The following is a 54846-nucleotide window of genomic DNA, read 5'->3' as shown; positions in this document are numbered from 1 at the left end:
CGGCCGAAGCCGGACAACTGGGACTGAGGCGGCTTCTGGTGGTGACAACGCCCGAGCAATCCCACCTGGGCCGCGAGATTTCCCAAGTTCTGGAAGACGCGTGTGTTGGGCATTTCGATGGGGCCGCCATGCACGTGCCGGTGGAGGTTGCGCGGCGCGCAGCGAACGCCGCACGCGATCTCGGCGCAGACGGCTGCCTTGCCGCAGGTGGCGGCTCTGCCATCGGGCTGGCAAAGGCGATCGCCTTGGAAACCGGCCTGCCGATCATGGCGGTGCCGACGACCTATGCCGGTTCCGAGATGACGCCGCTTTACGGTCTGACCGATCATGGCCAGAAGCGCACCGGCCGTGACTGGAATGTCATGCCAAGGACCGTGGTGTATGATCCTGAACTGACGACCAGCCTGCCGGCCGGCCTGACGATCGCCAGCGGCCTGAATGCCATCGCCCATGCGGCCGAAGGCCTCTATGCGGAAGATGCCAGCCCTATTCACAAGCTTGCAGCGGAAGAGGGCATCCGCGCGCTGGCCGCGTCCCTGCCTGGGCTGTTGTCCACGCCGCATGACATAGGGCTTCGAGGCTCTGCGCAATACGGCGCATGGCTGTGCGGATCGGTACTGGGCCAGGTCAAGATGGGCCTGCACCACAAGGCCTGCCATGTCCTGGGCGGCAGCTTCAATCTTCCTCACGCAGAAACCCACGCCGTCGTCCTGCCGCACGCGCTTGCCTATAACGGGGTCTGCGCGCCGGAGGCCATGGCCGCACTGTCGCGCGCACTGGGAGGAGGGCCACCCCTTGATGCCCTTGATGAATTCTATGGCAGGGTCGATGCGCCGCGGTCACTCTCGGCGATTGGCATGCCGGAGCACGGACTGGATCATGCCGCCGACTTGATCTGTACGGCACCCTACCCCAACCCCCGGCCCTTCATACGATCCGAAATCCGGGCGATGCTGCAAGCCGCGTTCGAAGGGGCGACCCGACCCTGCGCAAGCAGCAGCCCCCACGGGAGTAGACGCTGAACCGGAGTCTGCTAAGGTCATGTGACAGGTAAAGGAAAATCAGAAGCACCTCATGCCAGAGAAGTCCCGAGCCAAAAGATCTTCTGCAGGACCGCATGAAGGGGCAGGATCAACAGTCGATCATCTGCTGCGCACCGTCCCTCCGCGCCACCTTGATCTGGCGCGCGAGCTTTTAGGGGAAATCTCGCGTGGAAAGCCACCTGTGGGAGGTCTCCTGCCCCCGGAACTTGAAATATGCGCAAGCACGGGACTGAGCCGATACGCCGTGCGGCAGGCGGTTCAAACACTGTGCGAGTTGGGCGTGGTGGAACGGCGGGCGGGCATCGGAACCCGGGTCATCTCCCGCCAGCCGGTCGCCCGCTACACGCAGGTGATGGACACTCTCAATGACCTCACGCGCTATGCGCAGGATACCCTGTTCCTCCCTGAATTCCGCCGAACCATCAGCGTGGACGATGCGCCCGAGGAACTCCGTGCCGCATCCGACCTGCGCAACTGGTATCATGTTCACGGGCTTCGATATGGATCAGACAAGGCCGAGGGTCCGATCGCTCTCGTGGACATCTATCTTGATGCTGCCTTCGCGGACGCCCCTGCATTGCAGACCACCACCAACCAGCCTGTCCATATGCTGGTTGAACAGCATTACAACATTCGATTTACACGTGTCGATCAGGTCATCCAAGGCACGCTGATCGAAGGCGCGGCCGCTGCCCGGCTGGACGTTCCGCCTGCCAGCCCCGGGCTTCGCATTATCCGCTCCTACTTCGCGGGCAACAGATTGGTCGAGATGACAGTCGGTCTGCATCCGGCCGCCCGCTTCAGTTATTCGATGTCGTTCGAACTGACGCGTTCCGGCGCCTGAAGTCATTCTTCTCCCGATTTCTGCCCTCATCGAAACAGCCCGGCACACTGGATATTCTGCGCAAACGGCTGAAGCTGGTTGCGCACCTGAAATCCTCCCTTGCGAATTTAAGGCCGGCGTCCGGCGTCAAGGCGCAGGCACTTTTCGCACGGACTCGATGTGACCGACATCCTCCAACGGATCCGGGGGTTGGAGGATAGGGCGTGATCGCGTTTTGGGGCGCAAAGCCTGCAGTGCTTCACGCCCCTGCTGTAGGCGACTTGATGGCCCGCAGGGGATAGACGACAAGGTCGCACCGTTTTCTCAACGTCTGGAACGCCTGCAGTCCACCGAACGCCGAACCGTTGCCGGCCCATTCAAGAAGATCGCCACGATAGAGTCGATCTCGGAAGCGCAGTTCGCCGAACTATCGAACGGCATTCTGACCGCCTGGGAAGGCGGTCGTCTCCACGAGTTAATCGATAACGTGGCCAGCGTCGAAACCATGGACGAGGGCGTGCTGCTCAACCTGCTCGCCGAAGCTCAGGTTCTAAACACGCTGCACGTTGCAGAAGCCGTTCGCGCTAAGGTCGAAATCGTTGCTGGGCTGCGGAAACGGATCGAAGACCGCGATCTGGAAAATGCAGTACGAGACCATATTGCGGAAAATCCATGGTTGCTCTCACCGGAATGGTAAACCTTCAAGAAGGAAACCAGCGTAAGGAATCTGGTCGCTGAAGCGGCGAAGGAAGCAGGCCTCGATGATGACGAACGCTGGAACAAGCGAGTCGACCTGGTGATGTCCTCTGGCCGGCAGTTGCTGATCGTTGAGTTCATGCGGCCAAGCCTGACGGTCGATCGGGACTACATAAATCGCTATCAGGAATGTATCGACGTGTTGCGGTCCAGCGTCGCAAAGAATACCGATTTGGATTTCACACTGGTTTCAGGTCTGCTCGTGGCCGACAAACTCGACAGACGGAGAGGTATGGATGAAACTCTGCCCCGATTAGCCAAGAACGACATGAAAGCACTGGAATGGCACGGTCTACTCGAACGAGCCGAAGCGCAGTGGGAAGAGTTTCTAGCTGTCCTGGTGGCAAGAGCCCCCGAGGATGAACGGCTGGCGGCCTTACACGGACGGGTAACGGACAGTGCCTCAGTGTTGGATTTGCCGCCCGTCAACAATCAGACATAGTGCCCTGCTCCTGAAAGCGGTATTTCAGTCACTACAGCCCAGTTCGGGCTATTCTATGATCCGCTCTCGGAGGATCTCACGCAGCGAGTCCTGATCTCGGGTTTCGCATTCACAGATTACCACGGCGTTCCACCCTTGCGCTGCCAGTTCTTCCTGCTGCCGCGCATCGCGGGTCACATTGCCGTCGAACTTCGCCTGCCAAAACTCAGTCCGCATTTTCGGCGTGCTGGTGAATCGACATTCGGGATGCCGGTGCCAAAAGCAGCCATGGACGAACAGTGCAATTCGTCGGCCCGGGAACACGAGATCGGGCGTTCCCGGCAGATCACGCCTGTGCAGGCGGAAACGCAGGCCGAGCGCATGGGCTGCCCGTCGCACCAGCATTTCCGGCCCGGTATCCCTTACCCCTGATCTTCGCCATGTTCCGCGACCGGGCTTCCGGCGTGAGGCTGTCCACCATTCTGCATTCCCCTTCCGGCAGCAGAATTGCTTTTGCCGGTTCGCGCAGAAATCCCATTGCAGCCCATTTTGTTGAACTGTTATTAAGTCAATGCGGGAGCCGAAAAGACCAAATGGAACCTAAGTTAAATATTTGTGAAATTACAATTCTTAGTTCTAAGACAGAAATTGACCGCCGTCTGGAGTGAACCCCTCTGGCTGGACCCCATCGCACCATCTGAACTAAGCCGCCTTCTGGGCGAACAGGGTTTCGAATTCCTCGGGGGCTCGGTAGCCAGGGCTGAGTGCAGTCTTTTCAAGTTGTAGATCTGCTCGATGAATATCGGCAAGCGGGCGGCGACATCGGCGAAGGTCTCGTATCCGGCCCGGTAGACCTCCTCCACTTTTAGGGTCTTCATGAAGCTCTCGGCCTGTGCATTGTGATAGGGGTTGCCGACGCTGCTCATCGAGCCGCACAAGCCCGCAACCTCAAGAGCATCACGATAGCGCTGAGAGGCGTATTGGCAGCCACGATCGGCATGATGGATGCAGCCCTTTGGAGGGTTTCTGCTCATAACGGCCGCGCGCAAGGCGGCGAGCGCCAGTTCCCTATTCAGGTGCCGCGACAGCGCATAGCCTATGACCTTGCGGCTGCAGGCATCCAGGATGACGGCCAGATGGCAAAAACCGGCCGCGACACGGATGTAGGTGAAGTCCGCGACCCAGACCTCGTCCGGTTGATCGGGGATGAGGTTGCGATACAGGTTGGGGAAGATCGGGAAGTCGTGCCGGCTGTCGGTCGTGCGCACAAGGCACCTGCGGGGTTTGATGCCCAGTCCCGCCGCGTGCATGACCCTTGCGACCCTCTTGTGATTGATCGCAAGACCGCGACGCCGAAGTTCGTGGGTCACGCGTTGACAACCATAGCAGGGAAGCTCATCCTGGATATCCTCGATGATGGCGACGAGTTCGGCGTCGGCCAGCCCTGCAGGTGCAGGCTTGATCGGGCGGTAGTAATAGGTGCTGCGCGGCAGGGTCATGGCTTTGCACCCCTGTCTGACGGAGCAGCAGGGGGCCGCTGATCACGAAGGAGCTCTCGCCGCCGTGCGCAGCCGGCATCCGCGGTGTTTTTTCGGCAAGACCCAGCTCCATCGTGAGCTGACCCATCTTCCGCTCGAGCGCGGCAATGCGAGCTTCATATTCGGCGATGACGCTGGCCTCGGCTTCCTCGTCATTCAGTTCGCCCCGGTCAAACTGCGTCAGCCACAGCTGGATCAAGTTGGCAGAGAGGTTGTGGCTTCGTTGCGCGTCGCGCCGCCCGAGGACGCCGGCGCGGATGTCCTGGCAGAGCTGCAGCTTGAACGGCGTCGAGTGCCGGCGGTAGGGACCTCGTGATGTCATGGGCCTTCTCCGATCAAGGCCCGTCCAGCGTATCAGTTTTTCAGGGTCCTGTGGTCCAGCCCGAGGGGGTCACTCCATTGAAGCTATTCAGGAGGATGTGATGAGGCGCTCTTTCACCAACCTGACGCTGGACGAACGCCGTGCGATATCGCGGATGTTGCAGGACAAGGCGCCAAAGGCGAAGATTGCGCAGATGCTCGGCCGCAGTCGCTCGACCATCACCCGCGAAGTCAAGCGCAACTGGTGGCATGACAAGGATGTCCCGCAGGCTGATGGCTACTGGCATGTGACGGCTCAGTCCCAGGCCGACCGCAGGCGTTCCGCCGGCGCAAGCTCGAGCATCTTCCGGACTTGCGCGCCGAAGTGATCCGCTGCCTTCAGGAAGGCTGGTCTCCCGAACAGATTGCAGGACGGCTCAGGATCGAACCTGGTGCCCCGCACCGGCTCTGCCATGAGGCGATCTACCAGACAAGGCTCCACTCTGAATGCACCAGTCCTGCAGGGCAGGGTTCGTCATTGCGCCTCCAGTGTTATCAGTTCATCTTTGAACGCTTCTGTGGGTGTTCGGTCGTCCGCAGGCGTTCCTGCCCGCGCGCGACCGTGGGATAGTTGATCGGCTGGACATAGATGCCATGGCGTTCCAGCAGGAACTCGCTTGTCTGCCGGCACAGGTGGGCGTCGCCGATCAGGACCGGCAGGATATGGCTCTGCGTGGGGGCCAGGGCGAAGCCTTCGGCCTCGAGCAAGCCCTTCGCACGGGCGACGGCGGCCTGCTGGCGGTCCCGCAACGCGCTGTCGGCCTTGAGATGCCGGACGGCGGCGGCCGCACCGGCAGCCAGGTGCGGGCAAAGCGAGGTGGTGAAGATGAAGCTGTCCGCGAAGCTGCGGATGACATCCACCAGCAAGGCCGGTCCCGCCACATAGCCGCCCATGACCCCGAAGGCCTTGGCAAGCGTCCCTTCCACGATGGTGATCCGGTTGGCGACCCCTTCGCGCTCGGCCACGCCGGCGCCGGTCCGGCCGTACATGCCGACGGCATGAACCTCGTCCAGATAGGTGATGGCGCCGTATCGGTCCGCGAGATCGCAGATCGCGGCGATGGGGGCCACGTCGCCGTCCATGGAATAGACACTTTCGAAGGCGATGATCTTGGGGCGATCCGGGGCGACAGAGCGCAGCAACTCCTCGAGATGGGCGACATCGTTGTGGCGGAAGATGAACTTCTCGGCGCCCGAGCGCCGGATGCCTTCGATCATCGAGTTGTGGTTGAGCGCATCCGAGAAGACGGCGCAACCGGGAAGCAGCCGCCCCAGCGTCCCCAGGGCAGCCAGGTTGGAAATCCATCCCGAGGTGAACAGCAGCGCCGCTTCCTTGCCGTGAAGATCCGCCAGCTCCGCCTCCAGGGCCACATGCTGGTGGTTGGTGCCCGAGATGTTGCGCGTTCCGCCCGTGCCCGCGCCGGAATGCAGCAGGGCTTCGTGCATGGACGACAGGACATCGGGATTATGCCCCATGCCAAGATAGTCGTTGCTGCACCAGACGGTCACTTCGCGGCTTTGGCCATCCGGCCGGTGCCACAGGGCCTTGGGGAAACCGCCGACGATCCGCTCAAGATCGATAAAGGTCCGATAGCGTCCGTCAAGGCGCGTTTCGGCCAGAAGGGCTTCGAAGTGGGAAAAGGGATCCATGATCCGCTCCTGCGAAGGGGATGTGTACAGAGGGTTCGGGGTTGAGGGGCCGTCTCAATCAGCCCCATGAAACACCGTGTCGGCCCCGGCGTGCCCGGCATCCGCAAGGTCGGTGACAAACAGGTGCAGGTCGGTCCTGTCCTGCCTTGCCGCCGGACTGCCGGGGGACGCCTGGACATAGACGCGGGCCTCGCCGGTGCGGTCGGCCGGGACGGTGATCACGCCGTCCCTTGCGCCTTCGACCACGATGGCGAAGGGCCTGTCGGACGAATAGTTGACCGCGAAGCGTCTTGCTTCCCCGTGCTTGTTGCGGATGCGCAGGTCATAGACATTGCGGATCGTCCCGTCCGACAGGGTCACATGGACCGGATTGCGGATGGGCGAGACAGAAACCTCGATCTCGGGCCGCAGGAACAGCGCGGCAACAAGGCCGATCCCCACCGCCGACCAGATCGACGCATACAGGATGGTGCGAGGCCGGACGATATGCGTCCAGACGGCCCTGGCCTGCTTGCCCGCGCGTTCCCTGCGCTCGTCCTCCAGCGTGAAATAGCTGATCAGGCCGCGCGGCAACCGTCGCATAGGCCACGGGATGCGCCTGTCCTGTCACAAAGGCCCGCAGCAATGTCGGCGCGTCGGCGAAATAGAAGATCCAGGCCCCGCCCGTCCCCACCGCGATGGCAAGCCAGATCGTCCACTTGGTCAGCCGCAGGCGCAGCTTGCGCGCGTCCCAGGGCGCGTTCCACAGCCGGACGCGGGCGTTCCGGTCGCCCTCGACCCAGCGTTCGGTCAGGATGAACAGGTCCGTCCAGACCGTCTGCGGGCAGGCATAGCCGCACCAGACCCGCCCCAGCACCGAGGTAAACAGGAACAGCCCCAACCCCGCCATGATGAGCAGACCGGCGACAAGATAGAACTCGTGCGGCCAGATCTCGATCCAGAAGAAGAAGAACCGCCGCCCCGCCAGGTCCACCAGCACGGCCTGGTCAGGCAGTTCCGGACCCCGGTCCCAGCGGATCCAGGGCAGCAGGTAATAGATCCCCAGGGTCACCGCCATGATGACCCATTTGAGGTTGCGGAAACGGCCCTTCACCCGGCGCGGAAAGACAGGCTCGTGCGCGGCGAACAGGGATTGCGTGTCGGAATGGGTCATGATGCGTTTCTTGTGCGGTCAAGGGTTCGGGCGACGGCCCCGCCAAAGGGCGGCCCGCCGGGATTGCCGGCAGTCATGCCGGGTTCAGGTGCTTCTTGGGGGGATGTCAGCCGCCCAGCAGCCACCAGCGGATCAGGGCGCCGACCAGCGTCACGGACAGGACCCCGCCCGCCCAAAGGCCCACGAACCACAGAAGGCGCCGAAGCAAAGGGGGGCGATCAGTGATAGCCTTCATGGCCTGCCTTTCCCCGGAAGACCCAATAGGACCACGCCGTATAGGCGAGGATCAGCGGGATCAGGACCGCGGCGCCCACCAGCACGAAGATCAGGCTGCTTTCGGGTGCCGCCGCCTGCGCGATGGTGATCGCGCCCGGCACGATGTCGGGAAAGATGCTGACGCCAAGCCCGACAAAGCACAAAAGGAACAGCGCCAGCGTCAGCAGGAACGGGGCGCGTTCATGGCGCTGCGCGAGGCTGCGGAAAAGAAGCACCGTGCCCACCGCGATCAGCAGCGGCACCTGCGCCGCCGCGATCACGCCCGGCATCTGGAACCAGCGCTGCCAGTATTCCTGTTCAAGGAAGGGGGTGGCCGCGCTGACCACCACGATGGCGCCGATGGTCAGGGGCGCAAGCCTGCGTGCATGGCGGAAGGCGTGGTCCTGAAGCGGTCCTTCGGTCCGCATGATCAGCCAGGTCGCCCCCAGCATGGCATAGGCCACGACGACGCTGCCGCCCACAAAGACGCTGAACGGCGTGAACCAGTCCCACCAGCCACCGGCATAGGCCCGGCCCTCGACCCGGATCCCCTGGAGAAGCGCGCCCAGCGTGATCCCCTGGGCAAGGGCCGCCACCAGCGATCCCCCGGCGAAGGCGATGTCCCAGGTCCGGCGATGGTTCGGATCGCGCCAGCGGAACTCGAAGGCGACGCCCCGGAAGATCAGGGCCAGAAGCATGACGATGATCGGAATGTAGAGCGCCGACAGAATGACGCCGTAAGCCAGCGGGAAGACGGCCAGAAGGCCGCCGCCGCCCAGGACAAGCCAGGTTTCGTTGCCGTCCCACACGGGCGCCACCGAGTTCATGGCCGTGTCGCGTTCCCGGCCGACCTCCAGCGTGGGAAAGAGGATGCCGATGCCCAGGTCGAAGCCGTCCATGACCACATAGGCGAAGACAGCAAACGCGATGATGAAGGCCCAGATGGTCGCGAGGTCGATGTTGTAGATCATGTCCGGCCCTCCCTGGCTTCGGCGATGACGGCGGGTGCCGGGGTGATGCCGGCCGTGCGGATGGGACGGTCAAGGCCAGCCTCGGTTTCAGGCTCGCCGGCATGGGGCGCGGCGGACATGAGGCGGAGCAGATACCAGATCCCCACCCCGAAGACGGCGAAGTAGACGACCACAAAGGCCAGAAGCGACGCGGCCACCGCCGGCGCGTCCAGGGGCGAGGCGGATTCGGCGGTCCGCAGAAGGCCATAGACGGTGAAGGGCTGCCGGCCCACCTCGGTGGTGATCCAGCCCGCCAGCACCGCGATCGACCCCGAAGGCCCCATGAGGACGGCGAAGCGGTGCAGAAGCGGCCATTGGTACAGCGTGCCGCGCCAGCGCGCGATCAGGCTGAGCGCGCCGAGCGCGATCATCAGAAGCCCAAGGCCGACCATGGTGCGGAAGGACCAGAAGACGATGGGAACCGGCGGCCAGTTCTCGCGCGGGATCGTGTCAAGCCCGTCCAGGGGCGCGTTCAGATCATGCTTGAGGATCAGCGAGGACACCTTCGGGATCGCGACGGGATAACGGATCTCTCCGGCCTGCTGGTCGGGAATGCCGAAAAGATAGAAGGGTGCGCCGTCGGGATGGCTTTCGTAATGCCCTTCCATGGCCATGACCTTGGCGGGCTGGTGTTCCAGCGTGTTCAGCCCGTGAAAGTCGCCCACGACAGCCTGCACAGGCGCCACCAGCGCGGCCATCCACATCGCCATCGAGAACATGGTCCGCGCACCGGGATTGCCGCGGTCCTTCAGCAGGTGCCATGCCCCGACGGCGCCGACGATGAAGGCGGTGGTAAGATAGGCGCCCAGGACCGTGTGGACGAGGCGGTAGGGGAAGCTGGGGTTGAACACGATGGCCCACCAGTCGTCGGGAACGAACTGGCCCGCCGCGTTGATGCTGTAGCCCACGGGCGTCTGCATCCAGCTGTTCGCCGACAGGATCCAGAAGGCCGAGATGAAGGTGCCCAGTGCCACCATGAGCGTCGCGGTGAAGTGCAGGCCCTTTCCGACGCGCTTCATCCCGAACAGCATCACGCCCAGGAAGCCCGCCTCCAGGAAGAAGGCCGTCAGAACCTCATAGGCCATGAGCGGCCCGACAACGGTGCCCGCCCGGTCCGAGAAGACCGCCCAGTTCGTGCCGAACTGATAGGACATGACGATGCCCGACACGACGCCCATGGCGAAGACGATGGCGAAGATCTTCAGCCAATAGCGGAACAGGGTCAGATAGACATCGCGCCCCGTCCACAGCCAGAGGCCTTCAAGGACGGCCAGAAAGCTTGCAAGGCCGATCGAAAATGCCGGGAACAGGAAGTGGAAGGAAACGGTGAACGCGAACTGGATCCGCGCGAGGGTGATTGCGTCAAAGCTCTCGAACATGGGTGCCTCGTAAGCAGATCCGTTGGCGGATCGGGGAGGGTGATCCAGCCATGGCCGGATCAGGCGCAGCTTCTGGAACGTCGCGGGCACGGCAGGCGGATTGTGCCAGCTTTGGTCTGGTCAGTCCACGCGGGACTGCCGTCCTTGCGCCGACAATCCTGGACGGGTCAAAAGGGATGATCTGCGGTCGCATTGGCGTCGTGCCCGCACGTCGTTGCTCATGTGCCAACACCTACATGAATGTATGGTTCAAATGTATGCGGTCAATTGCCGCATCGTATGTATTGGCGCAGGCGTAAATTGATCTTTATATAGACCTTGCCCTTCTTCCTTCCGGAGTTGATGCCATCCATGTCCGACTGGACCCCTCAGATCAGCAGTGAAGCCGGTCCCATCTACCGTGGGCTTGCCGATGCCATCGCCGGAGACATCAAGTCAGGAAGGCTTCGTCCCGGCGACCGTCTTCCCCCCTTGCGGCGCCTGGCCGAGTTTCTGGAGATCGACCTGACAACCGTGTCGCGCGGTTACGCCGAGGCGCAGTCGCGCGGCCTGATCGAAAGCCAGGTCGGGCGGGGAACATTCGTTGCGGACACCTCCAGACGCACCCCCGCCGGCACTTCCCGTCGCGGCGACGAAATCGACATGACGATGAACCTTCCGCCCGAGCCGAAGGATCCGGCCTTGCTGGCCAGGATGCGGGAAGGACTTTCAGCCGTTTCCGCCGACCTGACCTCCCTGCTGCGCTACCAGTCGCCCGTCGGCGCCGACATCGACCGTCAGGCCGCAAGCGGATGGCTTGCGCAACGCGGGCTTGACGTGGAACCGGACCGGATCGCAATCACGCCCGGCACCAATGCCACGATCTTCGCGATCCTGAGCGTCATCGCACGGGATGGCGGTGTCGTGCTGTCCGAGGCGATCACCTATCCGGGCGCCCAGGCCATCGCCCGGCGGTGCGGCTGCCGGCTCGTGGGCCTCGAGGAGGATGCCGACGGGATCACGCCCGAGGCGCTGGAACAGGCCATCGGGACGCACCGGCCACGCGCGCTTTATCTCAACCCCACCCTGAACAATCCCACCACGCGCACGATGCCGCTGAACCGGCGCCAGGACATCGCGGCGGTTCTGCGCAGGCATGGCCTGCCCCTGATCGAGGATGACGCCTGCGGGGCCTTGCCCGTCTCGGCGCCGCCGCCGATTGCCTTCCTGGCGCCGGAGCTGACCTGGTTCATCGGAGGACTGGCCAAGATCTTCGGCGGCGGCCTGCGCCTGGCCTTCACGGTCGCCCCGGATGCGCGCTGCGCCTATCAGCTTGGCCAGGCGCTGAAGACGACCGCGGTCATGCCGCCCATGCTGTCGGCAGCCGTCATGACGCACTGGATCGAGAATGGAACGGCCGACCTTGTGCGGGACTTCGTGCGCGCGGAAACCGCAGCCCGCCAGGCCATTGCGGGGGACATTCTCAAGAACTTCGATGTCGAGGGGCAGCCCGAGGCGCTGAACATCTGGCTGCGGCTGCCCGAGGGAACAAGCCGGGCTGACATGGTGGCCCGGATGCAGGGGATGCGCATCGGCATCCTTCCCAGCGATCCCTTCGTGGTCTCTGGCGAGCGGCCGGAAGCCCTGCGGATCTGCCTGGGCGGCCCCATCGACCAGGAGGAGCTTCGGACGGCGCTGTCCCATTTGGCCAATACCCTGGTGGCGGGCTACTGGCATGGCTAGCAGAATCCGGACCTCGCCATGGCCTGCGCCTGTCCCGGCACCGGGCTTCGCTCGGGACCGGCAGGACATGCCGTTCATCAAAAGCGTCGCGCCCGGGGGAAGGCCCCGACCGGCACATCACAATCTCCCTGCAGTTCCCGGAAGACTGCATGGCGCACAGCAAGACGGACCCCTGCAATGACCGAACTTCGTGATGAAAAAGCCGCCATCCTGCGCGGGTTGCTCAACCGCTGCCCCGACTGTGGCGAGGGAAGGATCCTTCGCGGCTATCTTGCCGTCATTCCCGAATGTGAAAGCTGCGGGGTCGAGTTCAAGCGCTTTCCGGCGGCAGACGGGCCGGCGTTCTTCACCATGACCATCATGCTCCTGCTTCTGATCCCGCTTCTGGGCTACACCTGGGTGGTGTTCCGGCCAAGCCCTTTGATGCTGCTTGTCATTGTCGGCGCGGTCACGGCAATCGTCACCATGGTCCTGCTGCGCTTCGTCAAGAGCGCCTTCATCGCCTATCTCTGGGCGCATGATGAGCAGGACCGGGGCGCCTGAATGTTCCAGGACCAGGCGGGACAAGTGCGGACCACAGGGGCCCCATCAACAGAAAAGGAAAACGCGCTTCCGATGACGGACAGCGGTCATCGCCGGAACGTCATCGGCGCAGCCTGGATGATCGGCGCGATGGCGCTCTTTGCGGTGGAGGACGCGTTCGTGAAGGCCGTGGCCGATCTTCTGCCGGTGGGCCAGATCCTGACCATCTTCGGCCTGGGGGGCGCCGCGATCTTCGCAGGGATCGCGCGCAGCCAGGGCAAGGCTTTGGTGACGGCGGATGTCCTTTCCCCGGTGATGCGCATCCGCATGTGCTTCGAGATCGTCGGGCGGCTGTTCTATGGCCTGGCCCTGGCACTGACTCCCCTGTCGGCCGCAACGGTCATCCTGCAGGCGACGCCCCTTGTCGTGGTGGCCTCGGCGGCCGTGATCTTTGGCGAGCGGGTGGGCTGGAGGCGGTGGCTGGCCATCGGCCTTGGCCTTTGCGGCGTCCTTGTCATCCTGCGTCCGGGCGCCGAGGGCTTTTCGGCCCTTTCGCTGCTGGCGCTTGTCGGGATGCTTGGCTTTGCAGGACGCGACCTGGCCAGCCGCGCCGCGCCGCGCAGCCTGGGCTATGCGGTGCTGGGCCTTTACGGGTTTCTGGCGCTGGCCTGCGCGGGACTGGTGTTTTCCCTTTGGCAGGGCGCACCGTTCCGGCTACCCGGCCCGCGCGCGGCCCTGCTGTTGTCCGGGGCCGTCCTTGTCGGGGTCGCCGCCTATTCCTGCCTGATGAAGGCGATGCGGACCGGCGACGTATCCGCCGTCACGCCCTTCCGCTATACCCGGCTTCTGTTCGGGGCGGCCCTGGGCATCGTCCTGTTCGGCGAGACGCTGACCACGGGAATGCTGGCGGGATCGGGATTGATCGTCCTGTCGGGCCTGTTCATCCTGTGGCGCGGGCGAAAGACCTCTGCCGGACCTGCGGTGGCTCCCTTGACGCCGCTGGCGGTTGCACCGATCCAACGACATGAGCCCGAAGACGCCCCGTGAGGGCTTTCCCGATGCGGTGCCAAGCCTGCCGTGATCCGCTTCAGGAAGGTGGATGGGCAAGGCCGGCATGATCTGGTTCCGGCGGATCGCATCCGCACAGACCGGCTTCATTCGCCCGGCCCTGCTGTTGCCGCTCTGCGCCTGAAGCAGGCAGCATCATGCTTTTAGGGTGGATCACTTGGGCGATGGCTTGCATCAACGCGCCATGGGTCGTCGTCTTGCGCCAGCAAGGCCGGACGTCGCGGCCGCGGCTGGCATCGGTGAACCCAAGGCCTGCCGTGGCGGCTTGCCTCAGCGGGTGCTCACAGGCCAGGGCAGGCAACAGCGTCAGGCCGACACAGGTAATGACTATGGCCGCAAGGTCTAAAGGCTGATGCTGCGGAAGCCGTCATATTCTTCGCTCAGCAAGGTCCTTCTTCCAGAAGCACCAGCCTTTCCCCGGCAAGATCCCGGAAGCGGATCTCGATTTGCGACGCCAAGGGATGCGCGGCCGGGACAGCCAGCCAGAATGGTTCCTGAACAGGTTTTCGCCGGCCACGTGGGTGTCCGCGACCCGCTGGTGTGGATTGGGAGGGGGATTGCCATCTGAACCGGCGGCTGCTGAGGCCAAAGCTCTGTCGCAAACCGTTATAGCAGGTGCAGTTAGCGGCTGGTTTTCTCGATATCAGGCGGCCAACCGGCAGAATTGCTGAAACGGATGCAGTTCTGGCCTGAACTGACCCTTGCGGATCATGTTCACGGTTTCGATGCCTGCGGTGGTCGAAGCCGCCGAGGTAAAGCTTTTGAAGCCTAGCATGGCTTTACCCGACGCTTGATGAAGCGATGGTCCTGTTCGACCAAATTGCTAAGATACTTTATCCGCACAATCTCGATCGGGATTGGGCAGCCAAACCGCTTCAGCATCCGGTTGATGTCCCTAGGGAAATGAGCACCCTTGAATGACACGGTCATGGCTCTTTCTGCAAAGACATCAGTCCTCAAGTCGATCATAGCCTCTTGTCGCTGACCCGCCAAAATTTACGACAGAACCGCCGAGGCGATCGCCGGCCTGTCGGCCGCGGCCGACGGTTTCGCGGGCGCGTGGCAGCGCGGCGATCTGGTGGCCCATGTCGCGGCGGACCTGGCCCTGCACCATGGCATCGCCGATGCCTGCCCCAACCGCGTGCTTGCCAGCGTCTATGGCAATCCCAAGCGCCTGCTGAGCGAGACGCAGCGCCAGCCCATCCCCAACACCGACCCAAGGCGGATGCGGCAGTCCATCGGCGAACACCGCGCCATCATGGCGGCCCTTGCCCGCCACGACGCCCTTGCGGCCTGTCGGCACATGCAGGACCATATCCGCAAGACCGCCCGCTGCGCCGGACATGCCGTCTGACGGTTTAGGGCCCGACCCTTGCGGCCTGTCGGAAACAGCTCCCTCCCGGTTCGCGGGCGGATCCCTTGCAGCAGCCCTGCCCGGGACCCGGCACACCTTGCGGGAGGTGACGAGCGGGCTTCTGCAACCGCAGGACAGGCAGGGACCGGCGCGGATGACCGGCCCCGCGCCCGTTATCGCAAGGTCTGCGTGACCCCCGGCGCCGCGGGATGGCGTTTCTCCAGCAGGGCCGCGGCCTCGGGGCGTCCCGACCGGCGCAGCCAGTCCAGGTAACCGGGCAGTTCCCCGCGCGTGTGATAAGGGCCGCCTTCGCGCAGCACGGTCATCAGCGGATCGACATCATGGGCCGACAGCGCGGCCTGCCGCCCCCACCAGTCCGACAACAGGCGCGAGGCGTGGCGCACCACATCCGGGCGCGTTTCCGACAGGTCGGTGGTTTCATGCGGATCGCGACAAAGATTGAACAGCGTCTCGGGGCCGAAATCCTTGTATCCGTCGTGCCAAGTGCGCAGGAACAGCCAGTCCTCGCCCTCGTGGCGGAAGCGCACGCCGCGCTGCACGGCCCATGCCCCCTGGCTCAGCACCAGATAATCGCGCCCGCCGTCCTGCCCCGCCAGCAGGTCCTGGCGGAAGCTGCGCCCGTCCCAGACCGCCGGGACGGTTCCGCCCAGATGGTCGATCAGCGTGGCCGCCCAGTCGAAGTGGTAATGCAGCCCGCTGTTGACCGCAGGCGACAGGCCGGGGGCGCGGATGATCAGCGGCACGTTGCAGGTGTATTCGTCGGCGGTCTGGTGGTCGCCCCAGACGTTCAGCTCGCCCAGGTTCTCGCCATGGTCGGCGCCGATGACGATGATGGTCTTGTCGTAAAGCCCCATCCTTTTCAGGGCGGCGATCAGGTGGCCCACGTATTCGTCGGCATAGCGCACGCCCGCGTCATAGCCGTTGATCCATTTCACCGCATCGGCAAGACCTGCGATCTGGCCCGGCTGGCGGGCCAGATAGGCCGCGTGCCAGTTGTGGTCGGAAAATCCGGTCGGCTCCTGCGGGGAATGGGGGCCGAAGCCCTGGCGACCGCGGGCCACCATCTCCTCGGTGATCCAGGGGGCAGCGGGCTGGCCCGCGAAGGGATCGCCCCATTCCAGCGGCGTGCGATAGGGGGTGTGGGGATCCCAGATGTTCACGTGCAGGAAAAAGCCACGCTCGCCATTGCGTTCCAGCCAGTCGATGGCCTGGGGGATGATCTCGTCGGCGGTTTCCATGCCGCCCTTGCCGCAGTTGTGGACCTCGTTGAAGCCCGCATACCAGTGCCAGCAGCCGTGCCTTTCGCCGAAGGACGAAAAGGTCGCGGTGTAAAGGCCCAGGTCGCGCAACTGCTTCAGCCAGCCGTCCTCGAAGAAGGTGCCCGCCCAGGCACGGTCGCGCCCTTCGCGGAAGGGCTCGCAGGCAAGGCCGCCGTGGTTGACGACCCCGGTGCGGAAACCGTGCCGCCCCGACCACAGCGCGGTGCGCGACGGATGGCAGGGTACGTCCGAGACATAGACATTCTCGAAGCGGATGCCCTCGGCGGCCAGGGCGTCGATGTTGGGCGAGGTGTCGCGGTGATAGCCATAGCACCCCAGATGGTCGCGGCGCAGGCTGTCGATATCGATGTAAAGCACGTTCATGGAAGCGGTCCCCGGCACGGGAAAGGCCCCGCGCGCGGCGGGGCCTTTCACAGGCTCATTTCGTGTAAAGGTCGGCGGCATAGAAATCCGTGGCGGGCAGCGGGTTTTCCAGCTTGCCCTGCGCCACATAGATCGCGGCCATGCCGTCAAGCCAGCCCGCGACCGTGCCGTCTTGCGATTTCGCGGCCAGGTCGGCGGCGGTGAAGGTGGTGCCCATCTTCGCCTCGGGCGCCAGCAGGGCGGGGTCCACCGACAGGAATTCGGCCGTGACCGTCACGGCCTCGTCCAGGTTGGCGTGGCGCCAGTCGCCCGCTTCCTTCATCACGGCGATGAACTTTCCCACCACCTCGGGCCTGTCCGCCACCATCTCGTTGCGGGCGACGAACGAGGATGGGAACTGGTTCTGCGGGAAATCCGCGTTCTTGGCCAGCTCGACCACGTCGGGGTTGGCCTTGCGGATCACATCCACGAAGGGATACCAGATCGCCGCGCCATCCACCTGTTTCGAGGCAAAGGCCGATACCACGGTGGCGGGATCGGCGGTGACGATCTCAAGGTCGTCGCGGGTCATCCCCTCGCGCTCCAGCAGCAGGCCCAGCAGCATGTCGCCCGAGGTGCCTTCGGGAACCGCGACCTTCCTGCCCTTCAGATCCGCGATCGAGGTCACACCCGCCTGCCCCAGCACCCGGTCGGAATTGCCCACGGTGTTGATCGCCACGATCCTGGCCTTGCCCGAGGCGGGCAGCCACAGCGCGCCCGGCCCGATATAGCCGAAATCGAGGCTGTCGGCCCCCAGGGCCTGGATCTGCAGGGGGCCGTTGGTGAAGACCTTGGTGTCGGCGCGCAGCCCGTGCTTTTCCCACAAGCCCATCTTGGTCGCGATGGCCGTGGCCGATGCGCCCCAGAAATCCGCGATATAGCCCACGCGGATGTCGTCGGTCTGGGCCAGGGCGGGCTGGCCCAGGGCAAGGCCAGCCGCAACGGCGGCGGTGGCAAGGAAATGGCGTCGCTTCATGGGGTCTTCTCCTGTTGGAACCGTCAGGCTGCTCCGGCCTGGCTGGGTTGGTGATAGACGGCGTGCCAGACGCGGTTGCGGATGGCGGCGAAGTCTGGGGACAGGCGGATCTCCTCGGTCCGGGGATGGGGCAGGTCCACGTCGATGACCTCCAGCAGGCGGCCGGGGCGCGCGCCCATGACGACGACGCGGTTGGCCAGATAGACGGCCTCGTCCACGTCATGAGTGATGAACAGGACGGACCGGCGGTCGCTGCTCCAGGTGGACAGAAGCTGGTCCTGCAAGCGGATGCGGGTCAGGGCGTCCAGCGCGCCGAAGGGTTCGTCCATCAGCAGGATCTGCGGATCGGCGGCATAGGCGCGGGCGATGGCGCAACGCTGCTTCATGCCGCCCGACAGCACCTTGGGCAGGGCGTCGGCGAAATCCGACAACCCCACCAGCCGCAGGTAGCGGTCCGAGATCGCGCGCCGTTCGGCCCGCGACTTTCCGGCCAGGCGCGGGCCGAACTCGACATTCTCGCGCACCGAAAGCCAGGGGAACAGCGCGTATTGCTGGAAGATCACGCCGCGATCGGGCCCCGGCCCCCGGACCGTCCTGCCGCTGACCAGAACCTCGCCCGCGCTTGGCTGGAGGAGGCCCGCGACAAGGTTCATGGCCGTGGACTTGCCGCAGCCGGACGGCCCGACCATGGTGACGAATTCGCCGGGCCGGATGTGAAAATCGAAATCCTTCAACGCCTGCAGGTCGCTGAAGCGGACCGAAACGCCCCTGAAATGGATATCCGCGCTCATATCCGCTCCTGCCAGCTGGTCAGACGGGTTTCGGCCCATTGCACCACCCGGTCCATCAACAGCCCCAGGACGCCGATGGCGATGAGCGAGACGAAGATGGTGGGCATGTCATAGAAAAGCTGCGCCTGCTGCATCCGGAAGCCCAATCCCGACTGCGCCGCGATCAGTTCGGCGGCAACCAGCGTGGCCCAGGCAGACCCCAGGCCGATGCGGCAGCCCACCAGGATGAAGGGAAGCGATGCCGGCACCACCACGCGGCCGAAGATCACCCGGTCCCCCGCCCCCAGGACGCGGGCCGCGTTGATCAGCGTGCGGTCCACCCCGATCACCCCCTGATAGGTCGCCACGACCGACGACAGGAAGGCCGCAAGGAAGATCACGAAGATCTTGGGCGCCTCGTCGATGCCCAGGGTGATGATCGCCAGCGGGATGATCGCCAGCGGCGGGATCATGCGGAAGAACTGGATCCAGGGATCGATCAGCCCGCGCGCCACGCCGTACCAGCCCATCACGAAGCCGATGGGAATGGCCAGCGCCGTGCCCAGCAGGAACCCCGTCAGCACCCGGCGCAGCGATGCGGCGATGTCGGTGAACAGCACGCCGCTTTGGGCGACGGCCATGAACTTCTGCAGCACCGCCTGCGGGCCGGGCAGCATGATGGCGGTGTATTCCGTCACCAGATACCAGCCCAGAAGCCCCAGCACGAAGGAGATGACCCTGAGGCCGGGAAGGTTTTTCTGGTTCCTCACAGGCCTGCTCCTGAAAAATGGAAACGGTCGAGCCCGACCGCCGCCGCGCCCAGCAGGGCCGCATCCCCGCCCAGGACGCTGGTGCGGAACCGGGTGGCGTCGCGCCGGTGGGGCATCAGACGGTCGCGGATGGCGCCGACCAGGGCCTCGTGCCGCGCGGGGGGCAGCGTGGCCAGGGCGCCGCCCAGGACCAGATGCTCGGGGTTGGTCAGGGTCAGCAGGTTGGCGAAGGCCTGCGCGATCACCGCGCCCGCGCCCGACCGGAAGGCCTGGTCGGGGGCCTCCAGGACGGCGCGGGTCAGCACGGTTTCCAGGCAGCCGCTGCGCCCGCAATCGCAGGGCAGGCCCGGATCGGCCACGCGGACATGGCCGAATTCCAGCGCCCCCCGGCCGGAAAAGGGCTGTCCGCGCGCTTCATGCACGATCCCCGCGCCAAGGCCCTGCGCCAGATAGACATAGGCCAGCGCCTGCTGCTGGCCCCGCGTGGTCCGGATCGCCTCGGCGAAGGCCATGGCGTTGACCTTGTTGGCAAGGGTCACGGGCCAGGGCAGGGCCGCCTCCAGCAGATCGGCCAGCGCGCCGTTGCCCCAGCCGGGCCTGCTGGCCATCAGCAGCCGCCGCCCGTCCAGATCGACATGGCCGGGCAGCGTCAGGCACAGGCCCGAAACGTCGCCCGCCACCAGCCCGGCGTCCCGCAGGATTTGCGCCGACAGATCCGCGATCCGGGGAACGGCCGCGGCGGCAGGACCGTCGCAGGGGATGGACCGCGCGAAGCGGATATCGCCGTCCGGCCCCGCCAGCGCCATGTCCAGCCGCCCCGGCATCAGCGTCGCGGCCAGAACGTGCTGGCGGCCCGGCGCGACCTGAAGATAGCGGCGCGGCCTGCCGAAGCTGCCTTCGTCGCGCAGGTCGCTTTCCTCCAGCCGTCCGGCCCCGATCAGGGCGGTGGTGATCTTGGTCAGGCTGGCCGAGGAGATGTCCATTTCCCGCATCAGCTCGACGCGAGAGATCGGGCCCATGTCCCGCACCAGCCGCAGCGTTGTCCCATAGAATCGGCTCAGGACCGGACCTCCCTCTGACTTTTCTAGTTTTGTAAGAAAAGTAACGCCCTGGCTACGGTTTTCTTCGCGGCAGGCCGGATTTCTTCGCTTGTCCTGTTCCGGGCTGGACGGGCCTGATCCCGTTTCGGCGGGAAATTATGGGGCCTATATACTTAACTAGCCAGATTTCTCTTGAGAGTGATGGCTAGTTATGTTGCAAAAGCTTCATAAGGTGCCGTCAAATGTCCAGCCCTGAAACGCTCTCGACCTTCCAGTTCTTCCAGCGGTTCCCTAATGAGGAAGCGGCACGCAAGCACTTTGAGGATTGTCGCTGGGGAAATCAGCCGGTTTGCGGCCACTGTGGTTCGGTGGATGTGGTGGAAGTTAAAGACCACAAACCGATGCCTTACCGTTGCAAAGCCTGCAGGAAGCATTTCAGTGTCCGCACTGGCACCGTTCTGTCGGAAAGCCGACTTCCGCTCCAGAAATGGCTTTTGGCAATCTACATGCTCACCAGTGCCCGCAAGGGCATACCCAGCACCCAAATGGCTCGCGAACTTGGCGTAACCCAGAAGACTGCATGGTTCCTAGCTCAGCGCATTCGTGAAACTTGGCTCAAGGACCGCGACGATCACATGGACGGCCAAATGCAGGTTGATGAAACCTATGTGGGAGGTCGCGAAAAGAACAAGCACGCCAGCAAGAAACTGAACGCAGGGCGTGGGGCGGTTGGCAAGACTGCTGTTGTGGGTGTTCGAGACGAAAACGGCGAAGTTCGCGCGGTTGTCGTTGAGAACACCAAAGCCAGCACCCTTGAGCGGTTTGTTCGCGATCATTGCCGCACTGGCGCGACCATCGTAACCAATACACACGGCGGCTATATCGGCCTAGAAGGCGCTGGCTATCGCCACATTCGCATCAATCACTCTGCAGGTGAGTATATCCGCGACATGGCCCACACCAACGGAATCGAAAGCTTCTGGTCGCTGCTCAAGCGCGGCTACATCGGTATCTATCACTATATGGGCGCCAAGCACCTGCACCGCTATGTGAAGAAGTTTTCCTTCCGCCACAACACTGCAAAGATCGGCACGATGAACTTCATCGATCTTACCATTTCGCGCATGGCCGAAAAGCGCCTGACCTATAAAGGACTGATCAATGCCTGAGAAAAGAGACACGATTGAACCGATTGATGCGTCCTTTGACGAGGTAGTTGGTGCCGTAGCGCCACCTGCAGAAAAGGAGGATCGGGACGGCGTTCCAGGCTCGGAATATCACATCAAGAACATGCCACAGGAAGAGATCGACAAGCTTCCGTTCGCCAAGTGGCGCGGCAAGATAGACCTCGGTGGCGACGAACTTGACTGCTATGTGCTCAATGATGAGACCAGGGTGATCTCCTCCGGTTCAACCACCCGCGCCATTGCTAATGTGGAGCGAGGAAGCCTGCAGGACTATATAGGCCAGAAGGCACTTAACCCTTTCATTGATAAAGATAAAGTGCTGCAGGAAACTATTCGATTTTCCATTCCCGGAACGCAGTGGGTAGCCATCGGGATCACGACTGAGCACTTTGAACTTATTTGTCGCGGCTATGTTCGCGCCCTCTATGAGGGGGCCAACCTAACCGACAGACAACGTGAAATTGCCATAAAATGCGCCATGCTTACCGCAGGCCTGACGCGCACGGGCCTTGATGCACTGATCGACGAAGCCACTGGATACCAGTATGAGCGCGCGGAAGACGCCCTTCAGGTCAAGGTGCGAGCATTTATTGCGGATGAATTGCGCGATTGGGAGAAGACCTTTCCGGACGAACTATGGGAAGAATTTGGGCGTCTTACTGGTTGGGCCACTCCCCTGCAAACACGCCCCAAATGGTGGGGAAAGTTGGTCATCGAATCGATCTACGACACCTTGGATCCGGAGGTGGCAGCGTATCTAAAGGAGAACAAGCCTCCTGCAGGAGTTCACTGGCACAGGCAATTGACCGAGAACTTAGGAGTTCGGCAGCTTGTCTCTCGTTGCTGGGAAGTTGTTGGCATGGCGAAAACCTGTGAGGACATCCACGAACTGCGTCAGCGCGTTGCACAACACTATGGCAAGAAGCCCGTGCAGCTAACTCTTTATCTCAAGCCAACTAGGAGATGATTCGGAGCGCCCCGCTTGATTTTAGCGGGGCGATCTAAATTCGGCTAGTTAGGTATATAGCCCCCAAAATTACCCAGGCTTGCCCGTCCCCTTCCCGCAAATCCTTGATAACGGGCGACGGCGACCTGGTCACCGACTTCAACACGGGCGCGGATCAGGCCAACCGCGATTTCATCGACCTGTCGGGCTTTTACAACGACAGGAACCTGGCCATCTGGAACGCCGCCAATCCCGGCCAGCAATACGCCACGGCGCTTGGCTGGCTGCGCGCCGACCAGGCGGATGGGCGGCTGGATTTCCTGAGCGGCCAGAACGGCCTGCCCAAGCTGGACATGGTCCTGCAGAACGCGGGCGCGGCGGTGGATGGGGGTTCCCTGGACCAATCCAACACGGGCGTGGTCTGCTTCGGGGCGGATGCGCTGATCCTGACCGACCGGGGGCCGGTCGCGGCGGGCAGCCTTCAGGTGGGCGATCTGGTGGTGACCCGCGACGCGGGCCTGCAGCCGATCCGCTGGATCGGCAGGCGCGTCCTGGACCGGGCCCACCTTGAGGCCGCGCCGAACCTGCGCCCGATCCGCATCGCCGCGGGGGCCCTGGGCAAGGGCATCCCCGAGGCCGACCTGATCGTCTCGCCCCAGCACCGCGTCCTGATCCGCTCGCGCATCGCGCAAAAGATGTTCGGCGCAGGCGAGGTCCTGGTCGCGGCCAGGCAGCTTCTGCTGGTCGAGGGGATCGACATCGCCACGGATCTGGAGGCGGTCACTATGTCCACGTCCTGTTCGACGATCACCAGGTGGTCTGGTCCAACGGCGCAGAAACCGAGTCGCTGCATCCGGGCCGGCAGGCGCTGAGCATGGTGGGCCAGGCCGCGCGCGAGGAGATCTTCGCACTGTTCCCCGAGTTGCGCGACGCGGACAGCGCCCGCCCCGGCGCAAGGCCCATGGCCTCGGGCCGCATGGGCCGCAAGCTGGCCATGCGCCACGCCCAGAACAGCAAGCCCCTGGTGGCCTGACAGGGCGGCAACGGCGAAAAGAAGAAGACCGGCTCAAGGGCCGGTCTTTTCGGACCCGGACATGAACCCCGCATCCGCATGATCGGCGGATGCGGGGTTTTTGCGTGACCGGGTTAAGACCCCGCCGAGTGGCGTCAGGAAAAGGCCGCTGCCGCCATGGGGGCGGCAGCGGCCATGAGCATCGCGCGCCTTCGGTGGCAGGCAGCCGGGCTAAGCTGCCGGTCAGCCGCAGAACACGCGGGTGACACGGCCCTTGGCGTCCAGCTCGAAATTCGCGCGCTCGGGGCGGTGGTCCATGGTCACGGGGCTGTTGGGCTGGATGATGCGCGCCCCCGGCAGGGCCGTGGCCTGGACCTCCTCCTGGCTCCGGCCCAGGAAGCGGGCGGACAGATCGGCCTCGTCGCAGGCGGCCGTGGGCGGGACCGCGGGCGGGGTGGCGGCGGGCTCCATCTTGCAGGCGGCGGCAAGAAGGACGAGGGGCAGGACAAGCATGAGGCGCATGGGCAATCCATCTGACGGAAAAAAGCGCATCAGACCGCAGGATACCGCCGGATGCAAGACGCCGCGCGGCATTGCCCCCGCCCGCGCCATTGCCTAGTTGTCCCGGAAAACAACCAAAGGAATTCCGCATGTTGCGCGCACCCCTTTCCATCGCCGCCCTGGCCTCGGCCCTGTTTCTTGCCGCCTGCCTGGAAAGCGAGTCCGACACCGCGCAGGACGGCGCGGCCACGGCCGCCAGCCTTCAGGGCGGCGAATGGACTGTCGAGGACATCGGCGGCCAGGGCATCATCGACAATTCCCATGTGACGCTGGCCTTCGGGGCCGACGGCCGGCTGTCCGGCAATGCCAGCTGCAACAGCCTGACCGCGACCTATACCGTCGAGGGCGGCAAGATTGCCATCGCGTCCCCCGGCCTGACCCGCATGGCCTGCCCGCCCGCGCTGATGGACCAGGAACGCAAGCTGGTGGCGCTGCTGGAAACGGTCTCGGCCTTCCGCATCGACAACAGCGGCGCGCTGGTGCTGGACGGCGCATCCGGCAAGCAGATCACCGCGCGGCGCTGACAAGGGTCCTGGGACGCCGCGTGGAGGCCTTCCACGCGGCGTCCTGCCGGAAGTCCGCCCCATCGGCACCGGACAACAGCGTCAGGCCTTTGCCGCCTTTGCCATGGTCAGCGCCAGATCCTCAATCATGTCCTCCTGTCCGCCGACCATGCCGCGCCTGCCCATCTCCAGCAGCAGGTCGCGCGCCGGCACACCATAGCGTTTCTCGGCCCGTTCCGCGAACAGCAGGAACGAGGAATAGACCCCTGCATAGCCCAGGATCAGCGAACTGCGGTCCACGCGGATCGGGCGTTCCATCATCGGCACCACCAGATCCTCGGCCGCGTCCAGAACCTTGAACAGGTCGACGCCGGTTTCCACCCCCATGCGGTTGAAGACGGCGACCAGCTGTTCGGTCGCGGCATTGCCCGCGCCCGCGCCAAGGCCCGCCAGCGCGCCGTCGATGCGGTTCGCGCCCGCCGCCACCGCCGCCACCGAATTGGCGATGCCCATGCCCAGGTTGTGGTGGCCGTGAAAGCCAAGCTCGGTTTCGGGCTGCAGGGCCGCGCGCAGGGCCGCAATGCGCGCGGTCACGCCGTCGGGCAGCAGATAGCCGGCGGAGTCGGTGCAATAGATGGTCCGGGCGCCATAGCCTTCCATCAGCAGGGCCTGTTCGACCAGCTTTTCCGGCGGGGCGCGGTGGGCCATCATCAGGAAGCCCACGGTATCCAGCCCGGTCTTGGCCGCATAGGTGATGTGCTGTTCGGCGCAATCGGCCTCGGTGCAGTGGGTTGCGATCCGCACGCCCGAGATGCCGCAGTCCATCGCCTCTTTCAGGGTGTCCACGGTTCCGATCCCCGGCAGCAGCAGGGCCGAGATCCTGGCCTGCTTCATCTGCGGCACGACGGCGCGCAGATAATCCATGTCGCTGTGCGCGGCGAAGCCATAGTTGACCGAGGATCCGCCAAGGCCGTCGCCATGGCTCACCTCGATCCAGGGCAGGCCCGCGTCGTCGGCGGCGGTCGCCACCGCGACCATCTGGTCCAGCGACATCTGGTGGCGGACGGGGTGCATCCCGTCGCGCAGACTCATCTCGTGCAGGGTGACCTTGCGGCCCTGGATATCCGTCATGTCAGCCATTCCTCAGTTCCGCGCCGGCAGCACGAAGTTTCCCTTGTCCGCTTCCTCGGCGAACAGCTCGGCGGTCCGCAGGGCGGCCGCCGTCATGATGTCGAGGTTGCCCGCGTATTTCGGCAGGAAATCCCCCAATCCCTCGACCTCCAGGAAGATCGAGACGCGGTTTCCGTCAAAGACCGGCCCGTTCACCAGCTTGTAGCCGGGGACATATTTCTTCACCTCTTCCAGCATGGCCTGGACGCTGGCGGTGATCCGGTCGCGGTCGGGCGCGCCTTCGGTCAGAACATGGACCGTGTCGCGCATCAGCAGGGGCGGCTCGGCCGGGTTGACGATGATGATGGCCTTGCCCGTCCTGGCGCCGCCCACGGCCTCGATGGCGCGGGCGGTGGTGCGGGTGAATTCGTCGATGTTCCTGCGCGTCCCCGGCCCCACCGATCTTGACGACACCGAGGCCACGATCTCGCCGTAAGCCACCGGCTGGACCCGGCTGACGGCGGCGACCATGGGGATGGTGGCCTGTCCGCCGCAGGTGACCATGTTCACGTTCATGCGCAATTCGCGCGCATGATGCGCCAGGTTCACCGGCGGCACGCAGAAGGGCCCGATGGCGGCGGGCGTCAGGTCGATCATCACCACGCCCAAGTCGTTCAGCTTGCGCGAATTCTCGGCGTGGACATAGGCCGAGGTCGCATCGAAGGCCACGCGGATGTCGTCGGCCAGGACATGATCCAGGATGCCGTCCACGCCCGCGGCGCAGGTCTTGACGCCCATGGCCGCGGCGCGCCTGAGGCCTTCCGAGGTCGGGTCGATCCCCACCATCCAGACCGGCTCGATCCAGTCGGACCGCTTCATCTTCATCAGCAGGTCGGTGCCGATGTTGCCGGGGCCGATGATGACGGCCCTGAGTTTCTTGTTCATGCGCGGTTCCTTCGCGTTACATTCCGAACAGGGCGGGCAGCCCCAGCGACAGCGCGGGGACATAGGTGATCAGCATCAGCAGCAGGATCATCACCGCCAGCGGCCCGACGGCGCCCTTCACCACCGTTTCCAGCGGGCGGCCCGAGATGCGCGAGGCCACGAACAGGTTCACCCCCACCGGCGGCGTCACCATGCCGATGGCAAGGTTGACGATCATGACGATGCCGAAATGCTCGGCGCTGATGCCCAGGGCGGTGGCCAGGGGCAGCAGGATCGGCGTCAGGATGATGATCGCGGCGATGGTTTCCATGAAGGTGCCGACGACCAGCAGGATCACGTTCACGGCCAGCAGCAGCAGCCAGGCCTGGTCGATGGTGGCGGTGATCGCGTTCGACAGGGCCATGGGCACGCCCTCGATCGCCAGGGCGCGGCCGAAGATCGTGGCCGTGCCCACGATCAGCATGATCGTGGCCGAGGTCAGCGCCGAACCCGCGACGATGCGGTAAAGCGAGGCGAGGCCGATCTCGCGATAGATGAAGGCGCCGACGACAAAGCCGTAAAGGACGCCCACGGCCGCGGCCTCGGTCGGCGTGAAGATGCCGCCATAGATGCCGCCCAGGATGATGACCGGCACCAGAAGCGCCCATTTCGCCTCGTTCAGGATGGCAAGCTTCTGCCGCCCGCTCAGCCGTTCGGCAGAAGGCGTCAGGCCCTGCCGGCGGGCGTCGCGCCAGGCATGGGCGATCAGCGCCAGCCCGATCAGCAGTCCCGGAACGACCCCCGCCATGAACATCTTCGACACCGAGACATTGGCCGAGGTGGCATAGATCACCATCGGGATCGACGGCGGGATGATGACCCCCAGCGACCCCGCGCTGGCCACAAGGGCCGCCGACCGGCCCGGGTGATAGCCGTCCCGGGCCATGGCGGGCAGCAGGATCGTGCCCACGGCCGCCACGGTCGCGGGCCCCGAGCCCGAGATGGCCGCGAAGAACATGCAGGTCACGACCGAGATGATCGCAAGCCCCCCGGTATAGCGCCCGAAGAACATCCGGCCCACATCGACCAGCCGCCGGGAAAGGCCCCCCTGCCCCATCAGGTCGCCCGCCAGGATGAAGAAGGGCACCGCCATCAGCGGAAAGCTGTCGATGGACGTGACCAGCCCCTGCGGCACATAGGAGCCCGACACCTTGCCCGAGACGAGCAGCGCGACCGTCGAGGCGATGCCCAGCGATATGGCGATCGGCACCGACAGAAGCAGAAGAACGGCCAGAAGGCCGAACAGCGTCAGCGAGATCATGGCCTGACCCCCGCGTCCGGCCCGTGCAGTTCGGCGGCGATGCGCTGGACCAGCCGCAGCACGGTCAGGGCAAAGCCCGTCAGCGGGGCCAGATAGACGACGCCCATGGGGATGCCGAGGGACGCCGATTTCTGGCCGAAGCGGAAGGTCTTCTCGACCATGAACCAGCCCTGGTACATCACATAGAGGGCGAAGGCCGCGAAGATCAGATGCGCCAGAATCCGCGCCGCGGCCCGCCCGCCCGCCGGCAGAAGATCGGTCAGCATCGTCACCCGGATATGGGCGTCGCGCTGCACCGCAAGGGCGATCCCCAGATAGGTCGCCCAGATGAAGAAATAGCGCGCCAGTTCCTCGGACCAGGACAACGACGCCCCCATGACATAGCGCATGAAGATCTGCAGTCCGATCAGAAGCGACATCGCCGCCATGAGAAGGACGATGGCCGCCTCCTCGAAATGCTCGTTGATGAGCTTGATCATGTGATATCCCGACATTCCGCGCCGCGGCCCCCGGGCTGCGGCGGAAGAACGGCCCCGGCTGGAACCAGAGCCGTGGCGGCCTTATTTCCTGCCGGTCGCGGCCAGCAGGCGGTCGACCAGGTCGGCCCCCGCCTTTTCACGCACCAGATCGACGATGGGCGCGACGCGGGCGGCAAAGGCTTCCTTCTGCGCGGGTTCCAGATCGACAAAGGTCACGTCCGTCATCGCGGCCTCGGCCCGGACATCGGCCTCGGCGGCCAGGCCGCGCTGATAGGCGGTTGCGTCCCGGACGGCCTGGTCGAAGATCGCCCGGTCCCCGTCGGACAGGGCGGCCAGCTTCTCGGGGCTCGCCAGCAGCGGCCAGGGCGAATAGATGTGGTTCGTCTTGACGATGTATTTCTGAACCTCGTTGAACTTCATGTCGTAGAACAGGTTGATCGGCCCTTCCTGCGCGTCGAAGGTGCCCTGCTGCAAGGCGGTGAACAGTTCGTTGAAGGCCAGCGGCGCGGGGTTCGCGCCGATCGCGCGCCAGGCCGCGATATGGACCTCGTTTTCCATGGTGCGCATCTTGACGCCCGCCAGATCCTCGGGCGAATGGACCTCCTTGGCAGAGGTGGTCAGCTGGCGGAAGCCGTTTTCCCAATAGCCGAGGCCCACGATGCCCGAGCTTTCCAGGCCCGCCAGGATCTCCTGTCCGATCTCTCCGTCCAGCACGTCATGGGCCTGTTCGCGGCTGTCGAACAGGAAGGGGATGTCAAAGGCGAAAAAGGCGGGCGCGAAGGACGCCACCGGGGCCGAGGACACGAAGGTCAGGTCCACGTTGCCGAACTGGATGTTCTCGACCGCCTCGCGTTCGCCCCCAAGCTGGGCCGAGGGGAAGATCTCCAGCCCCACGCGCCCCTCGGTCTTCTCGCGCAGCTCCTTGTCCAGGAACTCCAGCGCCTTGTGCCCGGTCGAGGTGGTGGCCGAGGCATGGGCCGCGCGGAACAGCACCTCGGGTTCGGCAAGGGCGGGCGCGGCGGTCAGGGCGCAGAACAGCGCCGCCGACAGGACCGCCGGTGCCGCCGGGCGGCGCAGGAACGGCGTGGAATGGTGAAATGACATGGCGTCCTCCCTGTCCGGCGTGCGGTCCCTCTGCCGCGACGCCGAAGGCTGGTTGCGAGACATCGCAGATGCCCGGCTCCTCCGTGCCCGCACCGTCTCTCGGGGACCATGGGTGGCGGAACGCGTGCCCAATGTCAACTTGTGAAATTGATTTGCAATATATGAGAATAGATGCAAGGAAATGCCCCGATCGAAGGGGAATGGGAATGATGCCGCAAAGCGAAGATCGCGCCTTTGTCGAAGGACTTGCCGCCGTCCTGGGCCGGGGACGGCTGAAGACGGGCGCTGACATCCCCGAGGCCTGCCTGCACGACTGGAGCGCCGAGCGCGGCGGCACGCCCCTGGCCCTGGTGACGCCGGACAGCACGGAACAGGTGTCGGCGGTCCTGCGCCTCTGCCACGCGGCGGGGGTGCCGGTGGTGCCGCAGGGGGGACGGACCGGGCTTGCCGGGGGCGCCGTGCCTTCGGAGGGCGCGGTGCTTCTGTCGCTTGCCGCCATGAACCGGATCGAGGAGATCGACACCACCTCGGGCCTGATGGTGGTGCAGGCGGGCTGCGTCCTGCAAACCCTGCAGGAGGCGGCGGCGGCGGCGGGGCGCAGCTTCCAGCTTGATCTGGGCGCGCGCGGATCGGCGCAGATCGGCGGCAACATCGCCACCAATGTCGGGGGAAACCGCGTCATCCGGTACGGCATGGCGCGCGACCTGGTCCTGGGGCTGGAAGTGGTGCTGGCTGACGGCACCGTGCTGCCGATGATGAACCGGATGCCCAAGAACAACGCAGCCCTGGACCTGAAGCATCTGTTCATCGGATCCGAGGGCACGCTGGGGGTCATCACCCGGGCCGTGCTGCGGCTGCATCCCCGCGTGGCGGGCGCCAATGCCGCCCTGGTCGCCCTGTCGGGTTTCCCTGACGCGGCGGGCCTGCTGGCCCATGCGCAGGAGGTGCTGTCCGGACGGCTGACGGCCTTTGAACTGATGTGGGCCGATTATTACAACGCCGTGCTGGCGGTCACCGGACGCCGTCCGCCGCTAGCGGAAGGTCATCCAGTCTATGCGCTGGTCGAGATGCAGGGCGCTGATCCCGACGGGGACCGCGATGCGTTCCAGGCCATGCTGGAAGGCGCCTTCGAGGCCGGTCTTGTCCGTGATGCCGCAATCGCCATGTCGCAGCGCGAGGTGGATGACTTCTGGGCCCTGCGCGACGGGGTGGCCGAGATCCTGTCGCACCGGGCGACCACGATCAACTTCGATGTCTCGGTTCCCCTGGCCCGCATCGGCGATTGCGTGGACGACATCCGGGCCGCCCTGGAAGGCCGGTTCCCCGACCTGCAGGTCATCTTCTTCGGCCATGCGGGCGACAGCAACATCCACCTGGTCGCCGGCCCCATCGAGACGGTCGATCCGACGGGCCATGCCATCGAAGCCGCCGTTTATGACCTTGTCCGCAGCCATGGCGGTTCCGTTTCGGCGGAACACGGGATCGGTCTGCACAAGAAGCCCTGGCTGAGCTATTCCCGCACGCCCGCGGAACTGGACCTTCTTCGCCGCATGAAAACGATGCTGGACCCGCAGGGGATCCTGAACCCCGGCAAGGTGATCTGAAGGGTCAGGTCAGGGCCGGTCCGGGCTTCTGTGGCCCAGGCCTGCGGAAATCCGGCTTGCGGCGGATTTCACCTCGGCGATCAGGGACTGCATCCTCGGCCCGCTCATGTGCTCGGTCGTCGAGGAGACCGAGATCGCCGCCACGATCCGGCCCGTGGCATCGCGCACCGGGGCTGCCACGCAGCGGATCGAGGCCTCGTCCTCGCCCAGGTCGAAGGCGAAGCCGCCTTCCTGGTAGTGGCCCAGCCGTTCCAGCCAGACCTCCTGCGGCACCGGATGGTTCATCAGGTGACGGTCGCTTTGGTAAAGGGCGGCAAGCTCGGCCCTGCTCCGGTCCAGGATCAGGGCCTTTCCCACCCCGGTCGAGATCACCGGCTTGCGCCCGCCCACCCGCGACGAGATCTCGACCGCGCGGCTGCCGCTCAGCTTGTCCAGATAGCTGACCTCGCCGTTTTCCAGCCGCGCCAGGTGAACGGTGTCGCCCGTGCTGGCCGACAGCTCCTCCAGCCAGGGCCGGGCGTGGCGGACCAGATCCACCCGGGAATGGGCGGCAAAGCCCAGTTCGATCAGGCGCGGGCCCAGGGTGACGCCGCGCGTGTCGGTCAGCTTCAGGTAACGCCGCGCCACCAGGACGGACACCAGCCGGTGGACCGTGGAATAGGTCAGCTGCGTGGCGCCCGCGATTTCCGCGATGGTCGCGGGCCCGTCCGCGACCGCATCGATGATTTCCAGGCCGCGCACAAGCGTCTGGCTGCGCTGAGGCCCCTCCGCCGTGGCGCCCTTGCGACGGGTTTGCTGGTTCGGCGCATTGTCCTGCATGATGGCCCCGGTGAACGATCCCCCATCGTAGAAAGTCGGGGGGGAAGTTCCAAGAGACATCCCCCGGTTCTCGTGGCTTTCGGGGGCGGCGGGCCGGACGGCGCGGGCCGCCAGCCGCATCTTCAGCAAGGCGGCCTTTTAGGGATGCTGCGGATGACGATCCGCTAGCATTGTCCCAGCATCCAGCGCCGGGATGTGGGCGGCGCCTTTGTCCTGCACAGGGTGCAGCCGCAACTGGGAAGGTGGCCGCGCTTGACCACCCGGGGCTCTGCCGACGTGGCCTCGGCCCGGCGTTCGGCCCCGCGCAAGCCGCTGGACAGGGTGCTGACCTGCGGCAGGGCGGGCAGCACCCCGGCCACGGTTCCGCACCGGGGACAGGGGGCACCGTCACGGCTGGCCTGATAGCTCATCCAGCCGTTGAAGATGCCGTGTTCAGGACAGGCGAAGTCATAGATGGGCATGGCGCATTCCTTACATCACTCCGTCAAGCATCAGGAAACCGGGCAGCCAGCCGGTCAGGATGCCGGCCAGCAGCGTCACCCAGGCGGTGGCCCGCAGGATCGGCCGCCCCAGGGCCAGCAGCAGGAAATACATGAACCACAGCACGCCCCAGACCAGCCAGTTGCCGGCCAGCCACAGCTCTGCGGGCGATCCGGCGGCGGCGAGGGCGCGCAGGAAGACGGGCACCGTGGTCAGCGCCACGAACAGGCTGAACCAGCCCAGACCCCGGCCGTCCACCGCCACAAGCCGGTTGTGGGCGACCCAGAAATAGGTCGTGCTGAACATCAGCGTCAGCGCCGCCGCCCGCACCGACTGCGGGTCGGCCCCGGGACCGAAGGCGCCTTGGACCACCACGCCCCCCGCGACCAGCCCCGAGACCACGTTGATCACCACGATCTCGCGGTCCTCGATCCTGCCCATGAGCCACAGCCCGTTCAGAAACAGGACCGCGCCAACATAGAACAACAGAAAACCAAGCAGCATGGACTTGCCTCCCGTGGAACAGCGCGCGCCCCTGGATCGGGGGGCGCGCGCATCAAGCCGTCAGCTTGTCCGCGCGACCGACACCTCGGGCACCGAACGCTTGGGCCCGTCGCCGTTGGGCCGGATGTCGAAGTCGAAGATGGCCGTGGGAATGGCCAGGGTGGCGCAGACGTTGGGGATGTCCACGATGCCGGCGATGCGGCCCTCGACCGGGGCGGTGCCCAGGATCATGTAGGCCTGTTCGCCCGAATAGCCGAACTTCTTGAGGTATTCGATGGCGTTCAGGCAGGCCCGGCGATAGGCGACATGGGCATCGAGATAATATTGCTCGCCGGTATGCTCGTCGACCGAGATGCCCTCGAAGATCAGATAGTCGTCGAAATGCGGGTCGATGGGGGATGGCCGGAAGATCGGGTTGATGACCCCGTACTTGGCCATCCCGCCCTTGATGATCTCGACCTTGATCTCGATCCAGCCGGCCATCTCGATGGCGCCGCAGAAGGTGATCTCGCCATCACCCTGGCTGAAATGGATATCGCCCATCGAAAGGCCGCCGCCCTTCACATAGACGGGGAAATAGACCTTGGAGCCGCGCGACAGATTCTTGATGTCGCAGTTGCCGCCGTGTTCGCGCGGGGGCACGGTCCGCCAGGCTTCCTCGGCCGCGCGCTGTGCGGCGGTGCCGCTCATCTCGCCCATCAGGGCGGTCGCGGCATGGGGCGGGGCGGCCAGGGGCGGAACGCGGTCGGGATCGGTGGCGATCAGGGCGGCTTCGCGCCGGTTCGCCTCGGCCAGCAGCTTGTGATCGGGAAGACAGCCGATCAGGCCCGGATGGATCAGGCCCGGATAGCGCACCCCGGGAATATGGCGCGAGGTCGTATAGATCCCCTCGAAGTCCCAGATCGACTTGGTGGCCTGCGGGTAATGTTCGGTCAGGAAGCCGCCGCCGTTTTCCTTGGCGAAAAGGCCGTTGAAGCCCCACCGCGATTCTGGCAGCGCGCCGATGTCGAGGATGTCCACCACCAGCAGATCGCCCGGCTCGGCCCCCTCGAAGCCGAATGGCCCCGACAGGTAATGCACCCGCGTCAGATCGACATCGCGAATGTCGTTGGCACTGTCGTTGTTGCCGATCTGGCCGCCGGTCCAGTCATAGCATTCGACGCGCAGGACCTCGCCGGGCTTGAAGGTCTCGACCATCGGAATGTCGGGATGCCAGCGGTTGTGCGGCTTTTGCGTGGCCTCTTCCGGGGCCGTGTTCAGATCGACCTTGAATACGGTTCTCGACATCTTCTCCTCCCTGCTTGCGGGCCGGCGGGCGGCCGGTCACAGGAGGCAGGGTGGAACCGTCATGTAATCGCCATGCATGGCAAAACCCCGCGGATTGTAATTTCATGTAACTGGTGATCGCGAGGGGAACCCCAGGGGAGGCAGCATGAACAGGCAGGGCGATCCGGGGGATGGGGGCGGGCCGCCGCGGATCGCGCCGGGCTTTCCCGGAATGGAGCCCGCCCCGCGCAGCTATCAATCCTGGGTCGCGGACGAGACGATCGAGGATTACGCCCTGCGCTATGCGCCCGCCAGCCACCGCCGCTGGCGCCCCGCCACCATCACCCATACCGCGCTTGGCGGCATCTCGTTCCTGGCGCTCGAGGCCATCGGGGCCGCGCTGACCATTTCGTGGGGGGTGCATGTGACCGTGGTGGCGGTGGTGATCGCCTCGCTCTTCATCTTCGTGACGGGTCTGCCCATCGCCTATCACGTGGCCCGGTCCAATGTGGACATGGATCTGCTGACCCGCGGGGCCGGTTTCGGCTATATCGGATCGGCGATCACCTCGCTGATCTATGCGACATACACCATCATCTTCTTCGCGCTCGAAGGGGTGATCATCGGCCAGGCGTTGCTGGTCTGCTTCGGCCTGCCGCTGCCGCTGGGCTATCTGTTGTCGGCGCTGGCGATCCTGCCCGTCGCCTCGCGCGGGATGACGGCCATCTCGCGCTTTCAGGTGGTGACCCAGCTGCCCTGGATCGTGCTTGCCCTGCTGCCCTTCGCCGCCATCGTCTGGACCGAACCCGATGCGGCGGCACGCTGGCTGGCGGCGCCGGGCCCCGCCTTCAGCCTGCTGTCCCTGGGCGGCGCCATCGGGGTGCTGTGTGCCCTGACACTGCAGATCGGCGAGCAGGCGGATTACCTGCGCTTCCTGCCCCCGCGCGAGGCGACGTCGCGTGCGGGCTGGTGGGGCGCGCTGATCCTGGCCGGGCCGGGCTGGATCCTGATCGGCGGCACCAAGGTGCTGATGGGAAGCTTTCTGGCCTGGCTTGCCATGGGCGACGGCATGGCCCCCGACTTCGCCGCCGAGCCGATCGGCATGTTCTGGCACGCCTACGAATACCTGTTCGGCCCGCGCACGGCGCTGCTGGTGGCGACGGCCTATATCGTGCTTGCGCAGGTGAAGATCAACGTGACCAATGCCTATGCCGGATCGCTGGCGCAGTCGAACTTCTTCCTGCGGGTGGCGCGCTATCATCCGGGGCGGCTGATCTGGCTGCTGATCCATGTCGCGATCAGCTGCACGCTGATGCTGATGGGCGTCTTCGCCACGCTCGAGGCGGTGCTGGCGATCTATGCCAGCCTGGCGCTGGCCTGGCTGGGGGCGATCTTTGCCGATCTTGCGGTGCTCAAGCCGCTGCGGCTCAGCCCGGCGCGGATCGAGTTCCGGCGGGCCCATCTGCCCGATTTCAACCCGGTCGGCTGCGGCGGCATGGCGGTGGGCGCGTTGACGGGGCTGGCACTTCACGCCGGTCTTGCCGGGCCGATGGCGCAGGCCTGGTCGGCGCCGATCGCCTTTGCCCTGTCGCTTGCCGCGGCCACCTGCCTGGGGCTGATCCGCCGCGGGCAGGGCTTCATCGCGCGAGAACCGCATGTGTTCCGCAACCGCGACACCTGCGACTGCGCCATCTGCAGCCACGGCTATGCGACCGGCGACATGGCCTATTGCACCTTCTACGAACGGCCGATCTGCTCGCTCTGCTGCAGCCTCGAACCGCATTGCCGGGACTTCTGCAAGCGCGGCCGCGCGCCCGGATCGCTCGACCCCGCCGCGCCGGACCTTCGCCTGCGCCGGATGCCGCCGCGCCTTGGCCGGCTGGCCTTGCAGGTGGCGGTGGTCTTCGTGCTGCTGATGGCCGGCCTGGGAATGCTGTATCTGGTCGCGCGGCATCTGGCCGCGAACCTGCATGACCGGCAGGTGCTGACGCATGTGCTGCTGGGCTCGGTGCCGCTTCTGGCGCTGCTGGCCTTCTGGGCCGTGATGGCGAACGAACGGCGGCGCCTGACCGAAGAAGACCTGATCGACGCGCTGCGCCGCCTTGGCCTGACGCAGCGCGAACTGGCGATCCGGCAGCGGCTGGCCGCCATCGGCGAGGTTGCCGCCACGATCAGCCACGAGTTGCGCAATCCCCTCGGCACCATCGCCAGTTCGGTCGAGGTGATCTCGCGCGGCCCTGGCCTTGGGCCCGAGGCCGCCGACGATGTCCAGCGCATCCGGCGCAACATCACGCGCTGCAGCCGCATCATCGACATCCTTCTGGACTTTGCCCGGCAGGGCGCGCACGAAACCGTCTCGATCGACCTGCGCGACTGGCTGGACGGGCTTCTGGTCGATCATCCCGCCGCGTCCCGGATCGCCCTCGAGGTTCCGGCCGGAATGAGGCTGCGCTGCGATCCGGCGCGGCTGCAGTTCGCCATTCGCAACCTGATCGAGAACGGCCTGCACGCGGCGGAATCCGTTCCCGGCCGGGTGCCGCGCGTCACCCTGCGGGTCATGCGCGAGGGCGCGCGCACCATCCTCGAGGTCGAAGACAACGGCCCCGGCCTTGCCCCTGAAATCGAGGCGCGGGCCTTCGATCCCCTGGTCACGACCAAGGAAGCGGGGGTTGGACTGGGGCTGTCGCTGGTGCGCCGCGTGGCCGAACTGCACGGCGGCGACGCCTGGATCGCGCAAAGCGGCCCCCAGGGCACGGTGATGCGCCTCAGCCTTGCCGAGCCGTGATGGCGCGGCGGCTGCTGATCATCGACGACGACGCCGATTTCGCGGTGTCGATGTCGCGCGCCCTGGCGCTGGAGGGCGTGGGCTGCCGCATCGCGCCGGACGGGGCGACGGCATGGGCCATGCTCGAATCCGAGCCGGTCGACGTGGTGCTGATCGACATCCGCCTGCGCGCCGAGGACGGGACCGAGCTGGCGGCGCGGCTTTGCGCGCGCCATCCCGGCCTGGTCATGGTGATCATGACCGCCTATGCCTCGGTTGACAGCGCCATTGCCGCGCTGAAGGCGGGTGCCTACGACTATCTGCGCAAGCCCTTTTTCCTGGACGAGCTGATGCGGGCGCTTCAGCGCTGCTTCCAGCTGGTGGATTTGCGCGCGGCCATGGCGCGGGCGGAACGCGAGCTGGCATTGATGCGCCAGATCGAGGCCACCTCGCAACTGGCGGCGGGGCTGTCCCATGATTTCAGGAACATGCTGGCCGTCGTCCGTGCCAATCTGGCGGTGATCGCCGAACGGTTGCCGCCTGGGGACAGCCTGCAACCCTATGCCGGCGATGCGCTGGAGGCGGCGGTGACGGCGGGCGATCTGGTCACCCGGCTGATGGGCTTTGCCCGCCAGCCGTCCCGGCCGCCCGAGCTTCAGGACATGCGCCTGCCGGTCAGGACCGCCGCGGCCATGCTGGCGCGCACGCTTTGCGCCGGGATGCGGATCGACTGCGACCTGCCGGACGCGCCCCTGCTGGTCGCGGTCGATGCAGGGGGGATCGGCACCGCCGTGGTCAACCTGCTCATCAACGCGCGCGATGCGACCGAGGGTCGTGGCCGGGTGCGCCTGACGCTGCGCCACGTCTGGCGCGGCGGGGACTATGCCCGCCTGACGGTCGAGGATGACGGCCCCGGCTTCGATCCCGGCGGGCTGGAACGGGCGCTGGAGCCCCTGTTCACCACCAAGTCTGAGGGAACCGGATTGGGCCTGCCGATGATCCAGCAGCTGGCGCTGCTCAGCGGCGGAGAGTTCCGCATCGGCAATGCCGAAGGGGGCGGCGCGCGCGCCGTGCTGGACCTGCCCTGCCTGCCCCCGGGGACCGCGCCGGGTCAGGGCCCGGGCGAGAACATGTAGCCCATGCCGCGGATGGTGCGGATGCGGCCGTCAGGACCGCTGTCGCCCAGCTTGCGCCGGATCTTGCCGATCATCACGTCGACCGAGCGGTCATAGGGCGACCAGGACCGGCTGACGGTCAGATCCAGCAGCTGGTCGCGGGTCAGCACGCGGCCCGGCCGTTGCGCCAGCACGCTCAGCAGGCTGAACTCCTGTGTGGTCAGGGCCTGCACGCGGCCCTGCGCATCGCGCAGCACGCGGGCATCGAGATCCAGCATCCAGCCGTCGAACCCGATCCGCCGCGCGCCCCCCTGCGGCGGCCCGCCCGGCCCCGGCAGGCGGCGCAGCACGGCGCGGATGCGGGCCAGCAGCTCTCGCGGCTCGAACGGCTTGACCAGGAAATCGTCGGCACCGATTTCAAGGCCGACAATGCGGTCAAGCGGTTCCTGCCGCGCTGAAAGAAACATCAGGCCGATGGCGTGATCCCGCCGCAGTTCGCGCGCCAGCGCATATCCATCCTCGCGCCCCGGCAGGCCCACGTCCAGCACCGCCAGATCGAACCGCCTGCCCGCCACAAGCCGGCGCATCCCGGCGCCATCATGCGCCGCCTCGACCTGATAGCCCTGATCGGTGAAATAACGGCACAGGAATCTGCTCAGCCCGCGATCATCCTCGACAAACAGCAGGCGCTGCGGCGCTTCTGCCTCGGGGTTTGAGCCCGACGTGCCGTTCTGGTGCAGGGTCATGGCGGTCCCTCGGTCGCTGGATGCGGGGGGTGCGTGCGGGCCTGTCTGTTGCAGCAGAGTAGCCAAGCCCGATCAACCTTTCCAGCCTCCTGCGCAGGCCGGCCATCCAGCGGACGGCTTGGTAAGGGGGTCGCCACAAGGCCATGCGGGCGGAACCGGATAGGCCTTGGTCCGGATCGGGTGATCCATGTTGAGGCCGGCGATGATGTCTTGGTGCTGCCCTGCATGGAGAAGACCGGCAGATCATCGGATGGGACAGGGACAATATCGATGCCTTCCAGTTCATCAAGGTGGATATCTTGGCCTGGAGCATGCTTGCCTGGCCCGCCGGCTGATCCCTTTGGCTGAGAGCTTGGGCAATGACGGTCCGCATGGGTTGAGGTGGCCTGCCCATGAATCTGGACAAGGCAGGCATGGGCGAGAACCTGCACACGATCCACGAATTCCAATACGCCGTCGCCCGGTCGCGCTGCGCCTATCTGCAACCGGATGCGTCAAACTGCGGCGGCATCACCGGCTGGTTGCGGGCGGCCCGGCTGTGCGCCGGGCACGGCATCCCGGTCTGCTCGCACGGAATGCAGGAACTGCATGTCAGCCTGGTCGGCGCGCAGCCCAATGCCGGCTGGGTCGAGGTCCATTCCTTTCCCATCGACCGATACACCACCCGCTCGCCGGTGCTGGACGGGCTGCACTGCGTCGCGCCCGACACCCCCGGCACGGGCGTCACCTTCGACCGGGCGCGCCTTGCGCCCCATGCCATCCCCTGCTGAAAGGCCCCTTCATGACCCATCACGCTGCCTTCTATCGCGGAAACCACCGCTTCGTCGTCGAACCCGTCGCCCCGCAACAGCCCGGACCCGGAGAGGTCGCGGTGGACATCGCCTTTGTGGGCATCTGCGGGACCGACATGCATGTCTTCCATGGCAACATGGATGCCCGCGTCGGGTTGAACCGGATCATCGGGCACGAGACATCGGGCCGCGTCGCCGCCATCGGCGAGGGCGTCGAGGGGCTGTCCCCGGGCGACAAGGTGGTGGTCCGCCCGCTGCATCCCTGCGGCGACTGCCCGGCCTGCGCGGCGGGCAGCAGCCATATCTGCCACAGGATGAAGTTCCTGGGCCTCTATACCGACGGCGCCATGCAGAGCCGCTGGATCGTGCCGGCCTTCACGCTGCACCGCCTGCCCGCAGACATGCCGCTGGACGTGGCGGCCATGGTCGAGCCGCTGGACGTCGCCGTCCACGACGTGCGCCGCGTCCGGCTGGCGCGCAGGGCCGGATCGTGATGGTCGCCATCCACGCCCAAAGGCCGCAGGTGGACCTGTTCCGCTTCTTCTGGCGCGAGATCGAGATGCTGGGCGCGCGCGTCTATCAGCCGCAGGATTACGACCGCGCGATCCAGATGATCGCCGAGGGCCTGCCCATCGCCCGCCTTGTCACCGACCGCCATCCCCTGTCGGGCGTGCAGGCCGCGTCCGACGCGCTGAACGGCAACGCGACCGCCATGAAGTCACTGATCGAGATCGGGGGCGCGGCATGAGCCTGTTCGACCGAGCATCCCGAGGCGTGGTGGGACTATGTGTCGGGCACGATCCTGACGGTGGACGGCGGCTGGATGGGCCGCTGAAATCGCGGGGCCGGGGCGGCCTTCAGGCGGGGGGCCTGACGCCCGTCAGCTCGCAGGCCGCCAGGAACAGCACGTCGACCCCCTTTGCAAGCTGGCCGAAATCCGTCCATTCCTGCGGCGCGTGCGAGATGCCGTCGCGGCTTGGCACGAAGACCAGCCCGGTCGGCGCGAAATCCGCAAAGATCATCGCGTCATGGCCCGCGCCGCTGACCATGGTCCGGCCTTGCAGCCCCAGCCTTTCGGCATGGCGCGTCAGCGCCGCGTGCAGGGGGGCGGACAGGGGCGTGGGGGCGGCGAAAAGCTGCTGTTCGATCTCGACCCCGAGCCCGTTGCCGCCCACCTGCTCGATCACCGCGCGGGTTTGCGCGATCAGGTCGGTGACGACGCCTTCCTCGGGTGCGCGGATGTCCACCGTGAAGCTGACCCGGTCGGGGATCACGTTGGCGCCGCCCGGCAGAACCTCCATCCGGCCCACGGTCAAGACGGCGTCGCGCCCGATGCGGCGGGCCAGGTCGGGCAGTTGGGCAAGGGCCGTGACCGCGCCCACCAGCGCGTCGCGGCGGTTCGCCATGGGCGTGGTGCCCGCATGGCCCGCCTGGCCGCGGAAGGTGGCCTTCAACTGCGCCAGCCCGACGATGCGGTCCACGATGGCAACGTCCTGCCCGTGGGCTTCCAGCACCGGCCCCTGTTCGATATGCAGTTCCAGAAAGACATGGATCGCGCCCGGCGCCAGCCGCGCCTGATGCGCGCGGGCCGGATCCAGGCCATAGGCGGCCAGGGCCTCGGCCGCCGTCACGCCCGCCCCATCCGCGATGTCGTGCAGGCGGGCGGCGTCCATCCGGCCCGTCAGGATGCGGGACGCCATCAGGCCGCCGCCGAAACGCGCGCCTTCCTCCTCGATCATGGCGATCACCTCGACCGGGCGGCCGGGGGTCAGGCCGTGCTGGCGGAACAGGGCCGCGACCTCGATCCCGGCCACGACCCCGGCGGGGCCGTCGAAGCGGCCGCCATGGGGCACGGAATCGAAATGCGACCCGATCACCACCGGGGCCAGCGCCGGGTCGCGGCCTTCCAGCCGCCCCCACAGGTTGCCCACCGCGTCCTCGCGCACGGTCAGGCCCGCGTCCCGCATCCGGGCGGCCAGCCAGTCGCTGGCGGCGCGGAACTCGGGGCTGTAGGTCAGGCGCGTGGTGCCCTGCCCCGGCGTCGCGTTGAAACGGTCCAGCCCCTCGATCAGGGCCTCGATGCGGGCGGGATCGGCGTAACGCATCACAGCAGCCCCACGAAGATGCCAGCCAGCACGACCGACACCATGGTCACGGTCACGAAGCCCGCGACCAGCATCGGCGGCAGCATGTGGGCCGTCAGCACCTCGCGTTCGGCGGGATCGTCGGACAGGCTGTTCACGACCTCGTTCGTGATGATGTAGTCGGCAGGAAAGCCGTAAAGCGCGGTCAGCGCGCAGGCGAAGGCCATCGCGGGCGTGAAGCCCAGCAGCCGCCCCGCGATCCAGGACGCAAGATACATGCCAAGGACGCCGATGCCGATGATGACCACCAGCGGCCAGGCCAGTTCGCCCAGCATCTGGGGCGTGGCGCGCTTCAGCCCGTCGAAGATGAAGACCATCAGGATCAGGATGGTGAAGCCAAAGGCATTGGCCGCCCGCAGCGGCTGGCGTTCCAGGAACCCGGCCGATGTGGCGATGACGCCGAAGACCAGGCACAGCACGAAGGGGCTGATCTCGAACACGGGCTTTGCCAGTTCCGCCGTGCCCCAGGCCAGCAGGGCCACCAGGCCAAGGCGCAGGAACTTGAAGTAATAGCTGTTATAGGCCGGGGGCAGGGCCGAAAACAGGCGCGGGGGTGCCGCGTCCCCGGCATGGCTGCCGGTGTCCAGGGGCGCGCGCGACTGCCAGCGGCCCGCGCGGTGCAGCGCCAGCACGCGGCGGCCTTCGCGCTTCAGCATCACGGCGGTCAGCGGATAGCCCGCGAAGCCCTGCATCACATAGATCAGGATCGCCAGCACCGACAGGCTGGCCAGCCCCGCATCCGCCGCCGCCTGCGACATGATGAGCGAGGCGACAACGCCCCCCACCAGCGGCGGCGTGGCGACCACCACGGTCTGGTAATCCAACACTACCAGGCCAGCGGTCATCAGCGCGGCGATGATGCCGCCGATGCCCGCCAGCGACACCACCACCGTGCGCCACTGGCGCGACAGTTCCGCAAATGACAGCAGCGTGCCCATGTTGGTGATCAGCAGATACATCGCCAGGAACACGATGGGCGTCTGGAAGCCCGCCACCGCCACGATGTCCTGCGGAAAGAAGGACCAGTATCCCGCCATGAACAGGATGGCGCAGACAAAGACCGAGGGCAGCCAGGATTTCGTCCGGGTCGAGATGGCATCGCCGATGAACAGGATCAGCGCGATGATGGAGAAGGCGATTAACTGCGGCATGGGAATCCTAACGGCCAGGGAACGGGCAGCGCCCTTGGGCGGGACAATTGATCCAAATGGATGTATTCTGCAATGGAAGATCGGCAATCGCACCGGGGGAAGGGCATGGATGACAGGCAAGCCGCCGGCGAATGCCCGGACGCCGGGCAGATGCTGGACCGGATCATGGATTCCGATCTGCGCTATCTGATGGCGGTCAGCCATGTGGTGCTGGCCAACAACCAGATCACCGACCGCTTCATCGAACGCCGCCACGCCATGCCGGTGCAGGCCTGGTCGTCGCTTTACGCCATCGCCTGCTTTCCGGGGCTGCGGGCGCGCGACATCCAGGTTCTGTTCCCCCGCCCGCAGAACACCATCAGCCGCGCCGTGGCCCTGCTGGTCGGGCGCGGCCATGTGCGAGAGGAAGCCCTGCCCGGGGACGCCCGGGCCAAGCGGCTGTTTCCCACCCCGTCGGGGCTGGCCCTGCTGGAGGAGATCCTGCCCGCCGTCACCGCCCGGCAGGAGGAGATGTTCGCGCCCCTGTCGGGGGCCGAACGCGAAACCTTTCTGGCGCTGTGCCGCAAGCTGGCGGCAGGACCGATGCTGGGCCGGTCCCGGGTGATGGGCTGACGGGGGGCCGCCGGTCAGCGCAGGCGGCGGCCGTCCTTGTCGAAATGGAACAGCCGGGCCGGGTCGAAGCCAAGCCCCACCGCGCTGCCCACGGCGCGGTCATGTTCGCCGAACAGCCGCGCGGTCAGCAGGCCGTGGTCCTGCGTGTGGACATAGACCAGCGTCTCGCCGCCCAGCCTTTCGACATGGCTGACCGTGCCCCCGATCGCGGCGGGGCCGTCGGTCACCTGCAACTGTTCGGGCCGGACGCCCGCGCTGTGCGACGACAGGCCCATCGCGCCCGAGTTCAGGAAGTTCATCTGCGGCGATCCGATGAAGCCCGCCACGAAGGTGTTGTCGGGATCGTTGTAAAGCTGCATCGGCGCGCCGATCTGTTCCACCCGGCCCCCCCGCAGCACCACGATCTTGTCGGCCAGCGTCATCGCCTCGACCTGGTCATGGGTGACATAGACCATGGTCGCGCCCAGGTCGCGGTGCAGCTTGGCGATCTCGATCCGGGTCTGGACGCGCAGGGCGGCGTCCAGGTTCGACAAGGGCTCGTCGAACAAGAACAGCTTGGGGCGGCGCACGATGGCGCGGCCGATGGCCACGCGCTGGCGTTGCCCGCCCGACAGTTTGGCGGGGCGGCGGTCCAGCAGCGCGTCCAGCGACAAAAGGGCGGCGGCGCGGTCGGTGGCGGCGCGGATTTCGGCCTTGGGATGGCCCGCCTGCTTCAGCGCAAGGCCCATGTTGTCGCGCACCGTCAGGTGCGGATAAAGGGCGTATGACTGGAACACCATGGCGATTTCGCGTCGCGCGGGCGGCAGGTGGGTGATGTCGCGCCCGTCCAGCGTCACGCTGCCGCCGCTGACATCCTCCAGCCCCGCGATCATGCGCAGAAGCGTGGATTTCCCGCAGCCCGAGGGGCCGACGAAGACGCAGAATTCACCGTCCGCGACCTGCAGGTCCACGCCCTTGATGACATCGACGGGACCGAAATTCTTGGTCACGCCGGAAAGACTTAGCTGGCCCATTCCCCGTCCTTACAGTTTCACGATCCGGCCGGTCCGCACGCTTTCATCCGCCGCAAGGCAGATGGCAAGCGACCGGACGGCGTCCTGCATGTGGCGCGTCAGGTCCAGATCCCCGGCGATGGCGCGGGCCATGAAGGCCTGTTCGCGGTCGCAGAGTTCCTGGTGGCCCGGCTCGTCGGCCATGGACAGATCCTGGCGCCCCTGCCCCACCCGATGCACCCGCAGGGTCGCGGTTTTCGTATGGGTGTCGATGTCGTCCGACCGCGCGTCGTCCGGCATCCTGATGGAAACCGCGCCCCGGGGGCTGACCACGTCCTTCACGAAAAAGGCGGTGTCCGACATCATCGGCCCCCACCCCGCCTCGTACCAGCCCAGCGAACCGTCGCTGAACAGCACCTGGAAATGGCCGTAATTGTACATGTCGGGCGCGATGTCCTCGGCCAGGCGCAGGCCCATGCCGCGCACCTCGACCGGCTCGGCGTCGGTGATCTGCAGCATCACATCGACATAATGCACGCCGCAATCGACGATGGGCGGGGTGGTCTGCATCAGGGCCTTGTGAACCTCCCATGTGGGGCCCGAGCTTTGCTGGTTCAGGTTCAGGCGAAAGACATAGGGGCCGCCAAGCGCGCGGGCCTCGGCGATCAGGCGCTGCCAGCTTGGATGGTGGCGCAGGATGTAACCCACGGCCAGCTTGCGGCCCAAGTGGATGGCGGCATCGACCACCCGCTGCGCGTCGGCCACGGTGGTGGCAAGGGGCTTTTCGACAAAGACATGGGCGCCCGCCTCCATCGCGGCCACGGCGTAATCGGCATGGCTGTCGGAATAGGTGGCGACGCAGACCAGGTCGGGCCTGGTCTGGGCCAGTGCCGTCGCATAGTCGTCGAAGAAGGGGTAATCCTCCAGCCCCTCGGCCAGGGGGCGCGGGCTGCGGTTGACCAGGCCCACGATCTGGAAATCGGGATTCCTGTGATAGGCCAGCGCGTGGCTCTGGCCCATGGTGCCAAGCCCTGCGACCAGAACGCGGATCATTTCACGGCTCCTGCGGTGATGCCCCGGATCAGCTGCCGGGAAAAGATCAGGTAAAGGACCAGCACCGGCAGGATCGCCAGCGACAGCGCGGCCAAGACGGCGTTCCAGTTCGATACGAACTGGCCCAAGAAGACCTGGCTGCCCAGGGTGATGGTCTTGGCGGATTCCGAGGGCGCCAGGATCAGCGGGAACCACAGGTCGTTCCAGATCGGGATCATGGTGAAGACCGCGACCGTCGCCATGGCGGGCCGGACCAGCGGCAGGACCAGCCGGAAGAAGATGCGGTATTCCGACAGCCCGTCGATGCGCCCGGCGTTCTTCAGGTCGTCGGACACGCTGCGCATGAATTCCGACAGGATGAACACCGCCAAGGGCAGGCCCTGCGCCGTATAGACCAGCACCAGGGCGGTCAGCGTGTTCACCAGCCCCGTCGCCACCATCATCTGCAGGATCGCCACCGTGCCCAGCCGGATCGGGATCATGATGCCAAGCGCCAGATACAGCCCCATCAGCGTGTTGCCCCGGAAGCGGTATTCCGACAGCGCAAAGGCCGCCATGGCGCCGAACAGCAGCACCAGGAACAGGCTGAGGCAGGTCACGACCAGCGAGTTCTGGAAATAGGCCAGGAAATCGCCCTGCTGCGCCACCGTGCGGTAGCCGACAAGATCGAACGTGTCCGGCCCCGGCAGGGCCAGCGGCGCGGTGAAGATCGCCTTTTTCGACTTGAAGCTGTTCACCACCGTCACGAAGACCGGGAACAGCGCGATCAGCACCCACAGGATCAGCACCGCATGGGCGGCAAGGGTGCGGGCGGGGGACTGGCGGGTCTGGCTCATGGCGGTCCCCTCAGAACTGATAGCGGCGCAGCCGCGTCTGGATCCCGAACAGATAGATGCAGACGCCCACCAGGATGATGCCGAACATCGCGGTGGCGATGGTCGCGCCCATGTGCGGGTCGCCCAGCTGCAACTGGAAGCCGAAGAAGGTGCGATAGAGGAACGTCCCCAGGATATCGGTGGCGAAGTTCGGCCCCGCCAGCGCGCCCTGGCTGACATAGATCAGGTCAAAGGCGTTGAAGTTGCCCACGAAGGTCAGGATCGAGATGATGCCGATCGCGGGCAGGATCAGCGGCAGCTTGATGCGCCAGAACTGCGACCAGCCGGTGATGCCGTCCATCTCGGCCGCCTCGATGATGTCGTCGGGGATGGACAGCAGGGCTGCATAGATCAGCATCATCGGGATGCCCACGAACTGCCAGACCGAGATCAGGGCCAGCGTGGTCAGGGCGTATTCCTCTTTCCCCAGCCAGGGGGCGAACAGGCCTTTCAGCCCCACCATGTCCAGCATTCCCGGCGCGATGCCCCACAAGGGCGACAGGATCAGCTTCCAGATGAAGCCCACCACCACGAAGCTGAGGATCGTCGGAATGAAGATCGCCGTACGGTAGAAGGCCGAAAACCGCAGCCGGGGCGATGACAGCAGCGCGGCCAGCAGGATGCCGATGGGGTTCTGCACCAGCATGTGCACGGCAAAGAACCACAGGTTGTTGCCAAGCGCGTTCCAGAAGGCCGCCGACCAGCGGGGATCGCCGAAAAGCGTGCGGAAATTGTCTAGGCCCACGAAGGCGGTGCCGTCCGCCGTCCGGGTGAACAGCGACAGGTTCAGCGTGCTGAACAGCGGCAGGATCATGATCGCGCTGTAGACCAGCACCGCCGGTGCCAGAAACACCGCGATATGCCAGCGGATCGGCCGTTGCCTTGCCATGATCGCATCCCTTGGCCCGGTTGTCTGGGAAGGAACGGCCGGGACGGTCGGCCCCAGCCGTTCCCGCGGCTTACTTCGCCTTTTGCGGTTCATACCACGAGGCGAGGCCCTCCTGCAGGCGCCTGGCCGCGTCCTCGGGCGTCTCGGTGCCGCGGATCACGTTGGCCGAGGCGTTCCAGGTCTCGTTTTCCAGGTTCGGCGTGCCGCGCGACAGGATTTGGTAGGTGGAGCGGATCGTGGGCTGGCACTTCTCGCGCCAGGACACGAATTCCTTGGCCAGCGGGTCCTGCATCTCGACCGCGGTCGAGTTCAGCGAGAAGAAGCCCGGCAGCGCGTTGGCGTAAAGCGTGGCGAATTCGGCCGAGCCGACCCATTCCAGGAACTTCCTGGTTTCCTCGGGGTGGGCAGTCTTGGCGTTCATGCCAAGCGCGATGTCGGTATGATCCGAGATATAGCATTCATCGCCCGCCTTCGGCACCGGCGGCGGGAAGGCGCCCATCTTGAAGGACACCTGCGGGTTGAACACGCCGATTTCCCACGACCCGGTCGGATAGATCGCGGCCCGGCCCAGGGTGAACAGGTTCTGGCTGTCGGGATAGGTCTGCGCCTCGAACCCGTCGCCCAGGTAATCCTTCCACTTCGCAAGCTGGACAAAGGGCGCGACCCAGGGCTCGTCGGTCAGCTTCTGCGTGCCCGCGATCAGCGCCTTGCGCCCTTCCTCGCCCTTCCAATAGTTCGGGCCGATGTTCTGGTATCCCATGGTCGCGGCTTCCCACTGGTCCTGGGTGCCCATGGCCATCGGGACATAGGTGCCGTCCTGCTTGATCTTGTCCAGGACGGCGAAGAACTCCTCCTCGGTCGCGGGGGGCGTCAGCCCCAGTTCGGCGAAGGCGTCGGCGTTATACAGGAAGCCGTGGATCACCGAGGCCATCGGCACGCAGAAGGTGGCCGCGCCGTCATCCGTCTGCCAGGCCGATTTCGCCACGTCCGAGAAATTCGCCATGGAGGAAAGCGAGGTCAGGTCGGCAAGCTGGCCCTTGTTGAAAAGCTCCAGCGAGGCGTCGAAGGGGCGGCAGGTGATCAGGTCGCCCGCCGATCCCGCGTCCAGCTTGGAATTCAGGACGGCGTTGTAATCGGCCGGGGCCGTGGGCGCGAAGACCAGCTTGATGCCGGGATTGGCGGATTCAAAGGCGGGGATCAGGGTGTCCTGCCAGATGGTGATGTCGTCGTTGCGCCAGCTTTCGATGGTCAGCGTGACATCCTGGGCCCAGGCTGTCCCGCCCAGGATCGTGCCCGCCAGAAGGGCCAGTCCAAGGGTCGTCTTCTTCATCTTCATCTCCCTGCGAAGGGCGCGTTCGCGCCGTTGGTCATTGTTCCGCCACGGCCAGCAGGGGCGCCAGGTGCCCCCCGCTTTGCCGCAGCGCCCGTTCCGCGTCCTCGGGCGCGTGGCCGCGCGCCACCAGGATCGCCCGCTTCACCCCGCCGCCGGTCCGCGCCAGGGCGTCCCGTGCCGCCGCCTCGTCCACGCGGGCCACGTCGGCCACGATCCGCGCGGCGCGCCCGGCCAGCTTGGCGTTGTCGGCCTGGACATTGACCATGTAGCCGTCATAGACATGGCCCAGACCGATGCCCATCAGCACGGACATCAGGTTCAGCGCGGCCTTTTGCGCCGTGCCCGCGCCCAGCCGGGTCGATCCCGCCACCAGTTCCGGCGGCGTCGCCAGATGGACCGCGATGTCGGCCCGCTCCAGCAGGGGCGAGGGCGCCACGTTGGCGATGCCCGCCACGGTCACGCCGGCGGCCCGGGCCGCATCCGCCACCGCCAGCGCATAGGGCGTGCTGCCCGAGGCCGAGACGACGACCAGCACATCGCCGCGCGCCAGCCCGCTGCGCCGGAAATCGGCGGCTGCGGCGTCCGCGTCATCCTCGACATCGCCACGCATGTGCAACAGCGCCGCCGCCCCGCCCGCAAACAGCACGGGCGTGCGGTCGGGCGGGATGCCGAAGGTGCCCGCCAGTTCCAGCGCATCGGCCAGCGCCATCAGCCCCGAACTGCCCGCGCCCGCGTAACCCAGCCTGCCGCCCCGCCGCAGCGCCGCCGCGGCAGCCTCGGCCACCGCCGTTATCGCGGCAAGGGCCGGGGTCAGGCTGCGGACCGCATCAGCCTGCGCCTGCACGAAAAGCGCGCCGATCTCGGCCGCGGGGCGCAGGTGCAGGCCGTCGGCCTGGGGGTGGCGCTGTTCGGTCTGGCGATGGTTCATGTGATTCCTCCGCCTGCAACAAGATGCCAAACTAATACCACTTGTAAAGCCGATTGTTCAGGAACAGGTCCAAAAATGGAAAATGATGAAGATCCAAGGTTTCCGCTTTCGATTGGCATTGCGTTGGTATTATACATGGGGGCAGGAGAATCTCATGGCGCGTGATCGGGGCATTGGCGGGAACGGCAGGAGGCCGGCGGATGGATCGGGATACGTCCCGCGCCCCGCCACCCTGCCTGCCCCGGGACGGTGGGGCCCGGCATGAGCGGCGACCCCTTCAGCCCCGCCGGTTTCGAGGCCACGGGCCACGGCCCGCTGTATCTGCAGTTCCAGCGCCGCATCGCGGATGCCATCGCCTCGGGTCGGCTTGCCCCCGGCGACAGCCTGCCCCCGGAACGAGAGATGGCCAGCATGACCGGCCTGTCGCGCGTGACGGTGCGGCGCGCGGTGCAGGAACTGGTGGCCTCGGGGCAGCTGGTGCAGCGGCAGGGGTCGGGCACCTTTGTCGCGCGCAAGGTGGAACGGCTGGAACAGGCGCTGTCGCTTCTGACCTCGTTCACCGAGGACATGGCCCGGCGCGGCCGTTCGGTCGAAAGCCGCTGGATCGGACGCGGCCTTTTCGCCCCCACCCCCGAGGAGGTGATGGCCCTGGGCCTTGGTTCCGCCGACCGGGTGGCGCGGCTGGAACGGGTGCGCCTGTCCGACGGGGTGCCGCTGGCGATCGAACGCGCGTCCCTGTCCCAGCATGTCCTCCCCCGCCCCGAGGCGGTCGAACGTTCGCTTTACGACGTGCTGGATGCGCGGGGCCTGCGCCCGGTGCGGGCCGTGCAGCGCATCTCGGCCACCAACCTCGGCCCCGGGGACGCGGGCCTTCTGCAGGTCGCGCCCGGCGTGGCGGGCCTGCGGATAGAACGCATTTCCTACCTCCCCTCGGGGCAGGTGATCGAATTCACCAGATCGCTTTATCGCGGCGACGCCTATGACTTCGCCGTGGAACTGAAATCGGCAGCCCAGCCTGACAGGAGGCCCGAATGACCCAAGGCCAAAGCCAAAGCCACATGGCGCGCGAGATCGCCGAAATTCCCGACGCCGCGCGCCGCTTCCTGGACGGCAGCCGCGACGCCCTGCGCACAGCGGCGGCGGCGCTGCGCGACCGGGGCCCCGTGGTGGTGACGACGGTGGCGCGGGGGTCGTCCGACCATGCCGCCGCCTATCTGAAATACGCGATCGAGCTGGAACAGGGCATCCCCGTGGCCTCTCTGGGGCCGTCCATCGCCTCGATCTATCGCCGCCCGCTGCATCTGGCGCAGGCGGCCTGCATCGGCATCTCGCAATCGGGCCGCAGCCCCGACATCGTCGAGATGATCCGCGCGGCGGGCGAAGGCGGCGCGCTGACGGTGGCCATCACCAATGCGCCGGACAGCCCGCTGGCCGAAGGCGCGGCCCATCCCCTGCCCTTGCTGGCGGGGGTCGAACGCAGCGTGGCCGCCACCAAGACCTTTGTCGCCAGCGTGCTGGCCGGGCTGGCGCTGCTGGCCGAATGGCGGGAAGACGCGGCGCTGCGCCGGGCGGTGGACGGCCTGCCCGACGCCTTTGCCCGGGCGCTGGATTGCGACTGGTCGCCCCTGGCTGCGTGCCTGGCGGGGGCCGATTCGGCCTATGTCCTGGGGCGCGGCCCGGCCCTGGCCATCGCCGGGGAAGCCGCGCTGAAGCTTAAGGAAACCTGCGGCCTTCACGCCGAAGCCTTCAGCGGGGCCGAGGTCCTGCACGGGCCCGCGGCCATCGTGCAGTCCGGTTTCCCGGTGCTGGCCCTGGGCGTGGCGGACGCCGCCCTGCCCCAGCTGGTCGCCACAGCCGAACGCCTGGCCGCGCAGGGGGCCGATGTGTTCCTGACCGGGGCCGTGGCGCCCGGCGCGGAAACGCTGCCCTCGGTCCCCGGCCTGCACCCGGTCGTCGCGCCCCTGGTGCTGGCGGTGTCCTTCTATGCCTGCGTCGAGGGGCTGGCCCGGGCGCGGGGCTTTGACCCCGACGTGCCGCCGCATCTGCGCAAGGTCACGGAAACGGTCTAGGGCCATGGGGAATGTCCTGACCGCCACGCGGATCTTCGACGGCGAACGCTTCCTGACCGGCCACGCGGTCGTGGTGGAAGGCGTGCGCGTGACGGCCCTGCTGCCGCTGGACCAGGCCCCGCCGCCCGTTCGCGCGCTGGACGGCACGCTGGTGCCCGCCTTTCTGGACCTTCAGGTGAATGGCGGCGGCGGGGTGCTGGTGTCGGGCGAAACGGGCGTTGCGGACCTGGAACGGGTCTGCGCCGCCCATCGCGCCCTGGGCAGCGCCGGGGTGCTGCCCACGCTGATCACCGACACGCCCGAAGCGACCGCCCGGGTGATCGCGGCGGGCGTGGCTGCGGCGCGGGCCGGGGTACCGGGCTTCCTGGGCCTGCACCTGGAAGGCCCGCACCTGGACCCGCGCCGCAAGGGCGCCCATGACCCTGCCCTGATCCGCCCGATGGATGCCGCCGATCTGGACCGCCTGTGCCGCGCCGCGCGCGACCTGCCCGCGCTGATGGTGACGCTGGCCCCCGAAGCCGCCACGTCCGAACAGATCCACGCCCTGTCGCAAGCGGGCGCCATCGTCAGCCTGGGCCACAGTGATTGCCCATACGACACGGCGCTGGCGGCCTTCCGCGCGGGGGCGCGATGCGCCACCCATCTGTTCAACGCCATGAGCCAGCTTGGCCACCGCAGCCCCGGCCTGGTGGGCGCGGTGCTGACGGGAACCTGCGCCGCAGGGCTGATCGCGGACGGGGTGCATGTGCATCCGGCGGCGATGGCGCTGGCCCTGGCCGCGCGGCCCGAGGGGATCTTCCTTGTCACCGACTGCATGGCCTTCGCGGGCACCGACCTGACGGAAATGACCCTGCACGGCAGGCAGGTCCTGCGCCGGGACGGCCGGCTGACGCTGGCCGACGGCACGCTGGCAGGCGCGGACCTGACCCTGCCCGACGCCGTGGCCCGGCTGGTGCGCACGCTCGGCATCTCTGAGGCGCGCGCGCTGCGCATGGCGTCGGCCATTCCCGCCGCGCTGATCGGGCGGGCGGGCGATTACGGCGCGATCCGCCCCGGCACCCGGGCCGAGATGCTGCTGCTGGACCGGGACATGCGCGTGACGGAACGGCTGGGGTTCTGACGGGGGCCGGGCTGGTCCCCCTGCTTGCGGCACCCCGGGGAACGTGCCAGTGTGCCGCCGTTTGGCAGCAGTCCCCCTGGCCGGAGAAGCAGACGAATTGACCGCGCGATCTGACGGGGGGCAACAGGCGCCCTCCAACCGGGAATATGCCGTCGACCTGATGCGCGCCTTTGGCGGCGCGGTGATCTTCGCCTTTCCGCTGGTGATGACCATGGAGATGTGGTGGCTGGGCTTCTACATGGATCCCCTGCGCCTTTTCATCTTCCTGGCCCTGAACCTGGCGATCCTGTTCGGGCTGTCCTGCTTCGCGGGCTTCCGCGACACCTTCAGCCTCAAGGAGGATGCGCTGGACGCCTTTGCGGCCTATGGCGTGGGGATCGTCGCCAGCGCCGCGTTGCTCACCCTGCTGGGCATCGTCACCGGCGAGATGGCGATGGACGAGATTCTGGGAAAGATCGCCGTCCAGGCCGTGCCCGCCAGCATCGGCGCCATGGCCGCGCGCGGCCAGCTTGGCGACAGCGAGGATGAGGACGACAAGAAGGACAAGGGGGGCTATGCGGGCCAGCTGTTCCTGATGGTGGCGGGGGCGCTGCTGCTGGCCTTCAGCGTGGCCCCGACCGAGGAGATGATCCTGATCTCGTTCCTGATGACGCCGTGGCACGGGCTGGCGCTGGTGCTGGTCTCGGTCGTGATGCTGCACGCCTTTGTCTATTCGCTGGAGTTTTCCGGGCAGGAAAAGCTGCCCGGCCATGGCAGCGTGTGGCGCACCTTCTTCAGCTACAGCATCGCGGGTTACGGGATCGCGGTTCTGGTCAGCCTGTATGTGCTGTGGACATTCGGGCGGCTTGATGGCGCGGGGCCGGCGCAGATCGCCATGATGACGGCGGTCCTGGGCTTTCCGGCGGCGCTTGGCGCGGCCTTGGCGCGGCTGGTGGTATGAGGCGGGACACATGAACCAGGGCAAGGCGCAGGATGGCGGGACGCCGGTCCTCGAATGGATTTCGGCGGGGGTGGGGCTGGTGCTGACGGTGGCGATGCTGGGCTTCATCGGCTGGCAGGCCTGGACCAGCACCGGGCAGGAACTTCCCGCAGTCGAGCTGCGCGTCCGGCGGATCCTGCCCGCGGGCGACGGCTGGGTGGTCGAGGTCGCGGCCCTGAACCATTCCCCCGCCACCGCCGCGGCGGTCCAGATCGAGGGGACGCTGACCCGGGACGGGCAGACGGTCGCCGAAAGCCAGGCCACGTTCGACTACGTTCCCGGCAATTCCGAGCGCGAAGGCGGGCTGTTCTTCCGCGAGGATCCCAATGCCTTTGACTTGGAAGTGCGCACCTTGGGCTATGCCAGGCCGTAAGGCAGGCGGGCAGGCAAGCCCCTGCCGCGCGGTCCGGCGGCCTCAGCGCCCTTCGCGGGCGTCGGGAACGTCCGAGGCCAGGGCTTCCTCCGCCTCGTCAAGCCCGCCGGCCGTTCCGCCCTCGCCGATGATGCGGCCGTCGACGTGGCCCGTGTCCCCGGACACCATTTCGGCGGGCAGTTCAGTCAGGCCGGGGTCATCCTGCCCGCCAGACAGCGTGCCCGGCCGGTTCCCGGCCTGCGCCGGATTTCCGGCATCGGCACGTCCTTCGGCTTGCCGGTTCTGGTCGTCGTCCTGCATCGTTTTCCCCCAAGGCTCAGGTCTTGCCGAACCTGGGGCGGGGCGAATTATTCCACCGCCTGTCATGCGATCGCGGGGTTCACATTGGAGAGGAAATGATACAGCGCCTCGGTGTCCAGGGGTTTGGGCATCGGGTGAAGCCCCATCCGGGCGCAGCGTTCCCGCAGCGTGGGCGAGCGGTCGGCCGAGATGATGCGCGCGGGCCGCCAGCCGAACCGCTTGCGCAGCATCGCCACCAGATCCAGCCCGTCCACGTCGTTGTCCAACTGATAGTCGATCAGCATCGCGTCGGGAACGAAGTCCATCTCGTCGATCAGGGCGATGGCGTCTTCGGGGCCTCCGGCGTCCAGAACCGTGATGCCCCAGCCTTCCAGCAGCGCCACCAGGGCCCGGCGCAGTTCGTGGTCGTTATCGACCACCAGCACCAGCAGCCCCGCCCCGGCAAGCGAGGACAGATGCCGTGGATCGCCGCTGTCCTT

The 54846-nt window shown here is 66.3% G+C and carries 57 protein-coding genes and 4 pseudogenes (2 of these 61 only partly in view); 27 read left to right on the top strand and 34 right to left on the bottom strand.

From position 1 onward, the window contains the following. The 4 genes from JX613_RS04475 to JX613_RS04460 all read left to right on the top strand — a co-directional run. On the top strand, positions 1-1022 hold the 3' portion of the coding sequence (locus JX613_RS04475; RefSeq protein ID WP_207100256.1) for a maleylacetate reductase. It extends 73 nt beyond the left edge of the window; the window shows 1022 of its 1095 coding nt (coding positions 74-1095); its start codon lies off the left edge, out of view; the stop codon is at positions 1020-1022. 52 nt (positions 1023-1074) lie between these two features. Continuing rightward, the gene (locus JX613_RS04470) at positions 1075-1887 is read left to right on the top strand and encodes a GntR family transcriptional regulator (RefSeq protein ID WP_207100255.1); all 813 of its coding nucleotides are present in this window, start codon (positions 1075-1077) and stop codon (positions 1885-1887) included. Positions 1888-2101: 214 nt separating this feature from the next. Then, on the top strand, positions 2102-2563 hold the full coding sequence (locus tag JX613_RS04465) for a hypothetical protein (protein WP_207100254.1): 462 nt from the start codon (positions 2102-2104) through the stop codon (positions 2561-2563). A gap of 120 nt (positions 2564-2683) precedes the next feature. Next, a complete protein-coding gene (locus JX613_RS04460) occupies positions 2684-3064 on the top strand; it encodes a hypothetical protein (RefSeq protein WP_207100253.1) in 381 nt (126 codons plus the stop codon). 48 nt (positions 3065-3112) lie between these two features. On the opposite strand, the gene JX613_RS04455 is transcribed toward JX613_RS04460, so the two are convergent. Together JX613_RS04455 and JX613_RS04450 are read right to left on the bottom strand one after the other, a co-directional pair. Further along, on the bottom strand, positions 3113-3448 hold the full coding sequence (locus JX613_RS04455) for a very short patch repair endonuclease (RefSeq protein WP_237168352.1): 336 nt from the start codon (positions 3446-3448) through the stop codon (positions 3113-3115). 200 nt (positions 3449-3648) lie between these two features. Then, positions 3649-4542 (bottom strand): IS3 family transposase, encoded by an 894-nt coding sequence (locus JX613_RS04450; protein ID WP_207100252.1) that lies wholly within the window; start codon positions 4540-4542, stop codon positions 3649-3651. Between the two features lie 64 nt (positions 4543-4606). Here JX613_RS04450 and JX613_RS04445 point away from each other — a divergent pair, with 64 nt between their 5' ends. Together JX613_RS04445 and JX613_RS04440 are read left to right on the top strand one after the other, a co-directional pair. After that, positions 4607-4897: a hypothetical protein gene (locus tag JX613_RS04445; RefSeq protein ID WP_207100251.1), complete on the top strand. Its 291-nt coding sequence runs from the start codon at positions 4607-4609 to the stop codon at positions 4895-4897. 106 nt (positions 4898-5003) lie between these two features. After that, positions 5004-5371, top strand: a pseudogene (locus JX613_RS04440) (transposase); the annotation flags it as partial. 65 nt (positions 5372-5436) lie between these two features. On the opposite strand, the gene hemA reads toward JX613_RS04440, so the two are convergent. The 5 genes and pseudogenes from hemA to JX613_RS04415 all read right to left on the bottom strand — a co-directional run bounded on the left by hemA (position 5437) and on the right by JX613_RS04415 (position 10388). Beyond that, positions 5437-6591 carry a 5-aminolevulinate synthase gene (gene hemA / locus JX613_RS04435; protein WP_207100249.1) on the bottom strand — a complete coding sequence of 385 codons (1155 nt, stop codon included), beginning with the start codon at positions 6589-6591 and terminating at the stop codon, positions 5437-5439. Positions 6592-6645: 54 nt separating this feature from the next. Then, positions 6646-7744: pseudogene (locus JX613_RS04430) on the bottom strand (FixG Ig-like domain-containing protein). Between the two features lie 106 nt (positions 7745-7850). After that, entirely contained in the window at positions 7851-7952 is a 102-nt protein-coding gene (locus JX613_RS04425; RefSeq protein ID WP_207100248.1) for a DUF2474 domain-containing protein, read from the bottom strand. 10 nt (positions 7953-7962) lie between these two features. After that, on the bottom strand, positions 7963-8970 hold the full coding sequence (gene cydB / locus JX613_RS04420) for a cytochrome d ubiquinol oxidase subunit II (RefSeq protein WP_207100247.1): 1008 nt from the start codon (positions 8968-8970) through the stop codon (positions 7963-7965). Next, positions 8967-10388 (bottom strand): cytochrome ubiquinol oxidase subunit I, encoded by a 1422-nt coding sequence (locus JX613_RS04415; protein WP_207100246.1) that lies wholly within the window; start codon positions 10386-10388, stop codon positions 8967-8969. Before JX613_RS04415 ends, cydB begins: the two co-directional genes overlap by 4 nt. A gap of 351 nt (positions 10389-10739) precedes the next feature. On the opposite strand from JX613_RS04415, the gene JX613_RS04410 reads away from it, so the two are divergent. The 3 genes from JX613_RS04410 (at position 10740) to JX613_RS04400 (ending at position 13679) form a co-directional block, all read left to right on the top strand. Further along, complete coding sequence (locus tag JX613_RS04410; RefSeq protein ID WP_207100245.1) at positions 10740-12110, top strand: aminotransferase-like domain-containing protein; 1371 nt, start codon at positions 10740-10742, stop codon at positions 12108-12110. A 177-nt stretch (positions 12111-12287) separates the two neighbouring features. Continuing rightward, entirely contained in the window at positions 12288-12653 is a 366-nt protein-coding gene (locus JX613_RS04405; protein ID WP_207100244.1) for a DUF983 domain-containing protein, read from the top strand. A gap of 72 nt (positions 12654-12725) precedes the next feature. Next, positions 12726-13679: a DMT family transporter gene (locus JX613_RS04400; protein ID WP_237168351.1), complete on the top strand. Its 954-nt coding sequence runs from the start codon at positions 12726-12728 to the stop codon at positions 13677-13679. Positions 13680-14343: 664 nt separating this feature from the next. Here the strand turns inward: JX613_RS04400 and JX613_RS04395 are convergent. Then, a pseudogene (locus JX613_RS04395) lies at positions 14344-14597 on the bottom strand (DDE-type integrase/transposase/recombinase); the annotation flags it as partial. A 97-nt stretch (positions 14598-14694) separates the two neighbouring features. Here JX613_RS04395 and JX613_RS04390 point away from each other — a divergent pair. After that, a complete protein-coding gene (locus JX613_RS04390; RefSeq protein WP_207100305.1) occupies positions 14695-15054 on the top strand; it encodes an FCD domain-containing protein in 360 nt (119 codons plus the stop codon). Between the two features lie 173 nt (positions 15055-15227). Here JX613_RS04390 and JX613_RS04385 read toward each other — a convergent pair whose 3' ends face one another. The 5 genes from JX613_RS04385 to JX613_RS04365 are packed head-to-tail and all read right to left on the bottom strand — an operon-like array spanning position 15228 to position 20292. Beyond that, positions 15228-16718 (bottom strand): sulfatase, encoded by a 1491-nt coding sequence (locus JX613_RS04385; RefSeq protein ID WP_207100243.1) that lies wholly within the window; start codon positions 16716-16718, stop codon positions 15228-15230. 55 nt (positions 16719-16773) lie between these two features. Then, positions 16774-17733, bottom strand: coding sequence for an aliphatic sulfonate ABC transporter substrate-binding protein (locus JX613_RS04380; RefSeq protein WP_207100242.1), 960 nt, complete (start codon positions 17731-17733; stop codon positions 16774-16776). Positions 17734-17756: 23 nt separating this feature from the next. Continuing rightward, on the bottom strand, positions 17757-18524 hold the full coding sequence (locus JX613_RS04375) for an ABC transporter ATP-binding protein (RefSeq protein ID WP_207100241.1): 768 nt from the start codon (positions 18522-18524) through the stop codon (positions 17757-17759). Continuing rightward, positions 18521-19273, bottom strand: a complete 753-nt coding sequence (locus JX613_RS04370) for an ABC transporter permease (protein WP_336512265.1) — start codon at positions 19271-19273, stop codon at positions 18521-18523. Before JX613_RS04370 ends, JX613_RS04375 begins: the two co-directional genes overlap by 4 nt. Then, positions 19270-20292, bottom strand: coding sequence for an ROK family protein (locus JX613_RS04365; protein ID WP_207100240.1), 1023 nt, complete (start codon positions 20290-20292; stop codon positions 19270-19272). Before JX613_RS04365 ends, JX613_RS04370 begins: the two co-directional genes overlap by 4 nt. Positions 20293-20555: 263 nt before the next feature. On the opposite strand from JX613_RS04365, the gene JX613_RS04360 reads away from it, so the two are divergent. From JX613_RS04360 to JX613_RS19725, 4 genes and pseudogenes are all read left to right on the top strand, one after another. Next, the gene (locus JX613_RS04360; protein ID WP_207100239.1) at positions 20556-21482 is read left to right on the top strand and encodes an IS1595 family transposase; all 927 of its coding nucleotides are present in this window, start codon (positions 20556-20558) and stop codon (positions 21480-21482) included. Continuing rightward, positions 21475-22467, top strand: coding sequence for a P63C domain-containing protein (locus JX613_RS04355; RefSeq protein WP_207100238.1), 993 nt, complete (start codon positions 21475-21477; stop codon positions 22465-22467). The genes JX613_RS04360 and JX613_RS04355 overlap by 8 nt, the downstream gene beginning before the upstream one ends. Positions 22468-22799: 332 nt before the next feature. Next, a pseudogene (locus tag JX613_RS20355) lies at positions 22800-23245 on the top strand (Hint domain-containing protein); the annotation flags it as partial. Between the two features lie 75 nt (positions 23246-23320). Further along, positions 23321-23479, top strand: a complete 159-nt coding sequence (locus JX613_RS19725; protein WP_237168349.1) for a hypothetical protein — start codon at positions 23321-23323, stop codon at positions 23477-23479. A 222-nt stretch (positions 23480-23701) separates the two neighbouring features. Here JX613_RS19725 and JX613_RS04345 read toward each other — a convergent pair whose 3' ends face one another. Then, positions 23702-23980, bottom strand: a complete 279-nt coding sequence (locus JX613_RS04345; protein WP_207100237.1) for an I78 family peptidase inhibitor — start codon at positions 23978-23980, stop codon at positions 23702-23704. A gap of 128 nt (positions 23981-24108) precedes the next feature. On the opposite strand from JX613_RS04345, the gene JX613_RS04340 reads away from it, so the two are divergent. After that, positions 24109-24543, top strand: a complete 435-nt coding sequence (locus JX613_RS04340; RefSeq protein ID WP_207100236.1) for an META domain-containing protein — start codon at positions 24109-24111, stop codon at positions 24541-24543. A gap of 81 nt (positions 24544-24624) precedes the next feature. Here the strand turns inward: JX613_RS04340 and dmpG are convergent, their stop codons facing one another. From dmpG to JX613_RS04315, 5 genes are all read right to left on the bottom strand, one after another. Then, complete coding sequence (dmpG, locus tag JX613_RS04335) at positions 24625-25662, bottom strand: 4-hydroxy-2-oxovalerate aldolase (protein WP_207100235.1); 1038 nt, start codon at positions 25660-25662, stop codon at positions 24625-24627. A 3-nt stretch (positions 25663-25665) separates the two neighbouring features. Beyond that, positions 25666-26577, bottom strand: coding sequence for an acetaldehyde dehydrogenase (acetylating) (locus JX613_RS04330; protein ID WP_207100234.1), 912 nt, complete (start codon positions 26575-26577; stop codon positions 25666-25668). A gap of 16 nt (positions 26578-26593) precedes the next feature. Continuing rightward, positions 26594-27877, bottom strand: coding sequence for a TRAP transporter large permease (locus JX613_RS04325; RefSeq protein ID WP_207100233.1), 1284 nt, complete (start codon positions 27875-27877; stop codon positions 26594-26596). Further along, entirely contained in the window at positions 27874-28356 is a 483-nt protein-coding gene (locus JX613_RS04320) for a TRAP transporter small permease (RefSeq protein ID WP_207100232.1), read from the bottom strand. Before JX613_RS04320 ends, JX613_RS04325 begins: the two co-directional genes overlap by 4 nt. A gap of 81 nt (positions 28357-28437) precedes the next feature. Further along, positions 28438-29460: a TRAP transporter substrate-binding protein gene (locus tag JX613_RS04315; RefSeq protein ID WP_207100231.1), complete on the bottom strand. Its 1023-nt coding sequence runs from the start codon at positions 29458-29460 to the stop codon at positions 28438-28440. A 206-nt stretch (positions 29461-29666) separates the two neighbouring features. On the opposite strand from JX613_RS04315, the gene JX613_RS04310 reads away from it, so the two are divergent. Then, positions 29667-31064: an FAD-binding oxidoreductase gene (locus JX613_RS04310; protein ID WP_207100230.1), complete on the top strand. Its 1398-nt coding sequence runs from the start codon at positions 29667-29669 to the stop codon at positions 31062-31064. A gap of 9 nt (positions 31065-31073) precedes the next feature. Here the strand turns inward: JX613_RS04310 and JX613_RS04305 are convergent, their stop codons facing one another. The 4 genes from JX613_RS04305 to fmdA are packed head-to-tail and all read right to left on the bottom strand — an operon-like array spanning position 31074 to position 34154. Next, on the bottom strand, positions 31074-32003 hold the full coding sequence (locus JX613_RS04305; protein ID WP_237168361.1) for an IclR family transcriptional regulator: 930 nt from the start codon (positions 32001-32003) through the stop codon (positions 31074-31076). Between the two features lie 44 nt (positions 32004-32047). After that, entirely contained in the window at positions 32048-32344 is a 297-nt protein-coding gene (locus JX613_RS04300; RefSeq protein ID WP_207100229.1) for a zinc ribbon domain-containing protein, read from the bottom strand. A gap of 10 nt (positions 32345-32354) precedes the next feature. Then, positions 32355-32867, bottom strand: coding sequence for an AmiS/UreI family transporter (locus JX613_RS04295; RefSeq protein WP_207100228.1), 513 nt, complete (start codon positions 32865-32867; stop codon positions 32355-32357). A gap of 60 nt (positions 32868-32927) precedes the next feature. After that, positions 32928-34154, bottom strand: coding sequence for a formamidase (gene fmdA / locus JX613_RS04290; protein WP_207100227.1), 1227 nt, complete (start codon positions 34152-34154; stop codon positions 32928-32930). 145 nt (positions 34155-34299) lie between these two features. Here fmdA and JX613_RS04285 point away from each other — a divergent pair, with 145 nt between their 5' ends. Further along, positions 34300-36918 carry an ATP-binding protein gene (locus JX613_RS04285; RefSeq protein ID WP_207100226.1) on the top strand — a complete coding sequence of 873 codons (2619 nt, stop codon included), beginning with the start codon at positions 34300-34302 and terminating at the stop codon, positions 36916-36918. Beyond that, a complete protein-coding gene (locus JX613_RS04280; protein ID WP_207100225.1) occupies positions 36918-38033 on the top strand; it encodes a sensor histidine kinase in 1116 nt (371 codons plus the stop codon). Before JX613_RS04285 ends, JX613_RS04280 begins: the two co-directional genes overlap by 1 nt. Here the strand turns inward: JX613_RS04280 and JX613_RS04275 are convergent. Further along, the gene (locus JX613_RS04275) at positions 38009-38758 is read right to left on the bottom strand and encodes a response regulator (protein ID WP_207100224.1); all 750 of its coding nucleotides are present in this window, start codon (positions 38756-38758) and stop codon (positions 38009-38011) included. The two genes, JX613_RS04280 and JX613_RS04275, sit on opposite strands and share 25 nt — an antisense overlap. A 392-nt stretch (positions 38759-39150) precedes the next feature. Here JX613_RS04275 and JX613_RS04270 point away from each other — a divergent pair, with 392 nt between their 5' ends. The 3 genes from JX613_RS04270 to JX613_RS19720 are packed head-to-tail and all read left to right on the top strand — an operon-like array spanning position 39151 to position 40297. Continuing rightward, positions 39151-39528 (top strand): enolase C-terminal domain-like protein, encoded by a 378-nt coding sequence (locus JX613_RS04270; protein WP_207100223.1) that lies wholly within the window; start codon positions 39151-39153, stop codon positions 39526-39528. 11 nt (positions 39529-39539) lie between these two features. Continuing rightward, a complete protein-coding gene (locus JX613_RS04265; RefSeq protein ID WP_237168348.1) occupies positions 39540-40043 on the top strand; it encodes a zinc-dependent alcohol dehydrogenase in 504 nt (167 codons plus the stop codon). Further along, positions 40040-40297: a hypothetical protein gene (locus JX613_RS19720; RefSeq protein WP_237168347.1), complete on the top strand. Its 258-nt coding sequence runs from the start codon at positions 40040-40042 to the stop codon at positions 40295-40297. The genes JX613_RS04265 and JX613_RS19720 overlap by 4 nt, the downstream gene beginning before the upstream one ends. A 109-nt stretch (positions 40298-40406) precedes the next feature. Here JX613_RS19720 and JX613_RS04260 read toward each other — a convergent pair whose 3' ends face one another. Beyond that, complete coding sequence (locus tag JX613_RS04260) at positions 40407-41654, bottom strand: Zn-dependent hydrolase (protein WP_207100222.1); 1248 nt, start codon at positions 41652-41654, stop codon at positions 40407-40409. Then, entirely contained in the window at positions 41654-42844 is a 1191-nt protein-coding gene (locus tag JX613_RS04255) for a hypothetical protein (protein ID WP_207100221.1), read from the bottom strand. The genes JX613_RS04260 and JX613_RS04255 overlap by 1 nt, the downstream gene beginning before the upstream one ends. 105 nt (positions 42845-42949) lie before the next feature. Here JX613_RS04255 and JX613_RS04250 point away from each other — a divergent pair, with 105 nt between their 5' ends. Beyond that, on the top strand, positions 42950-43456 hold the full coding sequence (locus JX613_RS04250; RefSeq protein ID WP_237168346.1) for a MarR family winged helix-turn-helix transcriptional regulator: 507 nt from the start codon (positions 42950-42952) through the stop codon (positions 43454-43456). A 14-nt stretch (positions 43457-43470) separates the two neighbouring features. On the opposite strand, the gene JX613_RS04245 is transcribed toward JX613_RS04250, so the two are convergent. From JX613_RS04245 to JX613_RS04220, 6 genes are all read right to left on the bottom strand, one after another. Then, the gene (locus JX613_RS04245) at positions 43471-44469 is read right to left on the bottom strand and encodes an ABC transporter ATP-binding protein (protein ID WP_207100220.1); all 999 of its coding nucleotides are present in this window, start codon (positions 44467-44469) and stop codon (positions 43471-43473) included. A 9-nt stretch (positions 44470-44478) separates the two neighbouring features. Further along, positions 44479-45501 carry a Gfo/Idh/MocA family protein gene (locus tag JX613_RS04240; RefSeq protein ID WP_207100219.1) on the bottom strand — a complete coding sequence of 341 codons (1023 nt, stop codon included), beginning with the start codon at positions 45499-45501 and terminating at the stop codon, positions 44479-44481. Then, positions 45498-46337 carry a carbohydrate ABC transporter permease gene (locus tag JX613_RS04235; RefSeq protein ID WP_207100218.1) on the bottom strand — a complete coding sequence of 280 codons (840 nt, stop codon included), beginning with the start codon at positions 46335-46337 and terminating at the stop codon, positions 45498-45500. Before JX613_RS04235 ends, JX613_RS04240 begins: the two co-directional genes overlap by 4 nt. A 10-nt stretch (positions 46338-46347) precedes the next feature. Further along, positions 46348-47265, bottom strand: coding sequence for a carbohydrate ABC transporter permease (locus JX613_RS04230; RefSeq protein ID WP_207100217.1), 918 nt, complete (start codon positions 47263-47265; stop codon positions 46348-46350). Positions 47266-47335: 70 nt separating this feature from the next. Beyond that, complete coding sequence (locus JX613_RS04225; protein WP_419538807.1) at positions 47336-48601, bottom strand: ABC transporter substrate-binding protein; 1266 nt, start codon at positions 48599-48601, stop codon at positions 47336-47338. A gap of 31 nt (positions 48602-48632) precedes the next feature. Then, positions 48633-49526: an N-acetylmuramic acid 6-phosphate etherase gene (locus JX613_RS04220; RefSeq protein ID WP_207100215.1), complete on the bottom strand. Its 894-nt coding sequence runs from the start codon at positions 49524-49526 to the stop codon at positions 48633-48635. Between the two features lie 261 nt (positions 49527-49787). Between JX613_RS04220 and JX613_RS04215 the strand changes: the two genes are divergently transcribed. The 5 genes from JX613_RS04215 to JX613_RS04195 all read left to right on the top strand — a co-directional run bounded on the left by JX613_RS04215 (position 49788) and on the right by JX613_RS04195 (position 54067). Next, the gene (locus JX613_RS04215; protein WP_207100214.1) at positions 49788-50561 is read left to right on the top strand and encodes a GntR family transcriptional regulator; all 774 of its coding nucleotides are present in this window, start codon (positions 49788-49790) and stop codon (positions 50559-50561) included. Next, on the top strand, positions 50558-51595 hold the full coding sequence (locus JX613_RS04210) for an SIS domain-containing protein (RefSeq protein WP_207100213.1): 1038 nt from the start codon (positions 50558-50560) through the stop codon (positions 51593-51595). The genes JX613_RS04215 and JX613_RS04210 overlap by 4 nt, the downstream gene beginning before the upstream one ends. Before the next feature lie 4 nt (positions 51596-51599). Continuing rightward, the gene (gene nagA / locus JX613_RS04205) at positions 51600-52715 is read left to right on the top strand and encodes an N-acetylglucosamine-6-phosphate deacetylase (RefSeq protein ID WP_207100212.1); all 1116 of its coding nucleotides are present in this window, start codon (positions 51600-51602) and stop codon (positions 52713-52715) included. A 97-nt stretch (positions 52716-52812) separates the two neighbouring features. Continuing rightward, complete coding sequence (locus JX613_RS04200) at positions 52813-53655, top strand: TIGR02587 family membrane protein (RefSeq protein ID WP_207100211.1); 843 nt, start codon at positions 52813-52815, stop codon at positions 53653-53655. A gap of 10 nt (positions 53656-53665) precedes the next feature. Beyond that, a complete protein-coding gene (locus JX613_RS04195) occupies positions 53666-54067 on the top strand; it encodes a hypothetical protein (RefSeq protein WP_207100210.1) in 402 nt (133 codons plus the stop codon). Positions 54068-54109: 42 nt separating this feature from the next. On the opposite strand, the gene JX613_RS04190 is transcribed toward JX613_RS04195, so the two are convergent. Together JX613_RS04190 and JX613_RS04185 are read right to left on the bottom strand one after the other, a co-directional pair. Beyond that, positions 54110-54367: a hypothetical protein gene (locus tag JX613_RS04190; RefSeq protein ID WP_207100209.1), complete on the bottom strand. Its 258-nt coding sequence runs from the start codon at positions 54365-54367 to the stop codon at positions 54110-54112. 62 nt (positions 54368-54429) lie between these two features. Further along, on the bottom strand, positions 54430-54846 hold the final stretch of the coding sequence (locus JX613_RS04185; RefSeq protein WP_237168345.1) for a hybrid sensor histidine kinase/response regulator. It continues 1785 nt past the right edge of the window; the window shows 417 of its 2202 coding nt (coding positions 1786-2202); its start codon lies beyond the right edge, outside the window; it ends in the stop codon at positions 54430-54432.

Source organism: Paracoccus shandongensis, from assembly GCF_017315735.1.
Taxonomy (GTDB): domain Bacteria; phylum Pseudomonadota; class Alphaproteobacteria; order Rhodobacterales; family Rhodobacteraceae; genus Paracoccus; species Paracoccus shandongensis.
The sequence above is the reverse complement of the archived record's forward strand: the minus strand, read 5'-3'. Positions and strand labels throughout refer to the sequence as shown.

What these genes read in the sequence shown, in the direction of transcription:
- JX613_RS04385 (WP_207100243.1), bottom strand. Translation starts at nt 16,718, where the DNA reads ATGAACGTGCTTTACATCGATATCGACAGCCTGCGCCGCGACCATCTG.
- JX613_RS04310 (WP_207100230.1), top strand. Translation starts at nt 29,667, where the DNA reads ATGATGCCGCAAAGCGAAGATCGCGCCTTTGTCGAAGGACTTGCCGCC.
- fmdA (WP_207100227.1), bottom strand. Translation starts at nt 34,154, where the DNA reads ATGTCGAGAACCGTATTCAAGGTCGATCTGAACACGGCCCCGGAAGAG.
- hemA (WP_207100249.1), bottom strand. Translation starts at nt 6,591, where the DNA reads ATGGATCCCTTTTCCCACTTCGAAGCCCTTCTGGCCGAAACGCGCCTT.
- JX613_RS04405 (WP_207100244.1), top strand. Translation starts at nt 12,288, where the DNA reads ATGACCGAACTTCGTGATGAAAAAGCCGCCATCCTGCGCGGGTTGCTC.
- JX613_RS04210 (WP_207100213.1), top strand. Translation starts at nt 50,558, where the DNA reads ATGACCCAAGGCCAAAGCCAAAGCCACATGGCGCGCGAGATCGCCGAA.
- JX613_RS04260 (WP_207100222.1), bottom strand. Translation starts at nt 41,654, where the DNA reads ATGCGTTACGCCGATCCCGCCCGCATCGAGGCCCTGATCGAGGGGCTG.
- JX613_RS04280 (WP_207100225.1), top strand. Translation starts at nt 36,918, where the DNA reads ATGGCGCGGCGGCTGCTGATCATCGACGACGACGCCGATTTCGCGGTG.
- JX613_RS04275 (WP_207100224.1), bottom strand. Translation starts at nt 38,758, where the DNA reads ATGACCCTGCACCAGAACGGCACGTCGGGCTCAAACCCCGAGGCAGAA.
- JX613_RS04325 (WP_207100233.1), bottom strand. Translation starts at nt 27,877, where the DNA reads ATGATCTCGCTGACGCTGTTCGGCCTTCTGGCCGTTCTTCTGCTTCTG.
- JX613_RS04320 (WP_207100232.1), bottom strand. Translation starts at nt 28,356, where the DNA reads ATGATCAAGCTCATCAACGAGCATTTCGAGGAGGCGGCCATCGTCCTT.
- JX613_RS04345 (WP_207100237.1), bottom strand. Translation starts at nt 23,980, where the DNA reads ATGCGCCTCATGCTTGTCCTGCCCCTCGTCCTTCTTGCCGCCGCCTGC.
- nagA (WP_207100212.1), top strand. Translation starts at nt 51,600, where the DNA reads ATGGGGAATGTCCTGACCGCCACGCGGATCTTCGACGGCGAACGCTTC.
- JX613_RS04400 (WP_237168351.1), top strand. Translation starts at nt 12,726, where the DNA reads ATGACGGACAGCGGTCATCGCCGGAACGTCATCGGCGCAGCCTGGATG.
- JX613_RS04305 (WP_237168361.1), bottom strand. Translation starts at nt 32,003, where the DNA reads ATGCGGCTGGCGGCCCGCGCCGTCCGGCCCGCCGCCCCCGAAAGCCAC.
- JX613_RS04470 (WP_207100255.1), top strand. Translation starts at nt 1,075, where the DNA reads ATGCCAGAGAAGTCCCGAGCCAAAAGATCTTCTGCAGGACCGCATGAA.
- JX613_RS19725 (WP_237168349.1), top strand. Translation starts at nt 23,321, where the DNA reads ATGGTGGGCCAGGCCGCGCGCGAGGAGATCTTCGCACTGTTCCCCGAG.
- JX613_RS04190 (WP_207100209.1), bottom strand. Translation starts at nt 54,367, where the DNA reads ATGCAGGACGACGACCAGAACCGGCAAGCCGAAGGACGTGCCGATGCC.
- JX613_RS04240 (WP_207100219.1), bottom strand. Translation starts at nt 45,501, where the DNA reads ATGATCCGCGTTCTGGTCGCAGGGCTTGGCACCATGGGCCAGAGCCAC.
- JX613_RS04195 (WP_207100210.1), top strand. Translation starts at nt 53,666, where the DNA reads ATGAACCAGGGCAAGGCGCAGGATGGCGGGACGCCGGTCCTCGAATGG.
- JX613_RS04300 (WP_207100229.1), bottom strand. Translation starts at nt 32,344, where the DNA reads ATGCCCATCTATGACTTCGCCTGTCCTGAACACGGCATCTTCAACGGC.
- JX613_RS04285 (WP_207100226.1), top strand. Translation starts at nt 34,300, where the DNA reads ATGAACAGGCAGGGCGATCCGGGGGATGGGGGCGGGCCGCCGCGGATC.
- JX613_RS04270 (WP_207100223.1), top strand. Translation starts at nt 39,151, where the DNA reads ATGAATCTGGACAAGGCAGGCATGGGCGAGAACCTGCACACGATCCAC.
- JX613_RS04330 (WP_207100234.1), bottom strand. Translation starts at nt 26,577, where the DNA reads ATGAACAAGAAACTCAGGGCCGTCATCATCGGCCCCGGCAACATCGGC.
- JX613_RS04365 (WP_207100240.1), bottom strand. Translation starts at nt 20,292, where the DNA reads ATGGGCCCGATCTCTCGCGTCGAGCTGATGCGGGAAATGGACATCTCC.
- JX613_RS04415 (WP_207100246.1), bottom strand. Translation starts at nt 10,388, where the DNA reads ATGTTCGAGAGCTTTGACGCAATCACCCTCGCGCGGATCCAGTTCGCG.
- JX613_RS04235 (WP_207100218.1), bottom strand. Translation starts at nt 46,337, where the DNA reads ATGAGCCAGACCCGCCAGTCCCCCGCCCGCACCCTTGCCGCCCATGCG.
- JX613_RS04380 (WP_207100242.1), bottom strand. Translation starts at nt 17,733, where the DNA reads ATGAAGCGACGCCATTTCCTTGCCACCGCCGCCGTTGCGGCTGGCCTT.
- JX613_RS04255 (WP_207100221.1), bottom strand. Translation starts at nt 42,844, where the DNA reads ATGCCGCAGTTAATCGCCTTCTCCATCATCGCGCTGATCCTGTTCATC.
- JX613_RS04375 (WP_207100241.1), bottom strand. Translation starts at nt 18,524, where the DNA reads ATGAGCGCGGATATCCATTTCAGGGGCGTTTCGGTCCGCTTCAGCGAC.
- JX613_RS04340 (WP_207100236.1), top strand. Translation starts at nt 24,109, where the DNA reads ATGTTGCGCGCACCCCTTTCCATCGCCGCCCTGGCCTCGGCCCTGTTT.
- JX613_RS04295 (WP_207100228.1), bottom strand. Translation starts at nt 32,867, where the DNA reads ATGCTGCTTGGTTTTCTGTTGTTCTATGTTGGCGCGGTCCTGTTTCTG.
- JX613_RS04245 (WP_207100220.1), bottom strand. Translation starts at nt 44,469, where the DNA reads ATGGGCCAGCTAAGTCTTTCCGGCGTGACCAAGAATTTCGGTCCCGTC.
- JX613_RS04315 (WP_207100231.1), bottom strand. Translation starts at nt 29,460, where the DNA reads ATGTCATTTCACCATTCCACGCCGTTCCTGCGCCGCCCGGCGGCACCG.
- JX613_RS04410 (WP_207100245.1), top strand. Translation starts at nt 10,740, where the DNA reads ATGTCCGACTGGACCCCTCAGATCAGCAGTGAAGCCGGTCCCATCTAC.
- JX613_RS04455 (WP_237168352.1), bottom strand. Translation starts at nt 3,448, where the DNA reads ATGCTGGTGCGACGGGCAGCCCATGCGCTCGGCCTGCGTTTCCGCCTG.
- JX613_RS04265 (WP_237168348.1), top strand. Translation starts at nt 39,540, where the DNA reads ATGACCCATCACGCTGCCTTCTATCGCGGAAACCACCGCTTCGTCGTC.
- JX613_RS04220 (WP_207100215.1), bottom strand. Translation starts at nt 49,526, where the DNA reads ATGAACCATCGCCAGACCGAACAGCGCCACCCCCAGGCCGACGGCCTG.
- cydB (WP_207100247.1), bottom strand. Translation starts at nt 8,970, where the DNA reads ATGATCTACAACATCGACCTCGCGACCATCTGGGCCTTCATCATCGCG.
- dmpG (WP_207100235.1), bottom strand. Translation starts at nt 25,662, where the DNA reads ATGGCTGACATGACGGATATCCAGGGCCGCAAGGTCACCCTGCACGAG.
- JX613_RS04450 (WP_207100252.1), bottom strand. Translation starts at nt 4,542, where the DNA reads ATGACCCTGCCGCGCAGCACCTATTACTACCGCCCGATCAAGCCTGCA.
- JX613_RS04225 (WP_419538807.1), bottom strand. Translation starts at nt 48,601, where the DNA reads ATGAAGATGAAGAAGACGACCCTTGGACTGGCCCTTCTGGCGGGCACG.
- JX613_RS04250 (WP_237168346.1), top strand. Translation starts at nt 42,950, where the DNA reads ATGGATGACAGGCAAGCCGCCGGCGAATGCCCGGACGCCGGGCAGATG.
- JX613_RS04355 (WP_207100238.1), top strand. Translation starts at nt 21,475, where the DNA reads ATGCCTGAGAAAAGAGACACGATTGAACCGATTGATGCGTCCTTTGAC.
- JX613_RS04230 (WP_207100217.1), bottom strand. Translation starts at nt 47,265, where the DNA reads ATGGCAAGGCAACGGCCGATCCGCTGGCATATCGCGGTGTTTCTGGCA.
- JX613_RS04215 (WP_207100214.1), top strand. Translation starts at nt 49,788, where the DNA reads ATGAGCGGCGACCCCTTCAGCCCCGCCGGTTTCGAGGCCACGGGCCAC.
- JX613_RS04360 (WP_207100239.1), top strand. Translation starts at nt 20,556, where the DNA reads ATGTCCAGCCCTGAAACGCTCTCGACCTTCCAGTTCTTCCAGCGGTTC.